This is a genomic window from Mariniflexile sp., assembly GCF_052728615.1.
Genome location: NZ_JBFVFE010000036.1, coordinates 1 through 42592, shown reverse-complemented (window position 1 = coordinate 42592; position 42592 = coordinate 1). Strand labels below are relative to the sequence as shown.

Below are 42592 nucleotides of genomic sequence, written 5' to 3'. Positions count from 1 at the left end.
TGGCTCATTTTGCTGCTAAGACTACAGGGCTAACGCCCCTAATGCGCACTCCAATTTTCACTCGGCTGAATGGTTACCAATTTTTGCCATGTATTTAGATGAACTGGTTTAAACTTTTTTGATTGAAGCGAAATCCCGATCTATTGGGAAGAGATTTTTTGATCAAATGAAGGCTTTTTTGAACTGCATAGCATAGCTACGGAGTAAAAAAAAGACAAAAAGTGAGTTAAAATTTCATTTTGCCAATTGAAAAACGCTTAAACCAGTTCTATAACCACACTTAAGCTTATTCAATATTTATATTCAAATTGATAGCAAGTAATTTAATAATTTAGCATGAATTTTTACAGAAGATAATTATATATTTGGATGCCATTAGTTTTAAACACTTTTTAGTAATTTACAGGAAATTGACCATGAACCCCAACTTAAAAGTAATAGATTTAACAAAAAACAACCTAATTGATGCCATTGATAAAAACACATATTGGCAAAATGAAAGGATATTAATGCCTAAAAGCAAGGCGTTGTGGCTTTTGGGGAACAACCGAATAGAACCTGATGATTATTGTGCCTTCTTATGCTTGGAAAACAATAACATGATATCGTATTTGCTGATTATTCCAGATATCATAAATTTAAAAGATGGTACACAAAAAAAAATGAATTGGTTGTTCGAGTGGTGGATTGCAGAAAATTACCAAGGAACCATTGTCTCGTCTTATATATTTAGCCATGCGATAAAAAAGTTAAATAAAAATGTGTTGATGGAATCAAATGCTGAAAATTCTGAAACCTTTTTAAGTAAACAGTTCAATACCATCCATATAAAAACGAGATATACTATTTTCTTCCGGTTAGAAAGCTCTGTTTTAACGAATAAATTTTCATTTATCAAGTATTTTAAATTTATAATAGATCTTTTAAACAGCACACTGGTTAAATTGTTAAATACTATAAATTTCAATAAAACCAAAAAAAGCTTAACTCCTGATATACATTATGAATATATGAACGAGATAGATAATGAAACTTGGACATTTATAGAACCCCGATGCAAGAACGATTTCACTTTAAAAACAAAGGCGTTCATTAATTGGCATATCGATAATTCACAATATACCCAAACACCTATTGCAAAACGCTTTCATTTTAAATTCTCTACTACAGGTTTTAGCGATAATATCCATGCACACACTTTTAAAATTATAAAAGACAAGCAAATTATTGGATTTATTTCATATCTGTTCAACATGATAGAATTTAATGTGAAATATTTTTTGTCTAAAGACGATGCTCACTATGAACATTGCGTTGATGCCCTAATAGAGCACTGTTTAAAACATAAAGCAACTTACATAATTACAGACGATACCAAGTTGGGCAGTGCGATAAACAAAAAATACATTACCCTATTTACATACAAAAAAGAAAAAAAATCTAGAGTTCACAAAACCATCGATACCACTCTAAATGATGTTGTCTTGACAGATCGAGACGGGAGGTTCTATTAATTAAAATATTTTAAATGAACATTTTGCAACAAATGGTAACTTCAATAAAAAACAATATAAACAATCCTGCGTTTTGTATTGAAGACACCCTATATACCTACAAAGAGCTTTCTGTTTGCATTGCCAAGATTCAAAAAGCCATCCAGAACGATGTTAATATAAATGATAATAATGTTGGCTTAATTGCCAATAACGATTTAGAAACCTATGCCGCCATTATAGCCCTATGGCTAGAAGGAAAAGCTTATGTTCCCCTTAATCCTGAAACACCAAAAAACAGAAATTCAAATATCATTGAACAGTCCAACATCCATGCTATTATAGATTCTTCGGAAAATACACAATATGAAGAATATTCAATTATAGCTTCAAAAAAATTAATTGCAAATAAAGCAAACCCAAGTATCTCAAAATATTCAGAACACCAACTAGCGTATATTTTCTTTACCTCTGGAACCACCGGAAACCCTAAAGGCGTTCAAATCACGCATAAAAATCTAAACCATTTTATGCAGGCCTTTGGGGATTTGAACTACACCTTAGACCGAACAGACAGATGCCTTCAAATGTTCGATTTGACTTTTGATCTATCTGTGGTTTCCTATATGGCGCCTTTGCTAAAAGGGGCCTGTGTATATACCCTTGGAAGTAGCAACATAAAATACCTTGAGGTTTTAAAAGTGATGTCAAGCTACAAGCTAACATTCTCATTAATGGTGCCTTCTATTTTACATGCGCTTCTCCCCTACTTTAAAAAAATTAATCTTACCCATTTAAAATACAGTATGTTTTGTGGGGAAGCCCTGCATTTAGACATTGCGGAAGCTTGGAGCAAATGTGTGCCAAATGCGACGATTGCCAATGTTTATGGACCGACCGAATGTACCATATATTGCACAAATTATGTTTTTGACCCCCATGGCCCAAACAAATCGTATCATGGTATATTGTGCATAGGTAAAGAAATGTCGCAAACGGAAACCATAATTGTAGATGAAAAAAACACACCCTTAAACAATAATCAAGAAGGGGAATTATGCTTAAGCGGCCCACAATTAACGATTGGATATTGGCAAAATGAAGCAATAAACAAAAAAGCGTTTTTTTACTTGCACAGCAACAATAAGCGAATACGTTACTATAAAACAGGTGATCTATGCAAAAAAGATCCAGAAGGCGATATCATTTATTTGGGAAGAACGGATTTTCAAGCAAAAGTACAGGGCTATAGAGTAGAACTTTCTGAAATTGAATTTTACGCAAAAAAAAATATACCTAATAGGAATGCTGTTGCGGTAATTTTTAAAAATAAAATCAATAACACAGAAGTAGCATTGGCCATAGAAAGTAAACCGTTTGAGACAGAACATCTGATAAATAATTTAAAAACAAATTTACCAAGCTACATGATTCCTACAAAAACAATGTTTTTTGATACATTGCCGTTAAATATGAATGGAAAAATAAACAGGAAGGAAATTACAAAACAAATTGAGGAAAAATATGGATAAAAATATATTAGAAAAGATTAATCAAATATTTAAAGAGGTACTTGAGCATGATGGTTTTCAATTATCCCTAACCACAACAACCAAAGATATTGAAGGTTGGGAGTCATCAACCCACATGATGATCATTTCTGAAATTGAAGACCAATTTAACATTGAATTTGAACTGGATGAATTATGGACTATGAAAAACATTGGGGATTTAGTGGAATCGGTGTCCTTAAAAACACAATGAATTTTTATGAACGACATAAAAATAATTCATCTTACTAAAAAAGTATTGCGGGATTATCTTGACAATGATGTCTATTGGTATAACCAAACCACTGCTTTCCCTAAAAGTAAAGTATGCTGGCTTGTAAACAATGATCGAATGGCCGAAGATGATTATTGTGGTGTTGTTGCTGAAGAAAACAATAAAATTGTAGGCTTCATTTATATGGTTCCAGATTTGGTCAAGGTTCAAAATAATGAGGAAGAAGAAAGTAAAAAAATATATTGGATGGTTAATTGGTGGATTCATAACAAATATAATGGCAATGTTTTGTCAACCTATATTTATAACGAAGCATTAAGTTTAGCAAAGAATCAAGTTATTGTTAAATTTTTTGCCGCTAATACTGCTCCTTTTTACAAAAAAAGGCCTTTTAAAACCATTGCGTCATATTATAGATACACCATTTTCTTTAGTGCAGATCCATCAGTACTTGTGAATAAATTTAGTTTTTTAAAACCTTTTAAGCCCATATTAAATATTGCAGATCAATTTGTTAGCAAATCATTACAAGTATATAATTTACATAAGTTAAAAACCAGAACACAACACTTAAATTATGAATATTTAAATGAGCTGGACAAACAAACATGGCATTTTATAGAACCATTATGTGAAAATGATTTTATAAGTAAAACAAAGGTATATGTTAATTGGCAAATAAGCAGGCAACAATATACACAAACACCTGTGGGCCCTAAAAATCCTTATACATCATTGGAAACTGGTGTAGCCTCTAATATAGCAATCCATAATTTAAAAATTTTAAAAAATAACGTCATCATTGGGTTTGTATCCTTTTTAATATATTACAATGAATGTAATGTGAAATATTTTTTAGTTGAAGACGATAGTAATTTTGATCTATGTGTGGATGCGCTTATAGAAAATATGATGATTTTAAAAAGAAAATATATTTGTACCGATGACACGAGATTGGCAGAAAACATTAGAAAACGGAATACCACTATTTTTACACATCGTGCATTAAGAAAAACATTAGCTCATAATGACGTAAACATCAATTTTGAGAATAGAACTATTTTACAAAGAGATGGACATTTTTATTAGTTTAAAAAATTAATGAACGTGAAATTTATTAACGACTTAGGAAAGGCTATAAAAAACCACGCGACAAAAAACGCATTGTGCATAAATAATACATTTTACCCATACGCGGATCTAGCCCTAACAATTACCAAAATTAGATTGCTGATAGAAAAATCAATTCCTGAATCTGAGAAATTAATTGGATTGGTAACGAATGATGATTTAGAAACCTATGCAAGCATATTGGCTTTATGGTTGGAAGGAAAAGCATACATACCGGTAAACCCTGAAACCCCGATTGAAAGAAACTTACAAATATTTGAATCAACCGAAACAAAATATATCTTAGATTCATCTAATACAAAACAGTACGGCAATCACAACATAATTTACACTATTTCGAATGTAAACGTTGAAATCAATTTAAAACCAAAACCAGTCTTAGGCAACGATTTAGCTTACATTCTTTTTACTTCCGGCACTACCGGTACACCAAAAGGCGTTCCTATAACCTTTGATAATGTTCAAGCATTAGTGGGCGCTGTTGATGCTGAGCCCGATTTTAATCTTATGCCTTCAGACCGTTGTTTACAAATGTTTGAGCTAACCTTTGATTTTTCGGTAGTTACATATCTGTTCCCTTTTCTATCTGGATCGTGCATTTATACCATTCCAAAAGGGAAAATCAAATATTTCCATATTTTTAAATTGATAAACGAACAAAAACTAACGGTACTAACCATGGTGCCGTCCATTATAAATTATTTGCGACCTTATTTTAATGAAATTAATGCGCCTTTTGTTAGGTACTGCAGTTTTGGAGGTGGCGCACTACATACAGAAATCGCCAAAGAGTGGAGTGATTGCCTTCCAAACTGTAAAATTTTCAATTATTATGGCCCAACCGAGTTTACCGTATACAGTGGTTTTTATCCATATAATAAAGAATTAAAGGTTAAAAACCACAACGGTATCGTTGCCATCGGCAGGCCCCAAAAAGACACATGGTATTTATTGGTAGATCCCAACAATAATGAAGTAGATATTAACACAGAAGGTGAATTATGCTTGGCAGGTCCTCAAATAACACCAGGTTATTGGAAAAACGAGTCGCAAAATTCGAAAAGTTTTTTTGTTAGAAACGAAAACAATAAAAAAACAAGATATTATAAAACAGGTGATTTATGCATAAAAGATACCGATGGAGATTATTTGTATGTTGGAAGATCTGACTTTCAAGTAAAAATAAGAGGGTACCGTGTAGAATTATCAGAAATTGAATTTCATGCAAAATTTATATGTGCACATAAAGTAAATATGGTTGCATTGGATATAGTGAATGATCTTGGGAATGCCGAATTAGGTTTAGCCATAGAATCTGAACCTTTTCAGACAAAGACCATACTTGACTATTTAAAAACAAAATTACCTAACTATATGGTTCCAATGCATCTGAGGTTCATTAAGGAATTTCCGCATAGCCCCAATGGTAAAATTGATAGAAAAAAATTAAAAAATATTTTTAAAAGAAACCAAAACAATGAATAAAGAAGATATTTTAGCAAAGGTTAACGACGCATTTGTATGCGTTCTTGAACATCAAAATTTTAAACTAACTCCCAAAACCACTGCTGATGATGTTGATGGTTGGGAATCCATCACACACATGATGATTATAACAGAAATAGAAAGATCGTTCAATATTAAATTTAAATTGATGGATTTAATGAATATGAACAATATAGGGGATTTAATAAAATCCATTGAATCTAATTTAATGTCTCAAAAGTTTTAATAAATGAAATACAAAAACACAATAAAACCATTATTGGACTACTTTATAGCTTTAATAGCAATTATCATCTTACTGCCTGTAATAATTATAACAACAATATTATTATACATAGCAAATAATGGTAAACCTTTCTTTTTTCAAACCCGTCCAGGTAAAAATGAAAGATTATTTAGTATCATAAAATTTAAAACGATGAACGATAAAAAGGATAAAGACGGCAAACTATTGCCTGACACCCAGCGTTTAACCGGAATTGGAAAACTTGTTAGAAAAACATCTATCGATGAACTACCACAACTATTGAATATTTTAAATGGAGACATGTCATTAATCGGCCCTAGGCCTTTATTGCCCCAATACTTACCATATTACACAAAAAAAGAAGCAAAAAGACACTCTGTAAAACCAGGTATAACAGGGTTGGCCCAAGTTAATGGCAGAAATCAAATAAGTTGGGACGAGAAGTTAAAATTAGATGTGGATTATGTTGAAAATTTAACATTCAAAACAGATTTGAACATTTTAATCAAAACGTTTTATAAGGTTTTAGCATCAAAAGATGTGGCAGTAGACAATACTAATGTTGAAACCCTATTGGATGTTCTGAGGAAAAAAAACTAAACAACTATGGACTCGCTACGCTTCTGGAATATACAATCAAGACTTTATTTTAACTAACAAATTGATTTATAGATAATTATTTGGGACATATAAACTTTGCGGTGTGTATTCCCTCCTTGAGGAGGGTTAGGGAGGTGTTATTTGATATGTACCTCTTAATAAAATCCTTTAGCCCATGCCCCATCCACCGTTCAGGCCGTTTTAAAAATTATATTCGGACACTATTGGTTATAAATATGCATTTAATAGTTTTCAATTTCTATAATTACCTTATTTTTGGTATTGAAGACACTAAAGATATTGGTTTTGATAAATGGAAAACATATCATTTTGTAAAAAATTTGTAATTAGATACCACATTAAACCTGGTATTACAGGTTGGGCACAAGTAAAAGGACGAAATGCCATATCTTGGGAACAAAAATTTGGATATGATGTTTGGTATGTTGATAACCAATCTTTTTTAGGGGATTTAAAAATGATATTATTAACATTGAAAAGGATAGTCTATCCAGAAGGGATTAATACTAACGAAGGCGTAAACATGCCAGAATTTAAAGGAACGGCCAATGGATAAAATAATAGTTATAGGAGCCTCAGGCCATGCCAAAGTAATCATCGATATAGTTGAAAAACAAGGGGATTTTGAGATTTTCGGACTCATTGATTCCTTTAAAAATATTGGGGACAAAGTATTTGATTATTCTATTATAGGCAATGAGAAAGATATACCAAATATAATTAAGGATAATAATATTATAGGTGGGGTAATTGCCATTGGTGATAATTTCACAAGAATGCAGCTTTACAACAAAATTATTGCTATATACAATGATTTTCAATTCGTATCCGCCATTCATCCAAATGCTGTAATTGGTAAAAATGTAACCATTGGAAACGGTAGCGTAATTATGGCAGGTGTGGTAATTAATAGCGATTCCAAAATTGGAATTCAAACCATAATCAATACCAAAAGTTCTATAGATCACGAAGCTAAAATTGGAAATTTTTCAAGCATCGCCCCGGGGGTTACCATTGGGGGAGATGTTACTATTGGCAAGTGTAGTGCCGTTTCCCTTGGCGCAAAAATTATTGAAGGCATTCACATTGGAAACAATACGGTTATTGGAGCGGCAGCACTTGTATTGAAATCTTTTGGCAACAACCAAGTTGTATTTGGTGTGCCTGCAACATCAAGAAGACAAAGAGAAAATTCTGATAAGTACTTAGGGCATATTGAGAGTATAAATACAGATAAAACTTCCAACTTTGTATTCAAAACCATTAAAACAGCTGAAGACATAGAGAATTATAATAGCATTCTTGAAAAATTCAAGGGCTTTAATACATTTTACTCCCTTGAATACTGTAATCACAACACTCAGAACCCTCTCAGTTATTTGCTATTCAGTAAAGATGACAAACCGCATATTTTAATGCCCATCATATTAAAAAATATCAAATCGGAACTATTTGATAGTGGAACGCTTTATTTTGACGCAGCGACCCCTTATGGTTTTAGCGGCCCATTATTTAATTCTACTGTCAAAGACCAGGATATTAAACTGTTTTGGCAACATGTTGATAATTGGTATAAAAAAAATAACGTCGTCACAGAGTTTATTCGATTTAGCCTTACATTTAATTATAAATACTATACAGGCAATATCATACCAACTCTAAACAATGTAAAAGGAAGATTGACTGATTTTGATAGTATATGGGATAACTTTAAACAGAAAGTAAGGAATAATTACAGAAAAGCAGATTCAAATGGTTTGAAATCTGAAATATATAGCAATAACATATCCTTAAATATAATAAATAGTTTTTATGACATTTATATAAAAACAATGGAACGAAACAATGCAACAGAAAATTATTTTTACCAAAAAGAATATTTTTTCAATTTAATAAAAAACAATCAAAACAAAATTGTGATTGTTTTGATTTTCCTTGACAATAAACCCATTTCATCTGAACTGATTATAGTGAATGAAAAAACGTTGCATTCCTATTTGGGGGGTACATTAAGTGAGTATTTTGACTTGCGTCCCAATGACTTTTTAAAAATTGAGGTTATTAAATGGGGTTTAAAAAATGGCATGAAATATTATGCGCTCGGAGGAGGAAGAAAGGATGGTGATGGGTTATATCAATATAAAAAATCTTTTTTTCCAAAAGATGATGATGTTATGTTTTTTACGGGAAGGAAAGTTGTTAACCCCGAAATTTATAAAGAATTAATTAAAAACTGTTCTTTAAACATAAGTCAAATTGAAACTTTGGTAAAAAATTCCAGTATTTATTTTCCTTTATATAAAGAACATGAGCCGGGAGCCCAAAACGTCGAAATAAGTTAGACAAATTAATAACTTGAGTGGCATTTTTTATAAACCATTAAGAACAGATTGATAATACATTTATTTATTATACCTTTTCTAAAATATAATCTGTCATTCCGAACGAGGCGCCAGGAGGAATCCCATCCTGCTTAGATTTCTCGTCGCCCATACTTCCTTCGATAGCTACCGAAACTGTCGAAATGACAAACAACTGATTTTTATACATTTATGCAAATCAGGTTTTAATATTATGAATTGAACTCAGGTTAATATAATACGAGGAGGACATTCAATTCATCTTTAAATTGCCTTCAAAAATCACTATGTTTTCTGCAGAATATTCTTAATTTCATTCAAATCATTTATAAGATACAATGGCTTGGTTATTTTGTCTGAATTAAAAAATTGCTTGTGGATATTCCTCCCATCATCTAAAAGACATATACTAGTCCATCCTAAAGCATTTGGTCCAATAAAATCTTTAGCGGTATTATCGCCTATATAAACATATTCATAATTAGTGCCATACTTATTTATAAAAAACCCAAAATTATTGATATGTGGTTTTTCAGAACCAAATTCCTCAGAAATAATAATATCATCAAAATAATCGGTTAGTTGCAATGCACTAATTTTGTTACGTTGCTGAATACTTCTTCCATCGGTAATAATACCAACCCGATAAGCCCTTTTCTTTATTGACCACAATGCTTTTTTTGTTGATTTGCACAACTCAATTACTGGTTTATGGTTTCTATAAATAGTTAATAATTGATCTATTGAAACCGTATCAATATTGAATGTTTTTATAACTTCATCAAAAACATTGAGTCCATTGTTATAATAATTCATCATGGCATCCAAAATTAATACTGATTCTATCTTAATTTTAGAGGACAGATGAATGGATATTTCATTAAATGCTGATTTTAAAAAATCAATCTCTTTATAAAGCGTATCATCCAAATCAAATACTACGATACTGTTTTTACTTAAAACCATGTATTAACACTTCATTATCATATCGTAACATTAATAAGTCGGTTTCCCAATCATCAAAAGGTTCTATCTCTTTATTGAATAAATATTCCTGAATTATCCATTTGGGGTAATTAGCGCCACTGTAATAAGTTAATGGAAAACCCCCACCAAACCTAGCATTTATTTCTATACCATAAACGGTGTCTTTAGTTTTAAGTTTAAAAAACTGAGAAGTAAGACAACCAACAGCTCCTTCTATATGGCCTAAATGTTCTTTGATAAAATTAACTAAAATATTTTTTTGGGTAACACCTTTGCTAACCTCCCCTTCTCTAACTTCAATCCGTTTTCTTGGCACAACACATTTTAAACAGCTATTTTTATCATAATATAAATCACAAGTAAACTCTTCGTACAAGTTGTGATCGAGGTATTCCAAAAACATCAAGTCACTATTTTTAAAATGATATTCCATTAAATCTTCATGCTTTTTAATGATAAATGTATCAATACTTCTGCTTCCATTCAATGGCTTTATAAAAAGAGGCAGATTATAATCATGTTTGGAATATTCTTTAGCGACACTAATATGGTTTTTAACGAAAAAAGAGTTCATTTGTCTTTTATCTCCACATATTTCAATAAATTCCAATGAAGAGATGATAGTGATTATTCCGTGTTCTAATAATGCCTTTTTATTTCGGGCAAGTAGTGGCAATTCTGTATCAATGGTTGGTATGATTAACTTTATGTTATTATCTATACAAGTTTCGATAAGAACATTTAAATAGTCGGTATCTGTAACCAAAGGCAATCGAAAGGCCTTATCTGAAACATGGCATGCTGGAGACGTTTCTATATTAAAATCAGTGGTCATAACCTTTCCCTCTGTTACTAAAGCTTTTAATTCTATTTGGAAGGCTTTTACTAATGACACTCTCCTTCCGGCTGATGTTATTAATATATTCATTGAATGTAGAGTTGATTTGGTGCATTAATGGGGTAAAAATAACTAAACAAATTCAATACATGGGGTAAGTTGTTATGAATGTTGTGTTTTAATTTTTAAATCCAAGCAGATGATAAAAATGGAAACATATTTTTATGTTGCCAATTATCAATGGTTTTATGCTTTTGGTATGATAAAATTTTATTTTACTTTTTTTTACATATAATGTACATGGCCCTACCCGTTGCTTTTGTGAGGTCTTCTTCTCTATAATAAGCGCTTACCTTAAATCCACAGGCATTCAATTTTTTTAAAATATGCTTCTTTTTAACCCACAATATGCCATGGTGCTCTTTACTGAAAAAGTTTTTGTTGATACTTTTACCCAAAAGCAACTCGGGGAGGTAATATTTTTTGATTTTTCGGCCAGTAATGGGTCTAACCAAATTTATTACCATGCTAACTATTGGATTGTACCATCTTGAATTCCAATCTAGAAAGCTGAAGATGTACACGGCATCCTTGCTACCTATTCTATAAGCTTCTTCCAATGATTTGTTCAGTAATTCTTTAGGGACCATGCTCAAAATCTGTTGCAGATAGATTAAATAATCAAACTGTCCACCATCAAAATTATTGAGGTTTGACGCATCGGCCTGCACAAAGGTTATGGTGGATTGTTTTTGTACTGCCTTAGCCTTTGCCGTTACTATCATTTCATCAATAATATCAAAAGCAGTAATGTTTTTAAATCCTGATTTTTCTTCAAGATAAAAAGAAAAAATGCCTGCCGCCGTTCCAGCATCTATAACCTTGAGTTTGTTATTATTGATATACTTTGAGAAAAGGTATTCTTCAACCTTGTTGATACTAGATCTGCCGATCCAGTTCTCTACAACCTTTTTCTCGTAGTGTTCAGAAAAGCCACTCTTTTTATTTGAAAGGTTATCTCCCATATCTTAATTAAAATTTAAACGAAACTTTTATACTTAATGCTTAAGTACATGACAAAAAATTAGATTGACCTTCTGTAAATGGTACTAATCCCACTGAAATTGAGACCTGTCAGGTTTTTAAAACCTGACAGGTCTGGAACACATGATATTATTAAACTGCTGACAATTAGTTATATAACATTTATTTTTCAATTTTTGTCATGTACTTATACTTAATGCTTTTTAAAATTTTCAACTATTACATCTGCAATTATGTTCCTCCCACGATTATTCCAATGCTTATCGTAAATTAAAGTTGTAGGCGTCTTTGATTCATTCATTGCTTGGGAAAAATCGATAAACTTAAATCCATGGCCATTTAAATAATTTAAAAATAACCCAGGGGTTTTTTCAGCATCCAAAAGAAAAACAAATCTAGTTTTATCAAACCCATGGGTTTTTATTAAACTTTCAAAGTTTTCAATATATTTGGTTTCTAGCTCTTTTTGAAGCTCTTCTTCTTCTTCCTTAGTTAATGTATGCTGATGGCTTTTTTTAGCAGAAAGCAATTTACTTACCAATTCCCTGGGAGCGTCAAAAGCTCCAATATTCTGCAAATATACCAACAATTTAATTTGGCGCAAAGCTTTATATATGGGAGTTTCCAAAGCCATTCGCTCTTGTACCACGTTATATTCTCCTCTAGTTAAGTCGTTTTCAAATTTTAAACCTAAAACAACATAATCTATTAAATCAAATTGCTTTTTATACTGACTTATCAAATGCAACTGATCGGCCAAATCGTATCCGGCATAACCGTATTCATATACCTCTACGCCTTTTAGTTTGTTTTCGATTTTTTTGCCGATTGAATGATAGTAGTTTTGATGAAAGCCCTCAATGAACGAATCGCCAACCAATGCAATTTCCACTTTGTCTTTGGAAGGATTGAATTCCCTGTACGAATTATACCCAAATTTATTGATGTGGTACTCAGAAAAATTTTGTCTTCTATTGCCCGTTACCGAATAGCCATTTTGGTTGGGCACCCATTTTTCAACGCCATATTCATCAACATACCGAACCGGATAGTCTTTTGTAAGGTGGAAAACCCGGACCCAAATTTCTAAAGCCAATAGAATGAGAATAGTATATATACAAATTTTAAAAACTAATTTTTTCATCTTCTTTAAAATTGAAAATAAATAAACGACCTATCAACACTACTGTCATAAAACAACAGCATGGATAAAATAATGATCGTGTAAATTACAAACCGAACCACTTTATGTTTAAACTTAAATGGCGAACGTTCGTCTTTACGGATCATGTATTCATAAACAATAAACAATATAATCAATATATAATAATCGATCATCCTGTAGCCCATCGGATTATTGTAGGTTCCATACGATAAATCAGTAAATATTCTGTTTATATAGCCAAATGCATCTGTAATGGAGTTGGACCTAAAGAAAATCCTGGAAAAAGTAACTATTGAAAATGTTAATACCATTTGCCCAACTTCTGTTAACGAAGGTAAAATGGTGTTTTCGCCCACTACGGAGTTTTTATAGATAGCATTCCGTCCCATTAAAAAAACCGGTATAAACGCTAAAGCATGAAAGCCTCCCCAAAAAATAAAGGTCCAATTGGCCCCGTGCCAAAAACCGCTGACCAAAAACACAATACAGATATTTCTAATAGCTATCCATTTGCTTACTTTAGAGCCCCCCAGGGGGATATAAACATAATGCCTAAACCAGGTGGATAGCGATACGTGCCACCGTTGCCAATATTCCGCAACGTTTCTGGAAAAATTAGGGAATTTAAAGTTGGACATGAGTTCTACACCAAAAAGCTTGGCTGTTCCAATGGCTATATCAGAATACCCACTAAAATCTCCATACACTTGAAAACTGAACATGGTAACGCCCAAAACAAGCGTGGACGCTGGATAATTTGCATAATTTGCAAAAATATCATCCACCATGGGCGCCAGTGCATCGGCTATCACTATTTTTTTAAATAAGCCCCATAATATAAGTTTGATGCCGCCCACGGATTGCTCATAACTAAAGGTTCTTTTATTCAATATTTGGGACAACAAATTGGAAGCGCGCTCTATAGGGCCTGCCACCAACTGCGGAAAGAAACTGACGAAAGTTGCAAATGACAAAAAATCGGTGGTTGGTTTCAACTTTTTGTAATACACATCAAAAGAATAGGACATGGTTTGAAATGTGTAGAACGAAATGCCTACCGGCAGAATAACTTTTAGCGTCCACGTACTCTGTATGTTATATCCAAACATGGAAAACATATCGATCCATGAATCGACAAAAAAATTGTAATATTTAAAAAACCCCAATAAGCCTATATTAAAAACAACGCTTACCCAAAGCCATCGTTTTCTAGTGGATTGTTGGGTGTTGTTGTCTATTTGGATGGCTACCAAATAATCCACAATGGTGCTTAGCAGTATTAAAGATAAAAATCTCCAATCCCACCAGCCATAAAATACATAGCTGGCAACTAAAATGAGTATGTTTTGTGCCTTTAAATTTCTTTTGAATACAAACCAATAAAGAAAATATACAATGAAAAGGAAAATAAAAAACTCTAAAGAATTAAATATCATGAACAGTAATTATGGATATGAGACTGGGCTTTATGGTATTTTGATGCAAACCTTAAATAATCCATTAAAACAATCAAAAAAAATCTATGTAATACATTATAAAACTTTAAATGGGTTCAATATATAAATCATTGTTGTCCGGTTAAAATATTTGTAGTGCATCTATAGGTTCATTTTTAGGCGTTTCCAATTATTATCAGACCTTTGGGCCAGTTTTTTAAATTTATACAAAAAAATAGCGTTATCAAAAATCCTAAAAAAATCAAATTGTTTATCAATGGGTTACAATCCAGTTTAAGTTCTTTTCCCGATAGCTATCGGGACTACCAGCGAAGCGGTCTTGATTCTTCCCCCGGACAACAATGTATATTAACGCGAATAATGGACAACCCTATTGAGCCGAAAATGGCCCTTACCCAACCCTAAAGGGCGATATATTTTCTGCATTTGAGGAATTTTTCCACCCTTTAGGGAGGGAAAAAAGAAAAATTCAATCTTAATTTTCTTATCCGTTATTCACGTTATATTAATATATTGTGGTTGTTAAGTACATGACAAAATTTTAAATAAGTAAGTTCAAATCATTAAAAATGAGTTCCTTAATAATTCCTCCCCTTTTTTAAGGGGTAGAGCCTGTACCGATTTTTCGGTATGCCGATAGGCGGAGGGGTCAACGATAGAAGCTATTCAAATATCAACGAACTGTTTTTGTCATGTACTAAAATTGTGGTGTTAACTTTATACAAACAAAAGCGCCCTTAAAAAAAGGACGCTTTTACTTTAATCAATCCAACACCTACATGTCATGGAATATAGTGTGCATCAAGCGTTTTTTATCATTGATGCTTTCTTCAAGTGATATCATGGTTTCGGTTCTGTAAACCCCTTCAATATCATCGAGTTTAAAGATAACTTCCTTGGCATGCTCGGTACTTCTTGCCCTAATTTTGCAAAAGATGTTAAACTTCCCTGTAGTAATGTGGGCTACGGTTACAAACGGTATTTCATTGATGCGCTCCAGCACAAATTTTGTTTGCGATGTATTGTTTAAAAACACCCCTACATAAGCGATAAAAGAATACCCAAGTTTTTTGTAATCCAGCATTAATGAAGAGCCTCTAATAATGCCTTGCTCCTCCATTTTTTTAACGCGTACATGAACGGTACCTGCGGATATCAATAGTTTTTTTGCGATGTCTGTAAACGGAATTCTTGTGTTGTCAATCAACATGTCAAGAATTTGATGATCGATTTCGTCTAATTTAATTTTCCCCATAATTAATTATTCTTAAATATTAAGCAAAATTAATACATTTTTATTAATATTTAAGCATAAACCGTGTGTTTTATTTTGGTAATAATGATATTTTTTCATTATTCAATATTACGAAAACGTTTTCGCTATGAACTTTCAGTGGTAAACCATCACGATCCAGCACTTCCAAATTATTGGCTTCAATTACTTTATGCGAAAAATAGCCACCCAAATCTTCAATTTTTTCAACAATGGGCACAAAATGTATGCGGCCATCAACCAAAGTTTCTTTATATAAAATCCCAATGTCCATGTTTTGCCCCCCTCCTTTAATCTTCATTTTCACATTCTTGATAATGATGTCAAAAAACAATTTGCCATTTTCGGGCATCTGCAAATAAGATGCGTAGTTATATCCACTCACATCATTATTTGAAATATAATCCAAGGAAGTTACATAGGCCATATAAATAAATTGTCTTGTTTGGTCCCTGGCATAATCGTTATGGTAATGTCCAGCCTCAAACAACATAGTGGGCACGTTTTCGCTTTGAAACGTATCGCCTACACAATTTAAGTTAAAGGCATCATCATAAACCCCTACTTGGCCTGGGATCACTTTTTGCAAAACATGGTCCATAACACTTATAACTTCCATAGCAACCTTTCGGTTTGGAGTGATAGTGCATGCCTCATCCTGTGCAGGCGCCAAAAACGATACCGTTGCAGGTCTGTTTGTTTTTCCCGCACTAAAAATAGTGCGCTGCCCATGTAAATTGTAACAAAAATGAGGTTTAAAGGAGTTAAATGTGTTCCTGAGCAGTTTACTCTCCGGCTGTGTTAAATCCTGTGCATCCCTGTTCAAATCCACTTGGTTGGCGTTTAATCTGGTATATGCCCGGGCACCATCTGGATTTAAAATCGGGATGATATACAATGTGCACGCCTCCAAAATGTTTTTAGCTCCAGAATCATTTCCCAACAAGGTGTTTAAAAGATCGAATATAGCTTTGGTGGTTGTAGATTCATTGCCATGCATTTGGGACCACATGAGAATCCTTTTGTCTCCATTCCCAATCTTTATTCCGTAAATAGGAAGGTCCAATACCGAGCGTCCTATGGTTTCGATCAATAGATTGTTACCGAATTTTTTCAATAATGGTTCTATATGGCTATTGGTGATATAGCGATGGTTTAGACGGGTTTCTTTATACTGAGAAAACAACGAATTTATAGTTTTTATTTGCATGCCATTATATTAAGCTACAAATGTAAACAAATACGAATTTACATTTGTAAACAGTTAGGCAAGTTGATTTGTTTACATTGTTAAACATAAAGGCGGTTGTTTTTGGAGGTATCAAACACGTCTCAGTATAAGTTAAAAATATTATTACTTATACATCAATATTTCAGTTAATTACGTGTTTTTACTTAAAGTTATAGTTCTAATAATTAATAATTTTAACATAGAATTTTAGTTGGTTTTATAAATATATATTTACATTTGTAAAACAAAAACACCTTTGTAACAGTTACAATGATAAACACCGAAGCATTTGCCATAAGGCTGCAAAAAGTGATAGATTATTATGGCGAAACGGCATCTTCCTTTGCCGAACAGATAGGTGTGCAACGCTCTAGCATTTCGCATATTTTATCGGGCAGGAACAAACCGAGTTTGGAGTTTGTTTTGAAAATCCTTTCTACTTTTCCGGAGGTCGAACTATATTGGCTGTTAAATGGGAAGGGCGATTTTCCTTCTACAAAAAAAGATTCTGAATCAAATGAGGTATCGTCCCCTCCCGTTATTGAGAAAAAAATTGAGGTTGAAATGAAAAGTGACAAAACCATCGAGCGTATCGTTATTTTTTATTCTGACGGAAGTTTTAAAAATTTTCAGAATTAACCTTTTAGTTTAGTAATTTTGCACTGAAAATTTTTACTATGAAGTTTATTTGCCTTTTACTTTTATTGGGGCTTTTTAGCTGCTATGAGACAACCCGGAATTGTACCAATTTTAAAACGGGTAACTTTTACAGTGAAGTTAGCATTGACGGAACATTATTTAAATCCAGATTCAATAGGACCGAAACTTTGCAAATTGAGGTTTACAACAATAAAACGGATTCGTCGCAATTACGATGGATAAATGATTGTGAGGTTGTTTTTAAAACCATCCATCCAAAAAACATGGCGGAGAGAAAAGATATCCATTTAAAGATTTTAACCACTACCGATTCATCATACACGTATGAATACTCGTATGTGGGCGAAACAAAAAAACAAAAAGGGATTGCTTATAAAGCCGATTAATTCAATGGGTACAAAAACGACTCTACCAAATTAAATTTCAGTTGGTTGTCTTCAGTCAGTTCATACTTTAAAAAAAGTTCCCCCCAATATTGACCATCCGAAAAATCGGCAATGATCCATTTATGGTTCAGGAGTTTTACCGTATTGATCATCATTCGCCGTCCTTCCCCAGAAGCATAAGGGATTATGGGATGCTGACCTTTAACTTCATTTAGTTTGTAAAGTTCATCCTTTATCAAAGGAATTAATTCAGACACTTTATAACCTCTATTTTCAAAATAAGTGATGGCATCTTCATTTCTTTCCAAATTAAAATGCGATACATCTAAAATTTCATCTTGCATCACGGCTACCGAATCTTTATAGCGTTCCAATTGCCCTTTATACCCGTCCAGTTTATGGTCCATTTGTTCAAACACACGCTTGGAGTTCACGTACTGGAATAGCACCAATAATATGGAGAACACGAATAGATACATGAATATTTTTTGCTTCATCTTTTTTACGTTTATTTTTTTGCCACGAATACACCAATCAATCATTCGTGTGTTCGTGGCTAATTTTTATTTTTTTTTACCGAACTCATTTAAACTTTTTTAAATGGTTATCTGCAAACCATCATACGCCAAAAATACATTTTCTGGCAATAATTTTTCTACCTCGTCATGAAATCCCAATAAATGGCTTATGTGGGTTAAATACGCTTTTTCCGGATTCACTTTTTTTATGAACAGCAAAGCTTCTTCCAGATTAAAATGCGATTGGTGCGGATGGATCCGCAAAGCATTCACCACTAATATTTTAACATTTTTTATTTTTTCGATTTCTTTTTCCTCAACCGTTTTCATATCGGTCAAATAGGCGAAATCCCCAAATTTAAATCCGAAAACCTGCAGTGCATCATGTTTGCCATCCACAGGTACCACCTCCAGATTATGCAATTTAAATGGTTTGTTTTTTATTCTATTTTCAATGACGGAAGGTGCGCCTGGGTATTTATTTTTGGTTTCGAATATATAATCGAACCGCTTGTGAAGGGATTTTAAAACACGTTTGTGGGCGTAAATAGGAATATCGCCTTGATGGAAATAAAACGGCCGGATGTCATCCAGACCCAAAGTATGGTCCGAATGTTCGTGGGTAAACAGAATGCCATCAATTTTACTGCAGCCAGAGCGTAACATCTGGTACCTGAAATCCGGTCCGCAATCCACTACATAGGTATGGTCATCCCATTCCACCAACACAGAAACACGCAAGCGTTTATCTTTTTTGTTGCTGCTTAAACACACCGGATGCGTGCTTCCTATAATCGGAATTCCTTGGGATGTGCCAGTACCTAAAAATGTTATCTTCAAAAAAAAAATATTTACTTCAAATTATTAAGACAAAATCCGTCTATATCCAATTAAATTCATACAAAAATCATAAAACCCCTTCTCACGCCAGGGTACCTATTAACAATTTTCACTATGGTTTTTTAAGGAAAACTTAAAATAGTGGATGCTTACTATTTCCAAATCAAAACGAATAGGTCATTGCAACAAAATTAAAGTTATTTTTTTTATTACTTCTATTATTTGATACCTTTGTTTACACAGAACATAACCCCAAATACTATGGAGATCACCTTAAAGGGAGACAGAGAATTTGAAGAAATCCCATCTTTGAAAACCAAAGCCCTTCGTATTAACCTGAATGAGAACATCTATGGTACCTTTGCGGAAATTGGTGCGGGCCAAGAAACGAGTCGCCATTTTTTTAGAGCAGGAGGTGCATCCGGCACTATTGCAAAAGCCATGTCTGCTTACGACAAAGCCTTTAGTGATGCCATTTATGGAGCGGAGGACGATGGACGCTATGTTACCGAGCCCCGCCTGAGAAAGATGTTGAACCATGAAATTGACCTGATTGAAGAACGGCTTTCCAGAAAAGAGCATCCCAACAAAATGTTTTTTTCGTTTGCAAATACGGTGACGACCATCGATTTTGCGAAGCAATTCAAAGGCCATGGATGGATTGGCATTAAATATCAAATTGAGCCAAATCAAGAGTACAACGATATTATTTTGCATCTGCGGTTTAAGGAAACCGATGCCAGATTGCAACAGGAAACCCTGGGCGTTATTGGCACCAACTTAATTTATGGCGCTTTTTACAAATATAATGAGCCTAAAAAACTACTGCGTTATTTGTACGACCATTTGGACAAGGACCAATTGGAGATTGACACGGTTAATTTTTCCGGACCCTTATTTAAAAATGTTGACAACCGTTTGATGAGTTTGCAGCTTGTTAAAAATGGTATGACAGACGCCGTTATGTTTGGGCCCGATGGGAAAAACGTGTTGCCTGCCCGTGTGTTCTACAAAAAAAATATTTTGGCATTTAGAGGGAGCTTTAGGCCCGTTACCCAAGTGAACATTGATATGTATGAAAACGCATATAAAATGTTTATCAATGAAAAAAAGGTTGATAAGGACAATACGGAAGTGGTTTTTGAAATAACACTTTCAAACCTACGTGCCGAAGGTGAGATTGACGAACAGGACTTTATGGACAGAGCCGATTTGTTATGTTCTCTAGGACAATCGGTTATGATATCCAATTTTCAGGAATACTATAAAGTGGTTGAGTATTTTTCAAATTATTCAAAAGCCAGAATGGGGCTTGCCATGGGCGTTAGCAATTTGGTGGATATTTTTGATGAAAAATACTATCGCCATTTGAGCGGTGGGATTTTAGAAGCATTTGGCAAATTGTTTTTTAAGGATTTGAAAGTGTACCTATACCCCATGATCGATATTGAAACCGGAGAACTGATTACCAGTGAAAACCTAAAAGTATATCCACGTATGAAAGAACTGTACAAATTCTTTAAGTACAATGGTAAAGTTATTGACATTGAGGATTATGACGAAAAATGCTTGACCATCTTCTCAAGGGAAATCATGCAACAAATTGCTTCAGGTGAAAGTGGTTGGGAAGATCAATTGCCTGAAGGCATAGCCGATTTAATTAAAGACTATCGCATGTTTGGCTATACCCGTAAACCCTTGGTTTTAAATAAGAAAAGGAAAATTCCAAAGTAAAAATTAAGGAGGCTATCTAAAAATTTTATTTTGTCAAACTGAACTCGTTTCAGTTTCTTATCAACCTAGACTATACATCTGTTTGGATTCTGGAATAATCCCGAAAGCTTTCTGGTCAGAATTGCGAGGCATCAGACAAAAAAATTTATCAAGCGATATTGTTGGCAATTAAATTAAATTGAATTTGAAACTGAAAATTTGAAGATATGGATTGTCCCCTAGAGGGGACTTTAGGGGTGTTTTTAAAATTTGGAAAACAAACATATAAAATACTTGTCAATGGTAGCTTTTTCATTAGAAAAAAAGCGAAGCAATCTTTTAAATTGAACTTATTGGATTTTATTTATAAATTAAACAGATTGCTTCGTCGTGCCTCCTCGCAATTGACGAATGCGATTGATATTCAGTTATTTTGATTCTTGCTTATATTGAACTCAGGTTTAAAACCATAGCCATATTGCTTTTTCCATCATCTATGTCCCTTTAGGGGCAAAATATGGGTAGCCCAACTTTGGGCGCCTTCCTAAAGGCCTGTCGGCAGGTGTGTTACAGCTATTGCACAGGATACACAAAGCAAAACCATTACATATAAGGAGCTTATCATGAGCCATATAAGAACATTTTTTAAAGGCGTTTGCCCTGTCATTAGTTGGTACTTTTTGGACAGGTTCTTTTTTACCCCAGTATTTGTGCCGTATGGCCTTTCGTTTTTACTTTGTCAATGACACGTTCTACAACACCATTTTCATCAATAATAAACGTCATTCTATGGATACCTTCATAAGTTCTGCCCATAAATTTTTTAGAACCCCAAACACCAAATACGTTTATAACTGTTTTATCTTCATCAGCCAATAAAGCAAATGGAAATTTGTATTTATCTTTAAATTTCAATTGTTGCTTCGAGGTATCTGCACTAACACCCAATAACTCATAACCCCGCTCTTTTAAAATTTTATAATGATCTCTTAAATTACAGGCTTCGGCTGTACAACCCGGTGTATTGGCCTTGGGATAAAAAAATACAATGAGCTTTTTTCCTTTAAAATCACTTAATGACACCAAATTTCCATGTTCATCCTTAGATGAAAAATTTGGTACGTGGTCTCCTTGTTTTAGTGTATTCATAATAGTAACTTTGGTTTTTACAAAAATACAACATGACCAAGGATAAAAAGGTGGAATTCGTAATAAAAACATTAAAGGAACTCTATCCAACAGTACCAATTCCGCTAGACCATAGAGACCCTTATACCCTACTAATTGCCGTGTTGATGTCGGCGCAAAGTACCGATGTTCGCGTAAACCAAATAACGCCCTTATTATTTGAAAGAGCTGATAATCCGTATGATATGGTAAAGCTTTCGGTTGAAGAAATTCGAGAAATCATAAAACCTGTTGGCTTATCGCCCATGAAAAGCAAAGGCATTCATGGGTTATCTGAAATTTTAATTGAAAAACATGCTGGCAAAGTCCCGCAAAGTTTTGAAGCTTTGGAAGCATTGCCTGCGGTAGGCCACAAAACAGCAAGCGTAGTTATGTCGCAAGCCTTTGGGGTCGCAGCTTTTCCTGTGGACACGCACATACACCGCCTGATGTATCGATGGAATTTAAGCAATGGCAAAAATGTGGTACAGACCGAAAAAGATGCTAAAAGATTATTCCCCGAAGAGGTGTGGAACGATTTACATCTTCAAATTATTTGGTACGGACGCCAATATTCGCCTGCACGGGGTTGGAACCTTGATAAAGACATTATTACCAAAACCATTGGAAGACAATCGGTAATCAACGATTACAACAAAAAACAAATATGAAACAATTGAATGCTTAACATAAATATTAAATGGAAATATTAACAAGCATATATCTAGCACATTAGGGCTTGTATGCAAAGCAGACCTCAGAGTTTTGAAAACTGTGAGGTCTTTTTTAAACTTAAAAGGAATTTCTTAGCATTGCCTAAAAACGTACACCATGCACAGACACTTTATAATCTACAGACCCTACGGCTATTTAAGCCAGTTTGCAATCAACGATACCAAGCAGCAATCAGAAAAGATTTTAGGTTTTTAACACCGAAAAAGTTTAGTACATGACAAAAAATTATATTAACATTTATTAAACTCTATTAAGCCTACTGAAATCAAGACCTGTCAGGTTTTAAAAACCTGACAGGTCTGAAACGCCAAATATTATAGAGCTATTGACAATCAGTCATTTAAAATGTATGTTTCAATTTTTGTCATGTACTTATCCGAAAAAGTTTAAAAAACAGACCGGAACGATTTTTTATGAATACGCACAGATTTGACATCCCAGCCTAGAGGATTGTCGGTTTCAAGAAATTTTTTATTTCTAAAAATGACTATTTTATTAATAAGCTCAAAAAATAAGATATGCCACTAAAATAAAAAGTAAAGCACCCTCAATAGGATGCTTTACTAAATAGACTTTAAATTTGTTTAAAACTCCATAGGTACTTCAATAAACAACACACTTGCATCTTCTTCAGCCTTAATTGTAAAAGCTTCAGTTTCAGAAATTCCTGCCGCATCACGACTTCCTAAAATGGTGTTATCAATCTGTACTTTCCCGCTAATGGTCATAGCGTAAACACCATGGTTTTTGCTTTTAAATTTGTATTCAAATGCTGTGTTTTTGTCTAAATCAATTCTAGAAATCACAGCATCTTGATGGATTTTCAAACTACCTTCATGGTTTTCATCAATAGAACTTACTAAAGTTTGAAGTTTGTTTTTTCTTCCATTAACATCAAACACTTTCTGGTCGTAATGCGGTGCTACCTGTTGCTTGTTTGGATATACCCAGATTTGAAACAAGCTTAGATGCTCATCGGCAGATCCATTAATTTCAGAATGTTGCACACCAGTTCCAGCACTCATAACCTGAACTTCTCCTGGTAACACCGATAACCACTCGTCACTCATATTGTCTTTGTGTTTTAAAACACCTTTTAAAGGAATGGTAATGATTTCCATATTATCATGCGGATGGGTTCCAAAACCCATTTTTGGAGCAATAACATCATCATTCAAGACGCGCAACGCCCCAAAATGCACTTTTTCCGGATTGTGGTAATTTGCAAAACTAAACGAATGGTTTGCCTGTAACCAACCATGGCTTGCAAACCCTCTACTATTGGCTGTATGAATTATTGTTTTCATTGTTTTTTATTTTTTTCATTTCCGCAAAGGCGGAAATCTTTTATTAATTATTACTTTTTAGAGATTCCTTCCCGATGGCTATCGGGATCCGCAGGAATTATTTACCTCATCTTATCAAGCAGATTGCTTAATTGTTCTGCTTCTTCTTCATTCAAATTTTTCAATAAATGGCCATTAAAATTATCTGGAATGGCATCCAAAAGCGCATTTCCCTCTTTGGTAATGGCTATTTTAACCACACGCCTATCAGTGTCGGACGATAAACGCTCAATATAATTTTTTGCACATAACTTATCCATTAAACGGGTTGCATTTGGCGAACGTTCAATCATTCTATCTTTAATAACTTGAACATTTACTGGTTCTCCAGCTCCTTTTAATATTCTTAGAATATTGTATTGTTGCGGCGAAATTCCGAAAGGTTTAAAAAATTCATTTTGAAAACCGGAAATCCAGTTGGCCGTATATAAAATATTCAACAACGCTTTAATTCTGTTGTTTGCGAATTTTGAATTAATCTCTTTACTTATATCTCCCATGATTTGCATTATTTAAGCTAAAACGTCTTTATATTGGTCATGCTTTTTCTTAAAAACCGCATTGGCAAACGGACATAAAGGAATTGCTCTTAAGTTGTTGGCACGCAAATATTCAACTGCTGCATCCACCAATTTATAACCGACACCTTGTCCTTTAAGTGTTTCGTTCACCTCGGTATGGTCTATAATAATTTTGTTTGGCCCAGCGTGCGAATAAGTCATTTCTGCCACTCTTACATTTTCTGCCTCAATATAAAAAGCCCCCTTTACGCCGTTATCTATATGCTGTATTTCCATCTTATAAATTGTTTTGAAATGTTTTTACCGCTTCCAATAAATTTGAATTCAGTTCAGGATTCACGATTTTATTGTTTTCAAAATTCTGGTTGAAATTGGGTAGAGAAAATTCCGAAACTATGTGCCCTCCCATAAAAGGAAATCGGCTCTTCGCCATTTCCAACACACTGGCTCCGCCTCTACCACCTGGCGACGTTGCCATTAATAGCATGGGTTTGTCGCTCCAAAGTTTGCCGTCAATTCTAGACATCCAGTCGAACAAGTTTTTAAATACCGCTGAATACGCACCATTGTTTTCTGCCAGCGATAATACAATGCCACCTGAACCCTTGATATAATCCAGAAATTTTTTGGCATTTTCAGGGATACCTTTTTCTGCCTGTAAATCTTTACTGTAAATTGGTAAATCAAAATCGTTCAAATCCAAAACGGTTACTTTTGTTCCATCTACAAGACTTGCGGCATACGTTGCCAACTGTTTATTAATGGAGTCTGAACTATTGCTACCTGCAAATGCTAATATCTGTTTCATCTATTGGTGTTTTAAAATTAATGTTGAACAAATTTACAATAAATAAATTTATTTTCCAAGGAAACTATTTCCATGTAATATTAATTAATAAAACATTAACATAACTTAACGGTATCATTGAAACTTTTGTATTTTAGCTTCAAACAAATTATCAATGGATTTAAACTTCAATAAAAACGAAGATTACAATAAGCTTTTAGTTTCAGAACTCAATACCCGCCTTACCAAAGTACATTTAGGAGGAGGGAAAAAAAGTATTGGAAAACAACATGCCAAAGGCAAAATGACTGCCCACGAGCGTGTTGATTATTTATTGGATACCAACTCTAAGTCCGTTGAAATTGCTGCTTTAGCAGGTGAAGGCATGTATGAAGCACATGGTGGTTGCCCTTCTGCCGGTGTTGTTGTAAAAATGGGCTATGTAAAAGGAAAACAATGCATTGTAGTAGCCAATGATGCCACCGTTAAAGCGGGCGCCTGGTTTCCTATTACGGCTAAAAAGAATTTAAGAGCCCAAGAAATCGCCATAGAAAACAGGTTGCCCATTATTTATTTAGTGGATAGTGCCGGGGTTTATTTACCGTTACAAGACGAGATATTCCCTGACAAGGAACATTTCGGGCGTATTTTTAGGAACAACGCCATTATGAGCAGTATGGGCATTACCCAAATAGCGGCCGTAATGGGCAGTTGTGTTGCCGGTGGGGCTTATTTACCTATTATGAGTGATGAAGCGTTGATTGTCGATAAAACGGGAAGCATCTTTTTGGCAGGAAGTTATTTAGTGAAAGCCGCCATTGGTGAGACCATTGACAATGAAACACTTGGTGGCGCAACAACCCATTGTGAAATCAGCGGTGTAACCGATTATAAGGCAAAAGACGATCAAGATGCTTTAGATACCATTAAAAGCATTATAGACAAAATTGGAGATTATGATAAAGCCGGCTATAACCGAATAGATGCTGCAAAACCAAAAGAAAATCCTGAAGACATTTATGGGATTTTACCAAAATCAAGAGCAGACCAATATGATATGTATGGGATTATCAAACGCTTGGTTGATAATTCTGAGTTTGACGAATATAAAGCTGGCTATGGCAAAACCATCATTACCTGTTATGCCAGAATAGATGGTTGGGCAGTTGGTATTATTGCCAACCAACGCAAATTGGTAAAAACAGCAAGTGGCGAAATGCAATTTGGTGGGGTTATTTATAATGATAGTGCCGATAAAGCCACCCGTTTTATTGCCAATTGCAACCAGAAAAAAATACCCCTGGTGTTTTTACAAGATGTTACCGGTTTTATGGTGGGCAGTAAAAGCGAACATGGTGGGATTATAAAAGATGGTGCCAAAATGGTAAATGCGGTTAGTAATTCGGTAGTGCCAAAATTTACCATTATTATAGGAAACAGTTACGGTGCCGGTAATTACGCCATGTGTGGAAAAGCTTATGACCCACGATTGATTGTGTCATGGCCAAGTGCAGAATTGGCGGTTATGAGTGGGAACTCCGCTGCCAAAGTATTGCTTCAAATAGAAAAAGCATCATTGGAAAAACAAGGTGAAGAAATCACCAAGGAAAAGGAAGACGAACTTTATAATAAGATTAAACACCGTTACGATACCCAAGTATCTCCTTATTATGCTGCTTCACGAATATGGACAGACGCCATCATCGACCCCTTGGATACTCGAAAATGGATTAGCATGGGCATTGAAGCCGCTAACCACGCTCCTATTCAAAAGCCATTTAATATGGGGGTTTTACAGGTGTAAATTCAAAACATATTTAAATATTTTGTATCTTTTGTATTGGAAATCAATAACTTCAATCATGGAAACAATAAAAACACTCAACAAGTGGGCTAATGGGCATACCTATTTACCACTCGATTTGCTCCGTATTGCTTTAGGTGCCTTCCTATTTATCAAAGGCATTAATTTTATGTCAGATAGCGCCATGCTTATGCAATTGTTCAAACCTATGGAAAATTTTGCTGGGGGCATGATCATTATTCATTATGTGGCTCCCGCTCACTTTATTGGTGGTATTCTAATTGCCTTTGGTTTGTTGACCCGTTGGGCAATCATTGCCCAAATCCCTATTCTAATAGGGGCCATTGCCATAAACTTTGTGGGTAAAATGGATACCAACAATTTGCTATTAGCCATAGTAACCTTATTGGTATGTGGCTTTTTCCTATTTTACGGTTCTGGAAAGCATTCTTTGGATTATTATTTTAAAATGCAACAGTAATCAAGCTTTTGAATGGGTTAGCGAAGTGGACAAAACTTTTTTATTTACCTACAAATTTACCATTTTAAGCGCAAATTTCGTCTTTTTATCATACCGTAACTAAAATGATGCTATTCAAAAAACAGATCATTATCCATTAAAAAAGCCCTAAATTTTCGCTCACATAAAAAGTTTAAACCACTTCAACTGTTCTTTATGGACTCCAATGTTTTTTTACGTTGTATTTTCCCTGATTTTGTTTCGACGAATTTTGAAACCGCAAAAATGGCTTTTGGCTTTTCGTATTTGTCCAAGCCGTCAAAAATACTGGTATCCAAATAGTTTGTATCATCTTCTATAACCAATACCACTTTTTCTCCTAACGTATCATCAGGTAGGGCGGTGATAAAAAATTGTTGACTTATCAAGCTTCTAAGTTTTTTCTCAATTTGTTCAGGATATAATTTAATGCCTCCGGAATTGATCACATTATCAAATCTGCCCAACCATTCAAAGCTGGTTTCAGAATGGATTTTAACCAAATCGTTAGTAACTATTTTTTCATCAAGAAGATGTGGGGCATCAATAACCAAGCAGTTCCGTTGGTCGGAAGAAACCGTAATGTCCGGTAATGTTTTAAAATGAGATCTCGTATTTTCGTCGGAACCATCAAAATTATTCAACTTTTTAACAGCTATATGTGATACGGTTTCGGTCATTCCATACGTTTCATACACTTGTGGTTTCTTATCCTTTATAGATTCTATAATGGCATCCGAAACCTGCCCACCGCCAACAATCGCTGTTTTTATATTCTTTAAATATTTAGCGAAATTTTTAAGTTGCATGGGCGTAAAAGCACAAAAGGCATAATCTTTTTCATAATCGATTGGAGGTAAGGCAGCGGGTGCTACCATATCCAGTTCCAGACCTAAAACAATGGCCCTGACAATCATCATTTTACCCGCAATAAAATTTGATGGCAAGCAGTGCAATACCTTATCGCCCGGACTCAAATTGAAAAAATCGCCGGTACCGATGGCAGAATTTACCATGGCTTCTTTTTTTATTTTCAATTTTTTAGGTCTTCCTGTAGATCCAGAGGTTTTGGCAATAACATAGTCCTTTTCATCTAACCAATCCAATAAAAAATTACCCAGTTCTTGTTGATACGGCTCCCCTTCTTTAACATAACTATAAGCTACTTCCATAAGGTCTTCGTGTTTATAGCTTACATTATCCAATTTAAATTTTATGTGTACGTTGGTATAATTTGGTATCATAGTTCCTCTAAAATATTATTATTGTGTTGTGATGGCTCCATTACTTTTCCGAATAGTTTTTCTTTCCAATCGGTCCATTTGTAAATCTTGGCCAAAATAAAAAGAAGTATTGGAAAAACGACAAACACAGGAACAAATATTTCGCCCAAGGCCATTTCGGTGGGTTCGGACATATCTTTTAAAATGGAATGTGTTTGAAACGCCGTCCAATCAGCTGTAACCAATAATGCCGTAAATAAATTGTTGGCAGCATGAAAGCCTAAAGACAGTTCCATCCCTTCATCCATTAAGGTCATTATTCCTAAAAACAAACCTGTTCCAATATAATAAACCATGATTACGGGCCCTAATTTATCAACCTCCGGGTTTGCTATGTGCAACGATCCAAAGACCAATGATGTAACTAGTAATGGCAGCCATTTATTTTTAGCTATTACCCCAATTCCCTGCATCAAATACCCCCTAAACAAGTACTCTTCAAAACTGGTTTGCAACGGAACAAAAATAATTGCTATTGCACATAAAATCAAAAATGGCACGAGCTTAAAGTGGACCACATAATTATCTGGTGACGTAACATACTCGAACAACACAAAACTGCTCGATATGATGCCCCAGACAAAAAAGATAAACCAAAAGCGATTCCAGTCTATTTTTTTACGTGAAGTGGTTAAACTTGTAAACGATTGTTTATGCAAATATTTTACAACCAAAAGCAAGCCTACCAAACCTATGGCGAACGACAACAACATTAAAAACAGATTCAGGTTGGGCTCTAAAAGCGTCATCATTTTGGATTCATCCATGCCAAAAATATTTCCCCCATCTTTATAGGCTTTAATAAAAACGGCTGCTGTAAAAGGGATTTGCCCAATTATTACGGCAATTACAATAATTATAAGACCCACTAAATATCGCCACCATTCGTGCAACCCCTTAAAAGCCTGAGCTATATACATACTTTATAAATTAAAATTCCAATCCATTTTTTTATCGTACCGCAAAGTACCGTTTTTTACTTGTAATGGGCAATCAAAATTGTTGGTAAATAAACCACCCGTTCCCAAACCTTGGGGCAAAGGACTTTGTTTTGTGTAGGTGTACTGCGCAATGGCATTCAAACCTACATTACTTTCCAAAGCGCTGGTAATCCACCACCCTATCTTGTTTTGTTCAGCAATGTCAATCCACTGGTCACTTCCATTAAAACCGCCAACCAAACTTGGTTTTAAAATAATGTACTGCGGCTTGATGGTTTGTAGCAAGGTTTCCTTTTCTGTTACAGAAAACACACCCATTAATTCTTCATCCAAAGCTATTGGCAATGGTGTTTGGTTGCATAATTTGGACATGGCTTCTATTTGACCTTGTTTTATAGGTTGTTCAATAGAATGCAAATCAAATTCTGATAGTATTTTTAACTTTTCCAATGCTTCGGAGGTTGAAAAGGCACCATTGGCATCTACTCGTAACTCGATGTCTCTTGAAGTGAATACTTTTCGGATGGATTTTAATAAGTCGAGTTCCGTTTGAAAATCGATAGCGCCAATTTTCATTTTAATGCAACTGAAACCAGCATCAATTTTATCGGCAATTTGCTGTTTCATGAAAGCTTCAGAACCCATCCAAATCAATCCGTTTATGTTGATGGAATCTTCACTCTGTGTAAATTTTGATGGAAACAATTCAAAAGGCGTTTTGCTTCCCCATGATTTAAAAGCCATTTCCAGACCACATTGAATGCTTGGGAATTCGATCAATTTGCTCAACAAGCCAATCAACCCTAAGTTGATGTTTTTACAAACCCATTGTAGTTTTTCTTCATAATCGGGTCTGTCGTCCACAGATAAGCCTTTAAAAATACCACATTCGCCAATACCTTGTTTCCCTTCGGAATTTAAAAGAAGAAACCAGGTTTCCTTCGTTTTTAAAACCCCCCTGGAGGTGCCACTGGCTTGTTTGAAGTTTAAAATGTATTTATAATATGTCGCCTTCATGATGCGCCAAAAATACTCAATTTATTTTATTTTTTAGCTCCTGAAGGCGCAAAGGCACAAAGCGTAGAAAAGGATGCGATAGGTAAGTTTTAAATCTGTTTCAGGATTAATTTAAAGCATGTAAAGTTTTTTTAGGACAGGGTGATTGGACTGCGGTTTAAATTTACTTGTTTAATTTATTTTTTTACACAGTACTTCCTAACTGTAAATTCTATATTACTTGGTACTATGGCAACATTGCCGAGTTAAGGGCATGTTACTTTAAAAGACTTAAAAAAATTCCGACAACTGTTTTCTTCTTTTAAATAGCGAACCTCTTTTGCCATATTGCGCACAATTCGACATTTTTTCTGATAAGGTCAAGAAAAGCCCATCATTTTAAACGGTCCAAATTTGTTAATAACTAATATTAAATTCATAATTCATAATTCATAATTCTGAATTGAATTTTTAACTTTGTTACTTATTCAATTGGCATCAAAAAATCAAAAAGATGCTGAACTTAATTCAGCAAAATTGGAACACTTTGTAGTATCGGCTAGAAAATACAGACCCCAAACGTTTAAGGACGTTGTGGGCCAGCAGGCTATTACTAACACCTTGTTAAATGCCATTGAAAACAATCATTTAGCACAAGCCCTACTTTTCACAGGCCCACGTGGTGTTGGTAAAACTACTTGCGCCCGTATTTTGGCCAAAATGATTAACAGCGATGGCACGGAAAAGGAAGACGAAGATTTTGCCTTCAACATTTTCGAATTGGATGCCGCTTCAAATAATGGTGTAGATCAAATAAGGGAATTAACAGATCAGGTCCGCATTCCGCCGCAGGTTGGAAAATACAAAGTATATATTATAGATGAGGTGCACATGCTATCGCAGGCCGCTTTCAATGCGTTTCTTAAAACCTTGGAAGAACCTCCAAAACACTGTATTTTTATTCTTGCCACTACCGAAAAGCATAAAATTATTCCAACCATTTTATCGCGTTGCCAAATTTTCGATTTTAAGCGTATTACTGTAAAAGATGCCAAAGACTATTTAAAATTCATTGCCGAAGAACAAGGTGTCAAGGCGGAAGACGATGCGTTACATATCATTGCACAAAAAGCCGATGGCGCGATGCGCGATGCACTTTCTATTTTTGACCGCGTGGTGAGTTTTTCCGGTAAAAACCTTAGCAGACAAGCAGTTACCGAAAATTTGAATGTGCTGGATTACGAAACGTATTTTGAAAGCACCGATTTTATTTTAGAAAATAAAATTCCAGATTTGTTGCTTCAATTTAACAATACACTTTCCAAAGGCTTTGATGGGCATCATTACATTGCGGGATTAGCATCCCATTTTAGGGATTTGTTGGTCAGCAAAACCCCCGAAACCATAGAGTTGTTAGAAGTTGGTGAGGAGACCCAAAAGAAATACTTAGAGCAATCCAAAAAAGCATCCCAAGAGTTTTTGCTTCAAGGCATCAATTTGGCAAACGATTGCGATCTAAAATATAAAAGCAGTAAAAACCAACGCTTGCTCATCGAGTTATGCCTCATGCAACTTGCCTCTATCACTTTTGATGGAGAAAAAAAAAATTCTAGGCACTTTATAATTCCGCCTTCATACTTTCAAAAGAAAGGCATCAAACCAATTCCTGTAAAAGTTCCAAAGCAAGAAAACAACATTTCTGCACCAATAGAATCAAAACCCGTTTCTGTTGAAAAAAAAGCGTTTCCTGTCGAATCTCTTAAAGTAAACGAACCACCAAAAATAGCATTAAAATTAGATACCAAACATGCTTCTGGGCTTTCCCTTAGCAGTATTAAAGCAAAAAAAGAACACCTCATCAAACAAATGGATGTTGTTGTTGATGAAGAAAACCTGCCAAAAGAACCGTTTACTGAAGCAGATTTAATAAAAGCCTGGAATGAGTTTATAGAGATACTTCAAAAAGACGGGAAGCATAATTTAGCTTCCATTCTATCCATCGATACTCCAAAAGTTAAAGGAACGGTTGTTCATTTAGAGTACCCAAATGCTACCAACAAAATAGAATTGGAGCGCAACCAGTACGACCTTATGTTGTATATACGCAAGACTTTAAGCAATTTTGATATTAGTTTATCTATCAGCGTTAATGAGGAAATGCAGAAGCAATATGCTTATACCACTCTTGAAAAGTTTGAAAAACTTAAAGAGAAAAACCCAAACATTGATACTTTAAGAAAGACTTTTGATTTGGATATTTAAATAATTATATATGAATAAGTTAGTTGTTTTATTATTTATTTTAATTGTGTTGTTTATTGGCTGTGATGGTAGAAAAACGAAATCGGATTTACTAAAAGAATCGGTAACAAAATTTAAAGATTCTTTGGGAGCCATTGAAATTGTAGAATACATTCCAGAAAAATATTCAGAAGTAAAAACAGATACCATTTTAAGCAATGGCTTTTCCATTAGTATAAAAACATATACGAACATGAAAGAATCTGTAACAAGCAAACACAAAATAGACAGCGTTACGTATGTTGAACATCACAGAAATTGGATTTCTGAGGTAAAAATCAAAAAAAGTGATCAGCAGATCTTTAATGAAAAAATTGATAAGGACTTTTTTTTAAAAAATAATATACAAATTGACGATGACTTGCCAGATGCCATAAACACCAAGGTTTGGATTGATGAAGAAGCGTCCATTGAAAAAGATTCCATTAGCTTGCTCACCGTTTTTTTACATCTAGAAGATGCGCATTATCTTATCTATAGGATTAAAATAGGAACTAACGGCCATTATAGTTTAAAGAAATTAGAAAATTATTGATCATGCTGGGACTTAAACTGCCAACAGACCCACGATGGGTAAATATTGTTGAAAAGAACATAGAAGAAATATTGACCGACCATGCGTTTTGCGAACAAAAAGCAGCAAGTACCGCTATTTCCTTAATTGTAAGCTTTCCTGAATATACCGAATTGGTACAAGAAATGACGGCTTTAGTTAAAGAGGAAATCAGTCATTTTAAAATGGTGCACGATAAAATCATTGAGCGCGGTTGGGTTTTAGGGCGCGACAGGCGCGATGATTATGTGATTGAATTGCTTAAATTTTTCCCGAAAGGAGGCAGCAGGACCACACAATTGGTGCATCGCTTATTGTATGCAGCGTTGATTGAAGCCAGAAGTTGCGAACGTTTCAGATTGCTTTCCGAAGAACTAAAAGATAAAGAATTAGCGGCATTTTACAGGAATTTAATGGTAAGCGAAGCCAACCATTACACCATGTTTTTGGGTTTTGCCAGACAGTATGGCGACAAAAAAGAAGTGGAAACCAAATGGCAACAACTTCTGGAATATGAAGCTAAAATAATGGAAAACCTGAGTAAAAAGGAAACCATTCACGGTTAGAATTTGTACCCTACTCCTATTTGGATGTTCCTGTTTTTTGCAGAAACCCCTAAATCATCATCAAAAATATTCGAGAAACCATAGGTGTATCTCAAATCAGCAAAGAGCATTAATGTCAGTTTGTATTCTAAAGCAGCAACCCCAGAATATGCCATCTCTTTAAGTCCATCTTTAAATTTATATACTTTCCATCCCACTTGTGGGCCAGCCCCAATATGCACTTTTTCACTTAACCTAAACCTAAATAAAATAGGCGCTTGGATATAATCCAAATTCAAGTTTTCATCTTTGGCACCCTCTGCTGAAAATTGTATTTCTGGAACAATAGATACGATTTTCCCTAAACCGATGTTACTGAAAAACCCAACATACAGACTGTTTCTGTGCTTATTCGCAACAGAACTTGCCGTATCAAAATCTAAATTCGAAATAGTGTAACCACCTCTCACGCCATATTTTACATCTTGTGAAAACCCGAAAAATGATAGGCTAAGTAACAGAAACAATAATATTTTCTTCATGATCAAATGGTATGGGTTATAAATTTCAGCAATGTACATACGAACTGGTTTAAACCAGTTCTGCACGAATATATACCATAAAAATAAAATGGGCCCATTTTAAAAGCCAAAGTGCAAAATTTTACTGTGTATTGCTTGTAACCGTATCATAATAGATGCTTTTTATAATACCATCTGCCAATCCAATTTTAGGTACGTAGATGTTTTTGGCGCCGCTCCATTTCATCGCAGAAAGATAAATGCGCATGGCGGGAATAATTACGTCTGCCCTATCTTGGTTCAAATCCAGTTCGGTAATTCGCTCTTCATAAGAGTAGGTTTGCAGGGTGTTGTAATAAGACGTTAAATAAAAGTATGTCAAAGGTTTCCCCAATGCTTTTCCTGAAACTTTAAATATTTTATTGATGTTTCCACCAGAGCCAAGTACAGAGATCTTATCGTAATGGGAAGAGTTCAATTTTATCCATTGTTCCAATTCCTGCCATGCTTCTTTGGAAACCATATCGTTCAACAAACGCACTGTTCCAATTTTAAAAGACCTGGAAGCCACTTGGTTCCCCTCGTGAATGACCGTAAATTCCGTACTACCACCACCCACATCTACATATAAATAGGTTTTTGTGGGGTCTATGTAGGAATTTAAATCGGTTGCCGCAATAATGGCCGCTTCTACTTCGCCTCCAATAATATCAATGCTGATGCCCGAGGTTTTTAAAACCAAATCCACCACTTGCTTTCCGTTAGCGGACTCTCGCATGGCGGAAGTAGCGCAAGCTTTATATTTAACCACCTTATGCGATTTCATCAACAATTTGAATGCCTGCATGGTATCTAAAAGACGACTGATGTTTTCTTTTGAAATTTTCCCGTGTACAAATACATCCGAGCCCAAACGAATGGGAACACGCACCAAAGAGTTTTTTTTGAAAAGTACGGGTTTACCTTTCTGTTCGATGATATTTGAGATAAGTAACCGTACAGCATTGGAACCAATATCGATGGCCGCATATTTTTTTATTGAAAGCATATTAATTTTCTAGCTTTTTTAAGTAATAGTCATAAGTTGCTATTTGCGACCTTACTTTTTCATCATTATTAATTTTATATTCGTTTTCGTTGGGTGTGTTTATCAAGCGTGCCTTTACATTATCCCTCCAACATATATCAAAGGTATCCATAATTTCCTGTTTAATGGCTTCATCGTAGATAGGACAGCTCACTTCTACCCTATTTTCAATATTCCGGGTCATCCAATCTGCCGAGGAAATATACACCTTAGGATTGCCGTTGTTGCCAAAGATATACACTCTGGAATGTTCCAAAAATTTATCCACCACACTTATTGCCTCAATATTTTCACTCAATCCTTTTACGCCGGGTATCAAACAACAAATACCCCTTACAATCATTTGAATTTTAACCCCAGCATTGCTAGCTTCATACAGTTTGTCAATCACATCATAGCTCGTGATACTGTTCATTTTCAATCTGATAAAGCCTTGGTTTCCGTTTTTGGTGTTTTTAATTTCTACATCAATTAATTTGAATATCGCCTTTTTAGTGTAATGGGGCGAGGTTATTAAATGTTTATACCTGAATATCTTATAATTTGTTTCAAAAAAGTTGAAGATTTTTGAGACGTCTTTTAAAATACGTTGATCTGAAGTGAACAAGGTATAATCGGTATAAATTTTAGCGGTCGATTCGTTAAAATTACCTGTGCTTATAAAACCATATCGCTTCAGTTTTTTGCCTTCCTCACGCTCAATCACGCACATTTTACTGTGCACTTTCAAGCCTTTTACGCCAAAAACCAAATTAACGCCTTCCTCTTCCATTTGTTGCGCATAATTGATATTGGCCTGTTCATCAAAACGCGCCTGAAGCTCGATGGACACGGTAACCGATTTCCCATTGATGGCGGCATTGATAAGGGAGCTGGCTATATGCGAAATTTGCGCCAATCGGTAAATGGTGATTTTTATGGTTTTTACCTGGGGATCCAATGCCGCTTCCCTTAAAAACTTAACGATGTATGAAAAGGTTTGATAAGGTGCATGGAGCAAATAATCCTGTTTATCAATGGCCTCTAAAATACTTGATTCTAAACTGAGCCCTTTAATGGGGAGCGCTTCAATTTTATCATAAAGCAAATCGGTTCTTCCTAAACTGGGGAAGTTCATATAGTCGCGTCTGTTATGGTAGCGCCCCCCTGGGATGATGCTATCGGTATCATCAATTCCCATTTTGGACATTAAAAATTTTAAAGTTTCCTCATCAATGGTCTTATCGTAAACAAACCGAACGGGATCTCCCAATTGCCGGTGTTTTACACTATCGGAGATTTTCTCGATAAAACTTTTACTTAAATCACTTTCAAAATCCAGCTCCCCATCACGGGTAATTTTAATCATGTGCGCCGAAATGCTCTTATAGTCAAAAATATTAAAGATATCACGCAAACAATGGCGCAACAAATCGTCAATCAAAATTATAAAGCTTTTATCGCCTTTTTTTGGAAGCTCAACAAAACGGTTGATCGATTTTGGGATCTCTATTAATGCAAATTGTCTTTTATCATCGGGCATCAGCATCCTTACGGCCAAATAGGCAGCACTATCTTTTAAATTGGGCAATACAACGGCATCATTTAAAATAATGGTTACCAATGCGGGACTCACTTTTCTAATAAAATACCTTTTTATAAACCCGTGCTGAAAGTCATTGATATGTGTTTCATCAACGATATAAATTTTTTCATCCTCCAATCTTTTTTGAATGGTGCCCAAAACCTCTAAACTCTCCGTTTGTTGTTTTATAACTATTTGAGTAATAATTTCAAGCAATTCCGTAGCCCTTATGCCCCCTAATTCACTTTTTCCTGTTTTTCCAGCATCCACAATACGCTTAACGGTAGCATATCTTACTTTAAAGAATTCATCTAAATTATTAGAGAAAATTCCTAAAAAGCGCAAGCGTTCTATTAATGGCACTGTTTCGTCTGAAGCTTCCTGTAAAACCCTTGCATTAAATTGCAACCAACTTATTTCTCTGTTTATATAGCTATTTGTGTGGATTTCGGGTTTAACCATGTTTATAATTCTGTTCTTTTTCTTTGTACAAATATATTGCTTTTAGGTTTAATACAGGGGTTTAAAACGAGAGTTAAATAGGTTTTTAACTCTTTTTTTTAAACTTCAATTTTGCTGTAAAGCCTATGTTAATTAATGGTAAGTAATAAGTTTTAACGTGAATGGATTCAACTTCTTAAATCTCTTGGAAATACCGTTTTAATGGTTTTTCCTTTATTCAAATCTTTCCATTTATTAATCAGGAACCCAATAACCACGACGCCACAAGTTGGCACATTATCTATGTAAATGTGTCCATAAGTATTTACAAAAGAAGTGATTGCGTGGTTATGCCCAAACAGCATTAAACTACCAACTGTATCATCACAATTTTTTATGGCATTAACAAGATTGCCTCCTGTAAAATCGTATAGTTCCGGCTTAAAAATCACTTTACTTTCATCAATATTTAAATTGGAAGTAAAAATACTAGCGGTGGTTATGGTGCGTACAGAATCGCTGCACAGTATTAAATCTGGTTTTAAACCATCTAAATTTAAATTATTGGACACTAGATTGGCATCTTGAAAACCTCGTTCGTTCAAAGGCCTTTCATGGTCTGTAACTTGGTGCTCCCATGACGATTTTGCATGCCTAACTAAAATCAGTTTTTTCATATTATTTCGATTAATGACATATTATATAGACAAAAAGGTATTTTTTGCCGATATAACCCATGTTTGTGATTGATTAAATTTTTTAAAAATAATTAAAATAAATGTGAAAAAGCATTAAAAATGTAGAGATTATGAATTAGGTGGTTCGGTAAAAGGAATTTTCTGAATGTTAAAAAGTAAATCATTTTCTTTTTGTCGGATTTATCAGTGATTTAACACTTTTTTTTGATTTAATACTGGCCTATGTGTTCTTTTGTAGTACCTACTTGATAAATGAAATTATGAACCCAAATCTATTTTTGAAATGCAAACGCAGTATTTTTTAAAATACTTTTCCCTCATAGTATTTCCCTCAAAAAATTTAGTGTTCGTTTTATTGGTCAAGAATGTGACCAATCGATTTGTTCGGTGTCATTTATAAAGAATCAATAAACATAAAAGATTAATTGAATCGCCATGAAAACAATTTTTTCAGTATTAATGATACTTATAAGCATGAGTATCTCCCATAGCCAAAATGACATATCCATTTCGCTTGCAGAAAAACCCACTAATGCCTTAAGTGATCCTGAACACTATTATTTAATTGAGTTAAACAACAATAGCGCAAAGCAATTTGAAAACTTAAACATCTCCATTATAAATGTTTCTTGTAAGGACGATAGCGGCAGCAGCAAATTTTATAAAGACCACTCAAAAACCAATAATGGTTCCAAGGAAAGAAAGGATGGTAAAAATGGGTATTCAGGTTCTAATTTAGATGTAAGTGTTTTAAAAAAAGACAAGGTTACAACCATTCAAAATTTGAATCTGAACGGTAGATCAACGGTTGTATTCAATATAAAATATGCTAGAAACCAAAGCACAAAGCTAAATACGGCCAATTGCTTTGAAATTGTGGTGAAAAGCTCGGATAACGAAAAGGAATTAAGCAATAAACTGATAATTGAACAATTAATTCCAGATCCAAATGATTTTGATTAACAAAAAATTAAATCGCATAAACAACAAAAAATGGGGCTTATGAAAAATTTTACTCATTTAACCAACATACACAAAGCACTACACTTGGCCATACTATTGCTGGGTTTTGCTTCATTTGCCCAAATTCAAAAACAGTTCACGCCGCGGTACGATACCACTATTAGAGGCAATATGGCAGTAATAGCCAATAATGTATTATCTAGAACGGCTACCGGAAATTACAATGGTACAGGTGGAAATCATGATTTTAATGATAATGTGTATGTTGATATCGATTCGGATAATACTACGTTCAACTCAAGTAGCGCCAATTTTTCCAATCCTGAACCTACTTTAGCATGTGTTACCATTAGAAAAGCCTATTTGTATTGGGCTGCTGCCGATAAGGAAAAAGATGATGGAAGTGACAACCAACCTTTATGGAATTACAATAACGTTAAATTGATGCTCCCTGGAGCCTCTACTTATTCAACACTTGTTGCCGATGACGTTATATTTAGAGGAAGAAACACACATTTTAGTAACGATCCATATATATGTGTCAAAGATATTTCAACTTTGGTTACAGCTTTGGCAAATCCGTATGGAACATACCAAGTAGCGAACATAGAAGCTAAAACAGGAAGTTTAACGAGTCATGGAGGTGGAAATACAGGAACTTCTGGTGGTTGGCAAATTGTTTTTGTTTACGAAAGCCCCTTGTTAAGTGCTAAAAACATAACATTATTTGATGGCTATGCCCACGTTACCAAAACAACCAATAATTTTGATATTAAGTTTAGCGGATTTAAAACCGTAACCAATGGACCGGTTAAAGCAAATGTGGTTATGGGTGCCCTAGAAGGCGATAGGGATTTATTTGGAGATATGCTACAAATTAAAAATGTTGCAGGAAACTGGATAAACCTTTCAACAACCAACAGGCCGTTTGACAACTTTTTCAATAGTAAAATAACCTTTAATGGAGCAGACTTTACTAACCGGAATCCCGTAAGTTTAAATACATTGGGGTTTGATTCTGCCATGTTTTCTTTAGATAACCCAAACAATACACTTATAACCAACAATCAAACAGAAGCTACAATTAGGCTAACATCCAATCACGAAACCTACGGTCTGTATCTTTTAGGTCTCTCCGTTGATGTTTGGGAACCCTCAATAAAACCTTTAATGTTGAGTTTGAATGCTGCAAATACTACTCAAAATCCAGGAGACATTGTGCCGTTTAAATTCTATTTAAAAAATAAAGGCAATGATGATATTGTGGATTTGAAAATATTTACCACATTGCCACCACAACTTAGTTTATCTTCTGCAATTACCTTACCCAGTGGAGTAACCTATAGTTACAATACGCTAACAAGATATTTGGAATTTAAGGTTGCCAATGGTTTAATGAACGTGGGTTTGCCTGAAATACTGGTAAACTTAAATCTACAAGTTGCAAATGCATGTTATTTTTTAACCAATGATTGTAATTTGAATGTACCACTTCAATTTACTGCTGAGTATCATGGCATATACAATATCAAAAAACAAACTACGCTTAGTTCTAGGATAATAAATGATTGTGAAGTTGGCGACGAATTACCAACCCCGATAGTGATAAAGCAACCCGTAGCTAATTGGAAAACCCTGCCAAAAGCTTTAAATAGAACGGTTGAATGTAATAACTCCGAGGAATTAGCGACTGCCCAAAGTTTGATGCCCGAAACAGATACATGTACTTTTACAATAAAAAAAGTATCCGGGCCTTTTGTGCCCTCTACTTGTGGTGGCACCTATACCAACACCTTTACCTTTACCGATGCTTGCGGTGTTAACTGTACAACATTTACCCAAACGATAACTGTTATAGATACTACGCCCCCAACCGGGACAGCACCCGATGATATATATGGAATACAATGCATCGATAATATACCTGTAGCAAATATTGAGGCGGTTACAGATGAAGCTGATACTTGTGGGCCAGTTACCGTTACTGTATCTGACACCAATAACGGGGGGCTTGGAACCACATCAAATCCGTATGTAGTAACCAGAACTTATCGACTTACCGATGCATGTGGTAATTATAGGGATTTAGTCCAAAAGATTACGGCTGTGGATAACACCAATCCAACTATCGCTTGCCCAAGCAATAGTTCCGTCAATGTAGACAACAACTCCTGCGAAGCTTTGGCAACCAACGTCAATTTGGGAACGCCTACCGCAAGCGATAACTGTTCGGCAGTAACACTGACCAATAACGCTCCGGCGTCTTTCCCATTGGGAACAACAACGGTAACTTGGACAGCGACCGATGCCTCTGGCAACACGGCAACCTGTGAGCAAACGGTAACGGTGACGGACAACATGCCGCCCATATTTGTTTCTTGTGCTGCACCAGTTTCCGTAACGGTCGATACCGATTCTTGTGAAGCTTTGGCGACAAACGTCAATTTGGGAACGCCCACCGCAAGCGATAACTGTTCGGCAGTAACGTTGACCAATAACGCCCCTCTATCTTTCCCATTGGGAACAACAACGGTAACTTGGACAGCGACCGATGCCTCTGGCAACACGGCAACCTGTGAGCAAAC

Annotated in this window: 41 protein-coding genes and 1 pseudogene; 21 read left to right on the top strand and 21 right to left on the bottom strand. The window is 34.8% G+C overall.

Annotated features, from left to right (window positions below):
- Positions 1 to 416 precede the first annotated feature (416 nt).
- The 9 genes and pseudogenes from ACU1LP_RS13450 (at position 417) to ACU1LP_RS13410 (ending at position 9125) form a co-directional block, all read left to right on the top strand.
- On the top strand, positions 417 to 1514 hold the full coding sequence (locus tag ACU1LP_RS13450) for a hypothetical protein (protein ID WP_445736489.1): 1098 nt from the start codon (positions 417 to 419) through the stop codon (positions 1512 to 1514).
- 14 nt (positions 1515 to 1528) lie between these two features.
- The gene (locus tag ACU1LP_RS13445; protein ID WP_445736488.1) at positions 1529 to 3025 is read left to right on the top strand and encodes an AMP-binding protein; all 1497 of its coding nucleotides are present in this window, start codon (positions 1529 to 1531) and stop codon (positions 3023 to 3025) included.
- Positions 3018 to 3257, top strand: a complete 240-nt coding sequence (locus ACU1LP_RS13440) for an acyl carrier protein (protein WP_445736487.1) — start codon at positions 3018 to 3020, stop codon at positions 3255 to 3257. The genes ACU1LP_RS13445 and ACU1LP_RS13440 overlap by 8 nt, the downstream gene beginning before the upstream one ends.
- A 6-nt stretch (positions 3258 to 3263) precedes the next feature.
- On the top strand, positions 3264 to 4367 hold the full coding sequence (locus ACU1LP_RS13435; protein ID WP_445736486.1) for a GNAT family N-acetyltransferase: 1104 nt from the start codon (positions 3264 to 3266) through the stop codon (positions 4365 to 4367).
- A gap of 18 nt (positions 4368 to 4385) precedes the next feature.
- On the top strand, positions 4386 to 5894 hold the full coding sequence (locus tag ACU1LP_RS13430) for an AMP-binding protein (protein WP_445736485.1): 1509 nt from the start codon (positions 4386 to 4388) through the stop codon (positions 5892 to 5894).
- The gene (locus tag ACU1LP_RS13425) at positions 5887 to 6141 is read left to right on the top strand and encodes an acyl carrier protein (RefSeq protein ID WP_445733295.1); all 255 of its coding nucleotides are present in this window, start codon (positions 5887 to 5889) and stop codon (positions 6139 to 6141) included. The genes ACU1LP_RS13430 and ACU1LP_RS13425 overlap by 8 nt, the downstream gene beginning before the upstream one ends.
- Positions 6142 to 6144: 3 nt before the next feature.
- Positions 6145 to 6762, top strand: coding sequence for a sugar transferase (locus tag ACU1LP_RS13420; RefSeq protein WP_445735041.1), 618 nt, complete (start codon positions 6145 to 6147; stop codon positions 6760 to 6762).
- Positions 6763 to 7111: 349 nt separating this feature from the next.
- Positions 7112 to 7339 (top strand): annotated as a pseudogene (locus tag ACU1LP_RS13415) (sugar transferase); the annotation flags it as partial.
- Complete coding sequence (locus ACU1LP_RS13410) at positions 7332 to 9125, top strand: NeuD/PglB/VioB family sugar acetyltransferase (protein ID WP_445736484.1); 1794 nt, start codon at positions 7332 to 7334, stop codon at positions 9123 to 9125. The pseudogene ACU1LP_RS13415 and the gene ACU1LP_RS13410, both read left to right, overlap by 8 nt.
- A 303-nt stretch (positions 9126 to 9428) precedes the next feature.
- On the opposite strand, the gene ACU1LP_RS13405 is transcribed toward ACU1LP_RS13410, so the two are convergent.
- From ACU1LP_RS13405 to ACU1LP_RS13375, 7 genes are all read right to left on the bottom strand, one after another.
- The gene (locus tag ACU1LP_RS13405; RefSeq protein WP_445736483.1) at positions 9429 to 10109 is read right to left on the bottom strand and encodes an HAD family hydrolase; all 681 of its coding nucleotides are present in this window, start codon (positions 10107 to 10109) and stop codon (positions 9429 to 9431) included.
- Positions 10096 to 11058, bottom strand: coding sequence for an ATP-grasp domain-containing protein (locus ACU1LP_RS13400; RefSeq protein WP_445736482.1), 963 nt, complete (start codon positions 11056 to 11058; stop codon positions 10096 to 10098). The genes ACU1LP_RS13405 and ACU1LP_RS13400 overlap by 14 nt, the downstream gene beginning before the upstream one ends.
- Positions 11059 to 11243: 185 nt before the next feature.
- On the bottom strand, positions 11244 to 11993 hold the full coding sequence (locus ACU1LP_RS13395) for a class I SAM-dependent methyltransferase (RefSeq protein ID WP_445736481.1): 750 nt from the start codon (positions 11991 to 11993) through the stop codon (positions 11244 to 11246).
- A gap of 212 nt (positions 11994 to 12205) precedes the next feature.
- Positions 12206 to 13156 carry a hypothetical protein gene (locus ACU1LP_RS13390; protein WP_445736480.1) on the bottom strand — a complete coding sequence of 317 codons (951 nt, stop codon included), beginning with the start codon at positions 13154 to 13156 and terminating at the stop codon, positions 12206 to 12208.
- Positions 13157 to 13161: 5 nt separating this feature from the next.
- Complete coding sequence (locus tag ACU1LP_RS13385) at positions 13162 to 14613, bottom strand: MBOAT family O-acyltransferase (RefSeq protein ID WP_445733834.1); 1452 nt, start codon at positions 14611 to 14613, stop codon at positions 13162 to 13164.
- A 796-nt stretch (positions 14614 to 15409) separates the two neighbouring features.
- A complete protein-coding gene (locus ACU1LP_RS13380; protein ID WP_445732364.1) occupies positions 15410 to 15889 on the bottom strand; it encodes an Lrp/AsnC family transcriptional regulator in 480 nt (159 codons plus the stop codon).
- A gap of 70 nt (positions 15890 to 15959) precedes the next feature.
- Entirely contained in the window at positions 15960 to 17117 is a 1158-nt protein-coding gene (locus ACU1LP_RS13375) for a M14 family metallopeptidase (RefSeq protein ID WP_445732363.1), read from the bottom strand.
- A 291-nt stretch (positions 17118 to 17408) separates the two neighbouring features.
- Between ACU1LP_RS13375 and ACU1LP_RS13370 the strand changes: the two genes are divergently transcribed.
- Entirely contained in the window at positions 17409 to 17777 is a 369-nt protein-coding gene (locus ACU1LP_RS13370; protein WP_445732362.1) for a helix-turn-helix domain-containing protein, read from the top strand.
- A 38-nt stretch (positions 17778 to 17815) separates the two neighbouring features.
- The gene (locus ACU1LP_RS13365; RefSeq protein ID WP_445733832.1) at positions 17816 to 18184 is read left to right on the top strand and encodes a DNA topoisomerase IV; all 369 of its coding nucleotides are present in this window, start codon (positions 17816 to 17818) and stop codon (positions 18182 to 18184) included.
- On the opposite strand, the gene ACU1LP_RS13360 is transcribed toward ACU1LP_RS13365, so the two are convergent.
- Both ACU1LP_RS13360 and ACU1LP_RS13355 read right to left on the bottom strand, forming a co-directional pair.
- Positions 18181 to 18681 (bottom strand): hydrolase, encoded by a 501-nt coding sequence (locus ACU1LP_RS13360; protein WP_445732360.1) that lies wholly within the window; start codon positions 18679 to 18681, stop codon positions 18181 to 18183. The genes ACU1LP_RS13365 and ACU1LP_RS13360 overlap by 4 nt on opposite strands.
- A gap of 99 nt (positions 18682 to 18780) precedes the next feature.
- Positions 18781 to 19542 carry an MBL fold metallo-hydrolase gene (locus tag ACU1LP_RS13355; RefSeq protein ID WP_445732359.1) on the bottom strand — a complete coding sequence of 254 codons (762 nt, stop codon included), beginning with the start codon at positions 19540 to 19542 and terminating at the stop codon, positions 18781 to 18783.
- Between the two features lie 261 nt (positions 19543 to 19803).
- Between ACU1LP_RS13355 and ACU1LP_RS13350 the strand changes: the two genes are divergently transcribed.
- Together ACU1LP_RS13350 and ACU1LP_RS13345 are read left to right on the top strand one after the other, a co-directional pair.
- Positions 19804 to 21276, top strand: coding sequence for a TonB-dependent receptor (locus ACU1LP_RS13350; RefSeq protein ID WP_445732358.1), 1473 nt, complete (start codon positions 19804 to 19806; stop codon positions 21274 to 21276).
- Between the two features lie 206 nt (positions 21277 to 21482).
- Positions 21483 to 21692, top strand: coding sequence for a hypothetical protein (locus ACU1LP_RS13345; RefSeq protein ID WP_445732357.1), 210 nt, complete (start codon positions 21483 to 21485; stop codon positions 21690 to 21692).
- Between the two features lie 259 nt (positions 21693 to 21951).
- Here the strand turns inward: ACU1LP_RS13345 and bcp are convergent, their stop codons facing one another.
- Positions 21952 to 22404 (bottom strand): thioredoxin-dependent thiol peroxidase, encoded by a 453-nt coding sequence (bcp, locus tag ACU1LP_RS13340; protein ID WP_445732356.1) that lies wholly within the window; start codon positions 22402 to 22404, stop codon positions 21952 to 21954.
- A 32-nt stretch (positions 22405 to 22436) separates the two neighbouring features.
- Here bcp and ACU1LP_RS13335 point away from each other — a divergent pair, with 32 nt between their 5' ends.
- Positions 22437 to 23093 (top strand): endonuclease III domain-containing protein, encoded by a 657-nt coding sequence (locus ACU1LP_RS13335; protein WP_445732355.1) that lies wholly within the window; start codon positions 22437 to 22439, stop codon positions 23091 to 23093.
- 648 nt (positions 23094 to 23741) lie between these two features.
- Here ACU1LP_RS13335 and ACU1LP_RS13330 read toward each other — a convergent pair.
- The 4 genes from ACU1LP_RS13330 to ACU1LP_RS13315 all read right to left on the bottom strand — a co-directional run bounded on the left by ACU1LP_RS13330 (position 23742) and on the right by ACU1LP_RS13315 (position 25832).
- The gene (locus ACU1LP_RS13330; RefSeq protein WP_445736479.1) at positions 23742 to 24464 is read right to left on the bottom strand and encodes a pirin family protein; all 723 of its coding nucleotides are present in this window, start codon (positions 24462 to 24464) and stop codon (positions 23742 to 23744) included.
- A 101-nt stretch (positions 24465 to 24565) separates the two neighbouring features.
- Entirely contained in the window at positions 24566 to 25003 is a 438-nt protein-coding gene (locus ACU1LP_RS13325) for a MarR family winged helix-turn-helix transcriptional regulator (protein WP_445732353.1), read from the bottom strand.
- Between the two features lie 12 nt (positions 25004 to 25015).
- Entirely contained in the window at positions 25016 to 25300 is a 285-nt protein-coding gene (locus ACU1LP_RS13320; RefSeq protein ID WP_445732352.1) for a GNAT family N-acetyltransferase, read from the bottom strand.
- Position 25301: 1 nt separating this feature from the next.
- Positions 25302 to 25832, bottom strand: a complete 531-nt coding sequence (locus ACU1LP_RS13315; protein ID WP_445732351.1) for an NADPH-dependent FMN reductase — start codon at positions 25830 to 25832, stop codon at positions 25302 to 25304.
- Between the two features lie 154 nt (positions 25833 to 25986).
- Here ACU1LP_RS13315 and ACU1LP_RS13310 point away from each other — a divergent pair, with 154 nt between their 5' ends.
- Both ACU1LP_RS13310 and ACU1LP_RS13305 read left to right on the top strand, forming a co-directional pair.
- Positions 25987 to 27615: an acyl-CoA carboxylase subunit beta gene (locus ACU1LP_RS13310; protein ID WP_445736478.1), complete on the top strand. Its 1629-nt coding sequence runs from the start codon at positions 25987 to 25989 to the stop codon at positions 27613 to 27615.
- A gap of 58 nt (positions 27616 to 27673) precedes the next feature.
- Entirely contained in the window at positions 27674 to 28096 is a 423-nt protein-coding gene (locus ACU1LP_RS13305; protein ID WP_445736477.1) for a DoxX family protein, read from the top strand.
- A 182-nt stretch (positions 28097 to 28278) separates the two neighbouring features.
- Here ACU1LP_RS13305 and ACU1LP_RS13300 read toward each other — a convergent pair whose 3' ends face one another.
- The 3 genes from ACU1LP_RS13300 to ACU1LP_RS13290 are packed head-to-tail and all read right to left on the bottom strand — an operon-like array spanning position 28279 to position 31355.
- Complete coding sequence (locus ACU1LP_RS13300; protein WP_445732258.1) at positions 28279 to 29358, bottom strand: AMP-binding protein; 1080 nt, start codon at positions 29356 to 29358, stop codon at positions 28279 to 28281.
- Positions 29355 to 30317 carry a lysostaphin resistance A-like protein gene (locus ACU1LP_RS13295; protein WP_445736476.1) on the bottom strand — a complete coding sequence of 321 codons (963 nt, stop codon included), beginning with the start codon at positions 30315 to 30317 and terminating at the stop codon, positions 29355 to 29357. Before ACU1LP_RS13295 ends, ACU1LP_RS13300 begins: the two co-directional genes overlap by 4 nt.
- A gap of 3 nt (positions 30318 to 30320) precedes the next feature.
- Positions 30321 to 31355, bottom strand: coding sequence for an o-succinylbenzoate synthase (locus tag ACU1LP_RS13290; RefSeq protein WP_445736475.1), 1035 nt, complete (start codon positions 31353 to 31355; stop codon positions 30321 to 30323).
- 516 nt (positions 31356 to 31871) lie between these two features.
- On the opposite strand from ACU1LP_RS13290, the gene dnaX reads away from it, so the two are divergent.
- From dnaX to ACU1LP_RS13275, 3 genes are read left to right on the top strand one after another with little or no spacing between them, the layout of a single operon-like run.
- The gene (gene dnaX / locus ACU1LP_RS13285) at positions 31872 to 33596 is read left to right on the top strand and encodes a DNA polymerase III subunit gamma/tau (protein WP_445736490.1); all 1725 of its coding nucleotides are present in this window, start codon (positions 31872 to 31874) and stop codon (positions 33594 to 33596) included.
- Between the two features lie 10 nt (positions 33597 to 33606).
- Entirely contained in the window at positions 33607 to 34170 is a 564-nt protein-coding gene (locus ACU1LP_RS13280) for a hypothetical protein (RefSeq protein WP_445736474.1), read from the top strand.
- Between the two features lie 2 nt (positions 34171 to 34172).
- Positions 34173 to 34754 carry a tRNA-(ms[2]io[6]A)-hydroxylase gene (locus ACU1LP_RS13275; protein ID WP_445732262.1) on the top strand — a complete coding sequence of 194 codons (582 nt, stop codon included), beginning with the start codon at positions 34173 to 34175 and terminating at the stop codon, positions 34752 to 34754.
- Here ACU1LP_RS13275 and ACU1LP_RS13270 read toward each other — a convergent pair.
- The 4 genes from ACU1LP_RS13270 to ACU1LP_RS13255 all read right to left on the bottom strand — a co-directional run bounded on the left by ACU1LP_RS13270 (position 34751) and on the right by ACU1LP_RS13255 (position 39023).
- Positions 34751 to 35314: a porin family protein gene (locus ACU1LP_RS13270; RefSeq protein WP_445732263.1), complete on the bottom strand. Its 564-nt coding sequence runs from the start codon at positions 35312 to 35314 to the stop codon at positions 34751 to 34753. The two genes, ACU1LP_RS13275 and ACU1LP_RS13270, sit on opposite strands and share 4 nt — an antisense overlap.
- An 82-nt stretch (positions 35315 to 35396) precedes the next feature.
- The gene (locus ACU1LP_RS13265; protein WP_445732264.1) at positions 35397 to 36302 is read right to left on the bottom strand and encodes a Ppx/GppA phosphatase family protein; all 906 of its coding nucleotides are present in this window, start codon (positions 36300 to 36302) and stop codon (positions 35397 to 35399) included.
- A 1-nt stretch (position 36303) separates the two neighbouring features.
- On the bottom strand, positions 36304 to 38367 hold the full coding sequence (gene ppk1 / locus ACU1LP_RS13260) for a polyphosphate kinase 1 (RefSeq protein ID WP_445736473.1): 2064 nt from the start codon (positions 38365 to 38367) through the stop codon (positions 36304 to 36306).
- A 167-nt stretch (positions 38368 to 38534) separates the two neighbouring features.
- The gene (locus tag ACU1LP_RS13255; protein ID WP_445734139.1) at positions 38535 to 39023 is read right to left on the bottom strand and encodes a SixA phosphatase family protein; all 489 of its coding nucleotides are present in this window, start codon (positions 39021 to 39023) and stop codon (positions 38535 to 38537) included.
- A gap of 456 nt (positions 39024 to 39479) precedes the next feature.
- On the opposite strand from ACU1LP_RS13255, the gene ACU1LP_RS13250 reads away from it, so the two are divergent.
- Both ACU1LP_RS13250 and ACU1LP_RS13245 read left to right on the top strand, forming a co-directional pair.
- Positions 39480 to 40007 (top strand): hypothetical protein, encoded by a 528-nt coding sequence (locus tag ACU1LP_RS13250; RefSeq protein WP_445732267.1) that lies wholly within the window; start codon positions 39480 to 39482, stop codon positions 40005 to 40007.
- 39 nt (positions 40008 to 40046) lie between these two features.
- The coding region (locus ACU1LP_RS13245) for an HYR domain-containing protein (protein WP_445736472.1) at positions 40047 to 42592 on the top strand (2546 nt) is incomplete at its 3' end.

Coding starts and splice junctions, on each gene's coding strand:
- ACU1LP_RS13450 (WP_445736489.1), top strand. CDS start 417: ATGAACCCCAACTTAAAAGTAATAGATTTAACAAAAAACAACCTAATT.
- ACU1LP_RS13445 (WP_445736488.1), top strand. CDS start 1,529: ATGAACATTTTGCAACAAATGGTAACTTCAATAAAAAACAATATAAAC.
- ACU1LP_RS13440 (WP_445736487.1), top strand. CDS start 3,018: ATGGATAAAAATATATTAGAAAAGATTAATCAAATATTTAAAGAGGTA.
- ACU1LP_RS13435 (WP_445736486.1), top strand. CDS start 3,264: ATGAACGACATAAAAATAATTCATCTTACTAAAAAAGTATTGCGGGAT.
- ACU1LP_RS13425 (WP_445733295.1), top strand. CDS start 5,887: ATGAATAAAGAAGATATTTTAGCAAAGGTTAACGACGCATTTGTATGC.
- ACU1LP_RS13420 (WP_445735041.1), top strand. CDS start 6,145: ATGAAATACAAAAACACAATAAAACCATTATTGGACTACTTTATAGCT.
- ACU1LP_RS13410 (WP_445736484.1), top strand. CDS start 7,332: ATGGATAAAATAATAGTTATAGGAGCCTCAGGCCATGCCAAAGTAATC.
- ACU1LP_RS13405 (WP_445736483.1), bottom strand. CDS start 10,109: ATGGTTTTAAGTAAAAACAGTATCGTAGTATTTGATTTGGATGATACG.
- ACU1LP_RS13400 (WP_445736482.1), bottom strand. CDS start 11,058: ATGAATATATTAATAACATCAGCCGGAAGGAGAGTGTCATTAGTAAAA.
- ACU1LP_RS13395 (WP_445736481.1), bottom strand. CDS start 11,993: ATGGGAGATAACCTTTCAAATAAAAAGAGTGGCTTTTCTGAACACTAC.
- ACU1LP_RS13390 (WP_445736480.1), bottom strand. CDS start 13,156: ATGAAAAAATTAGTTTTTAAAATTTGTATATATACTATTCTCATTCTA.
- ACU1LP_RS13385 (WP_445733834.1), bottom strand. CDS start 14,613: ATGATATTTAATTCTTTAGAGTTTTTTATTTTCCTTTTCATTGTATAT.
- ACU1LP_RS13380 (WP_445732364.1), bottom strand. CDS start 15,889: ATGGGGAAAATTAAATTAGACGAAATCGATCATCAAATTCTTGACATG.
- ACU1LP_RS13375 (WP_445732363.1), bottom strand. CDS start 17,117: ATGCAAATAAAAACTATAAATTCGTTGTTTTCTCAGTATAAAGAAACC.
- ACU1LP_RS13370 (WP_445732362.1), top strand. CDS start 17,409: ATGATAAACACCGAAGCATTTGCCATAAGGCTGCAAAAAGTGATAGAT.
- ACU1LP_RS13365 (WP_445733832.1), top strand. CDS start 17,816: ATGAAGTTTATTTGCCTTTTACTTTTATTGGGGCTTTTTAGCTGCTAT.
- ACU1LP_RS13360 (WP_445732360.1), bottom strand. CDS start 18,681: ATGAAGCAAAAAATATTCATGTATCTATTCGTGTTCTCCATATTATTG.
- ACU1LP_RS13350 (WP_445732358.1), top strand. CDS start 19,804: ATGGAGATCACCTTAAAGGGAGACAGAGAATTTGAAGAAATCCCATCT.
- ACU1LP_RS13345 (WP_445732357.1), top strand. CDS start 21,483: ATGGATTGTCCCCTAGAGGGGACTTTAGGGGTGTTTTTAAAATTTGGA.
- bcp (WP_445732356.1), bottom strand. CDS start 22,404: ATGAATACACTAAAACAAGGAGACCACGTACCAAATTTTTCATCTAAG.
- ACU1LP_RS13335 (WP_445732355.1), top strand. CDS start 22,437: ATGACCAAGGATAAAAAGGTGGAATTCGTAATAAAAACATTAAAGGAA.
- ACU1LP_RS13330 (WP_445736479.1), bottom strand. CDS start 24,464: ATGAAAACAATAATTCATACAGCCAATAGTAGAGGGTTTGCAAGCCAT.
- ACU1LP_RS13325 (WP_445732353.1), bottom strand. CDS start 25,003: ATGGGAGATATAAGTAAAGAGATTAATTCAAAATTCGCAAACAACAGA.
- ACU1LP_RS13320 (WP_445732352.1), bottom strand. CDS start 25,300: ATGGAAATACAGCATATAGATAACGGCGTAAAGGGGGCTTTTTATATT.
- ACU1LP_RS13315 (WP_445732351.1), bottom strand. CDS start 25,832: ATGAAACAGATATTAGCATTTGCAGGTAGCAATAGTTCAGACTCCATT.
- ACU1LP_RS13310 (WP_445736478.1), top strand. CDS start 25,987: ATGGATTTAAACTTCAATAAAAACGAAGATTACAATAAGCTTTTAGTT.
- ACU1LP_RS13305 (WP_445736477.1), top strand. CDS start 27,674: ATGGAAACAATAAAAACACTCAACAAGTGGGCTAATGGGCATACCTAT.
- ACU1LP_RS13300 (WP_445732258.1), bottom strand. CDS start 29,358: ATGATACCAAATTATACCAACGTACACATAAAATTTAAATTGGATAAT.
- ACU1LP_RS13295 (WP_445736476.1), bottom strand. CDS start 30,317: ATGTATATAGCTCAGGCTTTTAAGGGGTTGCACGAATGGTGGCGATAT.
- ACU1LP_RS13290 (WP_445736475.1), bottom strand. CDS start 31,355: ATGAAGGCGACATATTATAAATACATTTTAAACTTCAAACAAGCCAGT.
- ACU1LP_RS13280 (WP_445736474.1), top strand. CDS start 33,607: ATGAATAAGTTAGTTGTTTTATTATTTATTTTAATTGTGTTGTTTATT.
- ACU1LP_RS13275 (WP_445732262.1), top strand. CDS start 34,173: ATGCTGGGACTTAAACTGCCAACAGACCCACGATGGGTAAATATTGTT.
- ACU1LP_RS13270 (WP_445732263.1), bottom strand. CDS start 35,314: ATGTACATTGCTGAAATTTATAACCCATACCATTTGATCATGAAGAAA.
- ACU1LP_RS13265 (WP_445732264.1), bottom strand. CDS start 36,302: ATGCTTTCAATAAAAAAATATGCGGCCATCGATATTGGTTCCAATGCT.
- ppk1 (WP_445736473.1), bottom strand. CDS start 38,367: ATGGTTAAACCCGAAATCCACACAAATAGCTATATAAACAGAGAAATA.
- ACU1LP_RS13255 (WP_445734139.1), bottom strand. CDS start 39,023: ATGAAAAAACTGATTTTAGTTAGGCATGCAAAATCGTCATGGGAGCAC.
- ACU1LP_RS13250 (WP_445732267.1), top strand. CDS start 39,480: ATGAAAACAATTTTTTCAGTATTAATGATACTTATAAGCATGAGTATC.